At 49.7% G+C, this 57,671-nt stretch carries 58 protein-coding genes, 1 pseudogene and 1 riboswitch (2 of these 60 only partly in view); of the genes and pseudogenes, 44 read left to right on the top strand and 15 right to left on the bottom strand.

The features are described from left to right. Both MHH48_RS06165 and MHH48_RS06170 read right to left on the bottom strand, forming a co-directional pair. Positions 1–564, bottom strand: partial view of an ABC transporter ATP-binding protein gene (locus MHH48_RS06165; RefSeq protein WP_076322736.1) — the 5' portion only. Its footprint begins 546 nt before the window's first position; 564 of the gene's 1,110 nt are visible here — the first part of the coding sequence; the start codon lies at positions 562–564; its stop codon lies beyond the left edge, outside the window. Positions 565–586: 22 nt separating this feature from the next. Then, complete coding sequence (locus tag MHH48_RS06170) at positions 587–1,609, bottom strand: ABC transporter substrate-binding protein (RefSeq protein WP_076322737.1); 1,023 nt, start codon at positions 1,607–1,609, stop codon at positions 587–589. Between the two features lie 248 nt (positions 1,610–1,857). Here MHH48_RS06170 and MHH48_RS06175 point away from each other — a divergent pair, with 248 nt between their 5' ends. The 3 genes from MHH48_RS06175 (at position 1,858) to MHH48_RS06185 (ending at position 4,330) form a co-directional block, all read left to right on the top strand. Next, complete coding sequence (locus MHH48_RS06175) at positions 1,858–2,085, top strand: hypothetical protein (RefSeq protein WP_076322738.1); 228 nt, start codon at positions 1,858–1,860, stop codon at positions 2,083–2,085. 262 nt (positions 2,086–2,347) lie between these two features. Further along, a complete protein-coding gene (locus MHH48_RS06180; RefSeq protein WP_076322739.1) occupies positions 2,348–2,722 on the top strand; it encodes a BlaI/MecI/CopY family transcriptional regulator in 375 nt (124 codons plus the stop codon). A 9-nt stretch (positions 2,723–2,731) separates the two neighbouring features. Continuing rightward, positions 2,732–4,330, top strand: a complete 1,599-nt coding sequence (locus tag MHH48_RS06185) for a M56 family metallopeptidase (protein WP_083659663.1) — start codon at positions 2,732–2,734, stop codon at positions 4,328–4,330. 54 nt (positions 4,331–4,384) lie between these two features. Here the strand turns inward: MHH48_RS06185 and MHH48_RS06190 are convergent, their stop codons facing one another. Then, positions 4,385–4,918, bottom strand: coding sequence for a hypothetical protein (locus tag MHH48_RS06190; protein WP_076322740.1), 534 nt, complete (start codon positions 4,916–4,918; stop codon positions 4,385–4,387). Between the two features lie 393 nt (positions 4,919–5,311). Here MHH48_RS06190 and MHH48_RS06195 point away from each other — a divergent pair, with 393 nt between their 5' ends. From MHH48_RS06195 to MHH48_RS06205, 3 genes are all read left to right on the top strand, one after another. Then, a complete protein-coding gene (locus MHH48_RS06195) occupies positions 5,312–5,884 on the top strand; it encodes a sigma-70 family RNA polymerase sigma factor (protein WP_237566310.1) in 573 nt (190 codons plus the stop codon). A gap of 210 nt (positions 5,885–6,094) precedes the next feature. Further along, on the top strand, positions 6,095–6,970 hold the full coding sequence (locus MHH48_RS06200; RefSeq protein WP_076322742.1) for a radical SAM/SPASM domain-containing protein: 876 nt from the start codon (positions 6,095–6,097) through the stop codon (positions 6,968–6,970). Positions 6,971–7,125: 155 nt separating this feature from the next. Further along, positions 7,126–8,598, top strand: a complete 1,473-nt coding sequence (locus tag MHH48_RS06205) for a DEAD/DEAH box helicase (protein WP_076322743.1) — start codon at positions 7,126–7,128, stop codon at positions 8,596–8,598. Positions 8,599–8,685: 87 nt separating this feature from the next. Here the strand turns inward: MHH48_RS06205 and MHH48_RS06210 are convergent, their stop codons facing one another. Further along, on the bottom strand, positions 8,686–9,417 hold the full coding sequence (locus MHH48_RS06210; protein ID WP_076322744.1) for a class I SAM-dependent methyltransferase: 732 nt from the start codon (positions 9,415–9,417) through the stop codon (positions 8,686–8,688). A 484-nt stretch (positions 9,418–9,901) separates the two neighbouring features. Further along, positions 9,902–11,143: an MFS transporter gene (locus MHH48_RS06215; protein ID WP_076322745.1), complete on the bottom strand. Its 1,242-nt coding sequence runs from the start codon at positions 11,141–11,143 to the stop codon at positions 9,902–9,904. Between the two features lie 127 nt (positions 11,144–11,270). Here MHH48_RS06215 and MHH48_RS06220 point away from each other — a divergent pair, with 127 nt between their 5' ends. The 7 genes from MHH48_RS06220 (at position 11,271) to MHH48_RS06250 (ending at position 14,889) form a co-directional block, all read left to right on the top strand. Further along, positions 11,271–11,702 carry an NUDIX domain-containing protein gene (locus MHH48_RS06220; RefSeq protein WP_076322746.1) on the top strand — a complete coding sequence of 144 codons (432 nt, stop codon included), beginning with the start codon at positions 11,271–11,273 and terminating at the stop codon, positions 11,700–11,702. 39 nt (positions 11,703–11,741) lie between these two features. Then, a complete protein-coding gene (locus MHH48_RS06225) occupies positions 11,742–12,188 on the top strand; it encodes an NUDIX hydrolase (protein ID WP_076322747.1) in 447 nt (148 codons plus the stop codon). Positions 12,189–12,204: 16 nt separating this feature from the next. Then, the gene (locus MHH48_RS06230; protein WP_076322748.1) at positions 12,205–12,747 is read left to right on the top strand and encodes a histidine phosphatase family protein; all 543 of its coding nucleotides are present in this window, start codon (positions 12,205–12,207) and stop codon (positions 12,745–12,747) included. A gap of 235 nt (positions 12,748–12,982) precedes the next feature. Next, entirely contained in the window at positions 12,983–13,171 is a 189-nt protein-coding gene (locus tag MHH48_RS06235; protein WP_074961888.1) for a hypothetical protein, read from the top strand. 308 nt (positions 13,172–13,479) lie between these two features. Further along, positions 13,480–14,085 (top strand): metalloregulator ArsR/SmtB family transcription factor, encoded by a 606-nt coding sequence (locus MHH48_RS06240; RefSeq protein WP_076322749.1) that lies wholly within the window; start codon positions 13,480–13,482, stop codon positions 14,083–14,085. After that, the gene (locus MHH48_RS06245) at positions 14,086–14,289 is read left to right on the top strand and encodes a sigma factor (protein WP_256720541.1); all 204 of its coding nucleotides are present in this window, start codon (positions 14,086–14,088) and stop codon (positions 14,287–14,289) included. Positions 14,290–14,493: 204 nt separating this feature from the next. Further along, the gene (locus MHH48_RS06250; protein ID WP_340390698.1) at positions 14,494–14,889 is read left to right on the top strand and encodes a sigma factor-like helix-turn-helix DNA-binding protein; all 396 of its coding nucleotides are present in this window, start codon (positions 14,494–14,496) and stop codon (positions 14,887–14,889) included. On the opposite strand, the pseudogene MHH48_RS06255 reads toward MHH48_RS06250, so the two are convergent. Beyond that, a pseudogene (locus MHH48_RS06255) lies at positions 14,803–15,006 on the bottom strand (recombinase family protein); the annotation flags it as partial. The gene MHH48_RS06250 and the pseudogene MHH48_RS06255 overlap by 87 nt on opposite strands. Before the next feature lie 168 nt (positions 15,007–15,174). On the opposite strand from MHH48_RS06255, the gene MHH48_RS06260 reads away from it, so the two are divergent. The 7 genes from MHH48_RS06260 (at position 15,175) to MHH48_RS06290 (ending at position 22,516) form a co-directional block, all read left to right on the top strand. Beyond that, entirely contained in the window at positions 15,175–15,834 is a 660-nt protein-coding gene (locus tag MHH48_RS06260; RefSeq protein WP_076322750.1) for a TetR/AcrR family transcriptional regulator, read from the top strand. Between the two features lie 112 nt (positions 15,835–15,946). Further along, entirely contained in the window at positions 15,947–17,083 is a 1,137-nt protein-coding gene (locus MHH48_RS06265; RefSeq protein ID WP_076322751.1) for a choline esterase, read from the top strand. Positions 17,084–17,725: 642 nt separating this feature from the next. Then, complete coding sequence (locus tag MHH48_RS06270; protein ID WP_076322752.1) at positions 17,726–17,989, top strand: B-box zinc finger protein; 264 nt, start codon at positions 17,726–17,728, stop codon at positions 17,987–17,989. A 65-nt stretch (positions 17,990–18,054) separates the two neighbouring features. Further along, on the top strand, positions 18,055–18,843 hold the full coding sequence (locus MHH48_RS06275) for a prolipoprotein diacylglyceryl transferase family protein (protein ID WP_076322753.1): 789 nt from the start codon (positions 18,055–18,057) through the stop codon (positions 18,841–18,843). A 17-nt stretch (positions 18,844–18,860) separates the two neighbouring features. Beyond that, entirely contained in the window at positions 18,861–20,276 is a 1,416-nt protein-coding gene (locus MHH48_RS06280; protein WP_076322754.1) for a radical SAM protein, read from the top strand. A 124-nt stretch (positions 20,277–20,400) separates the two neighbouring features. Then, entirely contained in the window at positions 20,401–21,534 is a 1,134-nt protein-coding gene (locus tag MHH48_RS06285) for an SGNH/GDSL hydrolase family protein (RefSeq protein ID WP_256720544.1), read from the top strand. Positions 21,535–21,937: 403 nt separating this feature from the next. Next, the gene (locus MHH48_RS06290; RefSeq protein ID WP_076322755.1) at positions 21,938–22,516 is read left to right on the top strand and encodes an SEC-C metal-binding domain-containing protein; all 579 of its coding nucleotides are present in this window, start codon (positions 21,938–21,940) and stop codon (positions 22,514–22,516) included. A 139-nt stretch (positions 22,517–22,655) separates the two neighbouring features. Here the strand turns inward: MHH48_RS06290 and MHH48_RS06295 are convergent, their stop codons facing one another. Together MHH48_RS06295 and MHH48_RS06300 are read right to left on the bottom strand one after the other, a co-directional pair. Next, positions 22,656–23,102: a hypothetical protein gene (locus MHH48_RS06295; RefSeq protein ID WP_076322756.1), complete on the bottom strand. Its 447-nt coding sequence runs from the start codon at positions 23,100–23,102 to the stop codon at positions 22,656–22,658. A gap of 191 nt (positions 23,103–23,293) precedes the next feature. Further along, the gene (locus tag MHH48_RS06300; RefSeq protein ID WP_076322757.1) at positions 23,294–23,836 is read right to left on the bottom strand and encodes a GNAT family N-acetyltransferase; all 543 of its coding nucleotides are present in this window, start codon (positions 23,834–23,836) and stop codon (positions 23,294–23,296) included. A gap of 266 nt (positions 23,837–24,102) precedes the next feature. On the opposite strand from MHH48_RS06300, the gene MHH48_RS06305 reads away from it, so the two are divergent. The 12 genes from MHH48_RS06305 to MHH48_RS06360 all read left to right on the top strand — a co-directional run bounded on the left by MHH48_RS06305 (position 24,103) and on the right by MHH48_RS06360 (position 34,229). Next, positions 24,103–24,981 carry a LysR family transcriptional regulator gene (locus MHH48_RS06305; protein WP_076322758.1) on the top strand — a complete coding sequence of 293 codons (879 nt, stop codon included), beginning with the start codon at positions 24,103–24,105 and terminating at the stop codon, positions 24,979–24,981. 139 nt (positions 24,982–25,120) lie between these two features. Beyond that, on the top strand, positions 25,121–25,957 hold the full coding sequence (locus MHH48_RS06310; RefSeq protein WP_076323153.1) for a transporter substrate-binding domain-containing protein: 837 nt from the start codon (positions 25,121–25,123) through the stop codon (positions 25,955–25,957). 32 nt (positions 25,958–25,989) lie between these two features. Further along, positions 25,990–26,775, top strand: a complete 786-nt coding sequence (locus MHH48_RS06315) for an amino acid ABC transporter permease (protein ID WP_076322759.1) — start codon at positions 25,990–25,992, stop codon at positions 26,773–26,775. Next, positions 26,772–27,482, top strand: a complete 711-nt coding sequence (locus MHH48_RS06320; protein WP_076322760.1) for an amino acid ABC transporter permease — start codon at positions 26,772–26,774, stop codon at positions 27,480–27,482. The genes MHH48_RS06315 and MHH48_RS06320 overlap by 4 nt, the downstream gene beginning before the upstream one ends. Then, complete coding sequence (locus MHH48_RS06325) at positions 27,479–28,231, top strand: amino acid ABC transporter ATP-binding protein (protein ID WP_076322761.1); 753 nt, start codon at positions 27,479–27,481, stop codon at positions 28,229–28,231. The genes MHH48_RS06320 and MHH48_RS06325 overlap by 4 nt, the downstream gene beginning before the upstream one ends. Positions 28,232–28,244: 13 nt before the next feature. Beyond that, entirely contained in the window at positions 28,245–29,261 is a 1,017-nt protein-coding gene (locus tag MHH48_RS06330) for an LLM class flavin-dependent oxidoreductase (protein ID WP_076322762.1), read from the top strand. Between the two features lie 43 nt (positions 29,262–29,304). Further along, positions 29,305–30,516 carry a M20 peptidase aminoacylase family protein gene (locus MHH48_RS06335; protein ID WP_076322763.1) on the top strand — a complete coding sequence of 404 codons (1,212 nt, stop codon included), beginning with the start codon at positions 29,305–29,307 and terminating at the stop codon, positions 30,514–30,516. A 164-nt stretch (positions 30,517–30,680) separates the two neighbouring features. Next, the gene (locus MHH48_RS06340) at positions 30,681–31,148 is read left to right on the top strand and encodes a DinB family protein (RefSeq protein ID WP_076322764.1); all 468 of its coding nucleotides are present in this window, start codon (positions 30,681–30,683) and stop codon (positions 31,146–31,148) included. A 36-nt stretch (positions 31,149–31,184) separates the two neighbouring features. Then, on the top strand, positions 31,185–32,522 hold the full coding sequence (locus tag MHH48_RS06345) for an LLM class flavin-dependent oxidoreductase (RefSeq protein WP_076322765.1): 1,338 nt from the start codon (positions 31,185–31,187) through the stop codon (positions 32,520–32,522). Positions 32,523–32,778: 256 nt separating this feature from the next. Continuing rightward, complete coding sequence (locus MHH48_RS06350; RefSeq protein ID WP_256720561.1) at positions 32,779–33,216, top strand: M20/M25/M40 family metallo-hydrolase; 438 nt, start codon at positions 32,779–32,781, stop codon at positions 33,214–33,216. 12 nt (positions 33,217–33,228) lie between these two features. Then, entirely contained in the window at positions 33,229–33,798 is a 570-nt protein-coding gene (gene ssuE, locus MHH48_RS06355; RefSeq protein ID WP_076322767.1) for an NADPH-dependent FMN reductase, read from the top strand. Between the two features lie 227 nt (positions 33,799–34,025). Then, positions 34,026–34,229, top strand: coding sequence for a hypothetical protein (locus MHH48_RS06360; protein ID WP_076322768.1), 204 nt, complete (start codon positions 34,026–34,028; stop codon positions 34,227–34,229). A gap of 540 nt (positions 34,230–34,769) precedes the next feature. Here MHH48_RS06360 and MHH48_RS06365 read toward each other — a convergent pair. The 3 genes from MHH48_RS06365 to MHH48_RS06375 are packed head-to-tail and all read right to left on the bottom strand — an operon-like array spanning position 34,770 to position 37,680. Continuing rightward, the gene (locus MHH48_RS06365; RefSeq protein WP_076322770.1) at positions 34,770–35,633 is read right to left on the bottom strand and encodes an ABC transporter ATP-binding protein; all 864 of its coding nucleotides are present in this window, start codon (positions 35,631–35,633) and stop codon (positions 34,770–34,772) included. 20 nt (positions 35,634–35,653) lie between these two features. Next, entirely contained in the window at positions 35,654–36,700 is a 1,047-nt protein-coding gene (locus MHH48_RS06370; protein ID WP_076322771.1) for an iron ABC transporter permease, read from the bottom strand. Next, entirely contained in the window at positions 36,697–37,680 is a 984-nt protein-coding gene (locus tag MHH48_RS06375) for an iron ABC transporter permease (RefSeq protein WP_076322772.1), read from the bottom strand. The genes MHH48_RS06370 and MHH48_RS06375 overlap by 4 nt, the downstream gene beginning before the upstream one ends. A 197-nt stretch (positions 37,681–37,877) precedes the next feature. On the opposite strand from MHH48_RS06375, the gene MHH48_RS06380 reads away from it, so the two are divergent. Then, positions 37,878–38,900: an iron-siderophore ABC transporter substrate-binding protein gene (locus MHH48_RS06380; protein ID WP_076322773.1), complete on the top strand. Its 1,023-nt coding sequence runs from the start codon at positions 37,878–37,880 to the stop codon at positions 38,898–38,900. Positions 38,901–39,643: 743 nt separating this feature from the next. Here the strand turns inward: MHH48_RS06380 and MHH48_RS06385 are convergent. Continuing rightward, entirely contained in the window at positions 39,644–40,153 is a 510-nt protein-coding gene (locus MHH48_RS06385) for a VOC family protein (protein WP_076322774.1), read from the bottom strand. Positions 40,154–40,410: 257 nt separating this feature from the next. Further along, a riboswitch (TPP riboswitch) is annotated at positions 40,411–40,514 on the top strand. A gap of 142 nt (positions 40,515–40,656) precedes the next feature. Between MHH48_RS06385 and tenA the strand changes: the two genes are divergently transcribed. The 9 genes from tenA (at position 40,657) to MHH48_RS06430 (ending at position 52,734) form a co-directional block, all read left to right on the top strand. After that, positions 40,657–41,343: a thiaminase II gene (gene tenA / locus MHH48_RS06390; protein WP_076322775.1), complete on the top strand. Its 687-nt coding sequence runs from the start codon at positions 40,657–40,659 to the stop codon at positions 41,341–41,343. A 51-nt stretch (positions 41,344–41,394) separates the two neighbouring features. Then, a complete protein-coding gene (gene thiM, locus MHH48_RS06395; RefSeq protein WP_076322776.1) occupies positions 41,395–42,237 on the top strand; it encodes a hydroxyethylthiazole kinase in 843 nt (280 codons plus the stop codon). After that, positions 42,234–43,244 (top strand): bifunctional hydroxymethylpyrimidine kinase/phosphomethylpyrimidine kinase, encoded by a 1,011-nt coding sequence (thiD, locus tag MHH48_RS06400; protein ID WP_076322777.1) that lies wholly within the window; start codon positions 42,234–42,236, stop codon positions 43,242–43,244. The genes thiM and thiD overlap by 4 nt, the downstream gene beginning before the upstream one ends. Beyond that, complete coding sequence (thiE, locus tag MHH48_RS06405; protein ID WP_076322778.1) at positions 43,241–43,915, top strand: thiamine phosphate synthase; 675 nt, start codon at positions 43,241–43,243, stop codon at positions 43,913–43,915. The genes thiD and thiE overlap by 4 nt, the downstream gene beginning before the upstream one ends. Before the next feature lie 265 nt (positions 43,916–44,180). Next, the gene (locus MHH48_RS06410) at positions 44,181–46,133 is read left to right on the top strand and encodes a BglG family transcription antiterminator (RefSeq protein WP_076322779.1); all 1,953 of its coding nucleotides are present in this window, start codon (positions 44,181–44,183) and stop codon (positions 46,131–46,133) included. Between the two features lie 246 nt (positions 46,134–46,379). Then, positions 46,380–48,389 carry a PTS fructose transporter subunit IIABC gene (locus MHH48_RS06415; protein WP_076322780.1) on the top strand — a complete coding sequence of 670 codons (2,010 nt, stop codon included), beginning with the start codon at positions 46,380–46,382 and terminating at the stop codon, positions 48,387–48,389. 417 nt (positions 48,390–48,806) lie between these two features. Further along, entirely contained in the window at positions 48,807–49,973 is a 1,167-nt protein-coding gene (locus tag MHH48_RS06420) for a dicarboxylate/amino acid:cation symporter (protein ID WP_076323154.1), read from the top strand. Positions 49,974–50,118: 145 nt separating this feature from the next. Beyond that, positions 50,119–50,748 carry a TetR/AcrR family transcriptional regulator gene (locus tag MHH48_RS06425; protein ID WP_076322781.1) on the top strand — a complete coding sequence of 210 codons (630 nt, stop codon included), beginning with the start codon at positions 50,119–50,121 and terminating at the stop codon, positions 50,746–50,748. A gap of 735 nt (positions 50,749–51,483) precedes the next feature. Further along, positions 51,484–52,734 (top strand): DUF4073 domain-containing protein, encoded by a 1,251-nt coding sequence (locus MHH48_RS06430; RefSeq protein ID WP_076322783.1) that lies wholly within the window; start codon positions 51,484–51,486, stop codon positions 52,732–52,734. Positions 52,735–52,891: 157 nt separating this feature from the next. Here the strand turns inward: MHH48_RS06430 and MHH48_RS06435 are convergent, their stop codons facing one another. Then, on the bottom strand, positions 52,892–54,355 hold the full coding sequence (locus tag MHH48_RS06435; RefSeq protein WP_076322784.1) for an Msr family ABC-F type ribosomal protection protein: 1,464 nt from the start codon (positions 54,353–54,355) through the stop codon (positions 52,892–52,894). A 699-nt stretch (positions 54,356–55,054) separates the two neighbouring features. Next, the gene (locus tag MHH48_RS06440) at positions 55,055–55,462 is read right to left on the bottom strand and encodes a helix-turn-helix domain-containing protein (RefSeq protein WP_076322785.1); all 408 of its coding nucleotides are present in this window, start codon (positions 55,460–55,462) and stop codon (positions 55,055–55,057) included. A 162-nt stretch (positions 55,463–55,624) separates the two neighbouring features. Between MHH48_RS06440 and MHH48_RS06445 the strand changes: the two genes are divergently transcribed. Beyond that, on the top strand, positions 55,625–56,530 hold the full coding sequence (locus MHH48_RS06445) for a DMT family transporter (RefSeq protein ID WP_076322786.1): 906 nt from the start codon (positions 55,625–55,627) through the stop codon (positions 56,528–56,530). Between the two features lie 189 nt (positions 56,531–56,719). Here MHH48_RS06445 and MHH48_RS06450 read toward each other — a convergent pair whose 3' ends face one another. Continuing rightward, positions 56,720–57,040, bottom strand: a complete 321-nt coding sequence (locus MHH48_RS06450; protein WP_076322787.1) for a helix-turn-helix transcriptional regulator — start codon at positions 57,038–57,040, stop codon at positions 56,720–56,722. 299 nt (positions 57,041–57,339) lie between these two features. Here MHH48_RS06450 and MHH48_RS06455 point away from each other — a divergent pair, with 299 nt between their 5' ends. Next, positions 57,340–57,671, top strand: the start of a protein-coding gene (locus MHH48_RS06455) for a helix-turn-helix transcriptional regulator (protein ID WP_076322788.1). The gene runs 1,042 nt beyond the window's last position; only the first 332 of its 1,374 coding nucleotides appear in the window; the start codon lies at positions 57,340–57,342; the stop codon falls past the right edge of the window.

The following is a 57,671-nucleotide window of genomic DNA, read 5'->3' on the forward strand; positions in this document are numbered from 1 at the left end:
GGTGGTAATCCCGACTTCTCTCTGAATGTCTTTAATCGCGTTACGCATGTCGACCCGAAGCTTAGCATCCAGGTTGGATAGAGGCTCATCCATCAGCAGGACATCCGGGCGGATGACGATCGCTCTGGCTAGCGCAACGCGCTGCTGCTGGCCGCCGGATAGGTTCTTCGGCATGCGATCTTTATAGGGCTCGATCTGAACGACCTTTAAGATGTCATCCACCTTGGCGTTAATCTCCGCCTTGGATAATTTCCGATTCTCCAGTCCGAACGCGATGTTTCCTCTAACGTTTAAGTGAGGGAAGATCGCATAGCTCTGAAAGACCATCCCGATATTCCGCTTGCCCGGTTCCACCTTGTTAATGACACGCTCGTTAAAATGAATGGTTCCGCCTTCAATGCTGTTGAAGCCGGCGATCATACGCAGCAGTGTCGTCTTGCCGCACCCGGAAGGCCCGAGAAGGGTGAAGAATTCACCCTTTTTAATCTCCAGGGACAGCTCGGGAATGACGGTTGTGTCGTCGTATTTTTTGATTAAGTCTTTAATGGTTATAGTTACGCTCATGGTTGTCACCTGATTCTATAGTTTATTTAACGCTAGTAAACAAATCGACATAACGCTCAACGATCTCAGATTTATGCTCACTTACATAGTCCGTGTCTTCATCAATCATGTGGATCTCTTCATAGGGTTTCATGTGGTCGCCAAGCTTCGTATCTAGGCGAAGTGGACGGTTCGTTAATTGCGTACCGAACGCATCCTGCGCTTCTTGAGACAGAATGAAGTCGATGAATTTCTTGGCGTTGTCCATATGCGGTGCATCTTTGATAATAGCGGATCCCGCATCCAGGAATACGGCGCCTTCTTTTGGATATACGATTTCTACCGGAGCGCCGTTCTTTACATATGTGCTGGAAGGGTCTTCATAGGTAAGGCCGACTACATATTCACCGTCCGCCACACTTTTGTGAACGGCACCGGAACCGCTTGCAATTTTGCCGTCCAGGTTCTCGATCAGTTGACCAACGTAGTTCCAGCCTTGTTCATTCTCATAATCGCCGCCCATCGCTTTCAGCATGTTGGTTAACTGAGCGAAAGCGGAGCTTGAGCTTGCCGGGTCAGCGGAAGCAATCTTCCCTTTGAGCTGCGGATTCAGCAAATCCGCATAGCCTTCGATTTTGATATCGCCGATCAGGTTTTTGTTTACGAGCAGCACGCTGCCATCCGAGATATAAGGAGTAGCAAAGCCCGACGTATTACGGTGACCTTCAATCAGGTTCTTGTCTTCAGGTGATACGTAAGGCTCGTATAAAGCTTCATTTTCGCGGAAACCTGCCATAGAACCACCAAACATCACGTCAGCGTAAGGGTTCTGCTTCTCGGACTGTAAGCGCTTAATAATTTCGCCGGTACCAGCCGTTACAAGCTCAACTGTAATCCCGGTCTGCTTCTCGAACATCGGAATGATCGTCTTGATGATCTCCTCGCTATTCGGACTGTAGATGACGAGTTTATTGGACGATCCCGAATCGGACTCGCTGCTTGCACAACCGCTAAGCGCCCCCATAATCAACACGCAGGTTAACAGTAAAATCGATAGCTTTTTCATGTATAATCCCCCTTGAACAAAAGTTCATTTCGTAATTGCATGTTCATTGTAGCAGTCTTGGTACCGTTTACATAATCCCATAATCCGCAAACATCGTCTAAAATACGCAACCCATTTTGGAGTGGAAAGAATCTGAGCAGGTTATACTTTTAAAGAATTCTTTCAGATCAGTTAGGGCAAGATATGGTTTGGAACAACGTCTGGCAAGATGGAGCTGTTCCTATCACAATTTCGAGGGAGTGAGATGGATGGCTAATAAAAATGATCGTAATCAAAAGGTTGATTCTGACCGCGACAACGCCAAAATGGATATTGACGCTGGAGAAGCCTTAGGGACTGCAGGTGGTGGTGTCGTAGGTGCTGCTGTAGGTTCCATATTGGGTCCAATCGGCACGATTGCAGGTGGTATCGCAGGCGCAGCATTGGGTAACAAAGCTGGCGATGCTGCAGATAATGACGACAACGATTCAAAATAAGCAGCGTTAACACTACCAGCTGTAAGAGTACGAATAAGAGGACCGGTGGAATTCCTGTACCCTCGATAATTTGTAGCTGTATTGTTAGTAAAGAACCGCGCTCCCGCGCGGTTCTTTAATTTCACGTATAAATTCTATGTATTAGTAAATTTCAACTCATTTTGCTTGACATACCACTACATGACGTAGTAGATTATAATCACTACATCGTGTAGTGATTAAGTTCGTTATGGACGCATAACGACGTAAAGAGGTGTTCACCGTGAACCAAGTACAAAAATTATCGGATACTGAAACGGAGCTAATGGAGGTGATTTGGGAGTGTACACCGCCTGTCACATCCACCGAACTGCTTGGTCTGTTTGCCCAGAGAGGAAAAGAGTGGAAAGCACAGACCATTTCCACCTTCCTATCACGCTTAGTGGACAAAGGGGCACTTACGGTTACGAGGCATGGACGGACAAATAAATATATGCCTCGCATTTCACCTGAAGATTATAAGCTCATGGAAACGCAGTACGTCCTGGACGGATTATATCAAGGCTCGGTTAAAAATCTAATTTCAGCTTTGTATGACGGCGAAAAGCTTTCAGATGAAGATATTGCAGAGCTAAAGCAATGGTTTTCGCAAAAGTAGGGGGTGCTTATGAATATTATTCTTGAATTGCTGTTGACCCTTACCGTTGCTGGAAGTGCCGTCGTAGCCTGCATTCTTGTACTACGGATCATACCCATCAATGCCTTTCCTACAAAGTGGCGCTATGGGATTAGCAAAATGGCAGTAGGCTTTTATCTTTTACCCGTAGTCCTTGGTATGCAGTGGATTTCACCGCTTGTTACATTCAATGCAACAGAAACCGCCCCCATCATGAACGAGTTACCTTCAACTGTGCAACATGCACTGCCTAATCCGTATTCAAGGATTAATCAGGTGCAGCTCATCCCAGAACAGACCATTTCAGCAAACGTAGCCCTTCCCCTTATTATCTTATGGGCAATCGGCGCTATAGCTTTTGCTGCATGGCAGATGTATTGTTATCGCAGATTTTTAAAGAAACTAGAACATACGCGTACCAACGTTCCGATTAGCAGCGAAGCAGCTAAACAGCTCCCTTTCATCAAGGAAGCCCTTAATGTGAAAAGCAACGTCCGGCTTGCCTACAGCTCCATCATTCGGAGTCCTGTTCTTGTCGGCCTAAGGAAACCAACTATTTATCTCCCTATAGAGAATACCGTTAACATGGACATGGTGATCCGTCATGAGTTGATCCATCTGAAACGGAAAGATTTATGGGTCAAAGCGTTCACGCTCTTAGCCAGCGCCTTACATTGGTTTAACCCCTTGGTTCACATTCTTCGCAAGGAAATTCACACATGGAGCGAGCTGTCTTGTGATGAAGAAGTCGTAAAAGAGATGTCTTATGCCGAGCGAAAACGCTATGGAGAGACGATCTTAAACGTTATGGTAGGATCAAGGAATTTACCCGTGCAATTTTGTGCCTCCTTATCCGGTGACGGGAAACAATTGAAAAGGAGATTAATGATGATGCTTAATGTAAAGAAACAAAAAAAGAAAACACTGTATCTCTCGATAACAGCGGTGTTTTTGGTTGCTGTAATTAGCACATCAGCAGCGGCATGGGCTTCTAGCAATACGCCCAAAGTCATTGGAAATGAGGGAAGTCATTCTGAAGCTCAACCAAACGAAGTAGCCAATGAAGCGGCTCCTAAAGCGCCCCCTTCTAATGACGTAGTTGAAACTGAAGGAAACGGTGTTGGAACTCAGCCAGAAGAAGCTCGTCCTGCAGTTGTAGCAGAAAATAAAACAATCACTGATTACCAAGGTAATGAAACCGTGGCTGCACCTAAAAACATAGGTGCAAATGAAAAAATTGGTGCTGAATCTCAAGCAAATGTAGAACCAGCTCTCCCTGTAGACGATGGTTATAGGAAGTCCCACCCAAATGAAATCCCACCGGGAACTTCTATGACGGTCAGATCCATGACACCTCAAGAAAGAGCTTCAATGGAGGAGCTTGAAGAGGAATTAAGAGCCACGTTGACGCCCGAGGAGCTTGCTGAGTATGATCATGAATATTCTCATCCAAATGAGATTCCCCCGGGCACTTCCATTACGGTCAGATCCATGACACCTGAAGAAAGAGCTTCAATGAAGGAAACTGAAGAGGAATTAAGAGCAACATTGACGCCAGAAGAACTCGCTGAATATGATTTTGATAAATAAGAAACCGCCATTTTGAAAAAAGCACTGCCTTTAGGGCAGTGCTTTTTTTTGGGGTTATTCAGAATGGGTCGACCATGAAAAAGCTGCACTTCTTGAATTAGCCTCGTTCGTGCTTGTTTTAATTTGGAACGTATGGTTACTATAGCTGCCTGTGTCAATGGTAACAATCGAATTTCCAGCTATATTTGGTTGCCACCAACTGACACTGCTATTGGTTTGACTTTTTATGCTTAAATTAACGGATGGCATAGTGCCTGGCAAATTCCCTACAGCTATCGAAACATATCTGTCCGGAGAGGGAATAAATGCATGGCCGACATTTGCTCCTTGGGTTCCATCCGTATTAATAGGGACACTCACATTTCCACTCCAGCTATCAGACAAGATACCAACGTCAAAGAGACCTACGTCCTGGTTTCCATTCGCTCTTTGCTCAAACAGGACGATCTCTTCCGGAGTCATAGGTCTGACCGTAATGGATGTTCCAGAAGGAAAGATTGCTTCTTCTCCTTCTGAGGTTGCAAAAGCGGATACCGAAAGTGACAACATCAGAACCATTGTAAGGACAAGTGAAAAAAGTTTTTTCATTAGAGAATGATCCTCCTTAAATTTAATGTTTTTTTAATTACTAGATTAGCTATTCAAACAACCATATAAAAGAACTCACCTCCGCCTCCTCTATATGAGCTACCCCTCTTTTCTAAGGCAAGTATCTAGTAGGTTCAAAGCTTCTTGTTCGTTACCTTGCTTGAGATAAGTAAGGTAGCTTGAACGATGTATGTATCCAATAGAGCTAATCTACTACTAAAACGATTTATCCTAGCAACATATGACGCTTTTTTTTAAAATATAATTTTTCTGACGATCATATATAAGGAAAATCGTGTAAATATATGTTAATATTTTACTGTAATGGTAAACTGCTTGATTTAAAACTTCGTCAAGCAGCTAATGAATAAAATAAAACGAAGGAGGGTACACGTGGAGCAAGAACAATGGTTATATTTCTTACGCACTAATTTCTATGATTTAGACCACGACACCCAAAAATTAGCCTATGAAGCTTATCGGAATTTGGTCTATCGGGACATTTATTTTCTGACACGAAGTCATGAACTGGCAGAAGATGTTGTACAGGAGACGTTCTATAAAGTGGTGGTTAAAGCCCCTCAACTGCAAGACACTAAGCATTTGAAAGCCTGGATGATTAAAATAGCTAGGAATTATGCCTATGATTTGTTAAAAAAAAATAAAAAATATCATCATCTTAGAGATCCTCAAGTCGTTATTGATATGAAGGCCCCTTTTTTACGCCCTACTGTAGCCGAGCAAGTGGAAGATCAGATTCGGAAAGAGATACTACTTGAAGCTCTAAATGAGCTAAGCCCCGAGTATCGTCAAGCTTTGTTTCTATATTACATCGAAGAAAAACCATATAAGGAAATTGCACAGGAGCTAGAAACAACGGAACAAGCTTTAGCTCAAACGATGGTCAGAGCAAGAAAAAAATTGCACCTCTACTTTTCAAAAAGATGGGTTGATGCTGATGAGTGACGATTCAAACATAACGATGAACGGTTAATTAGAGCAACAACTAAAGAAGGATGGTGCTCCCCTCTTTTTCGCTTTATACAGAATGGCATCAGATAGCATCTGTAGTTGTAGCTGTAAAGGGCCCGCCTATGGTACGATATGAAGGATTGGCAAGCGACTTAGCTAGCAAATCGACATGCCATCATAGACATCTGGATTGGGGATAACATCTTGAAGACATTTAAGAAAGTTTACATAGAGATTACGAGTATTTGTAATCTAGCCTGCACGTTCTGCCCGCCGACAGAGCGTAAGGCCAACTTCATTAAGGTCGAAGACTTTGCGAGAAGATTGGACGAGATCAAGCCGCATACGAGTTACATTTATCTGCATGTGAAGGGGGAGCCGTTGCTCCATCCGAAGATCGATGAGCTGCTGGATATTAGCCATGAAAAAGGGTTCAAGGTCAACATTACGACCAACGGCACGTTGATCGCGAAGAACCGGCATAAGCTGCTGGGCAAGCCGGCCTTAAGACAGATGAACTTCTCGCTGCACAGCTTCGACGGTCACGAGGGTTCAACAAATCGCGAGGGATATTTAGGGGAGATTCTATCCTTTGTTCGTGCCGCGGAGGAGCATAAAGTCATCTTTTCGTTCCGATTGTGGAATCTGACGCAGGACAACCAAACAAACCTGGAGAAGAGCCGCAACCGCCAGACGCTCGAAATTTTGGAGCAGGAATTTAATCTGGATTACCGAATCGAGGAAAAGGTTGAACCCGGCGGTGGCGTGAAGGTCGCCGACCGTGTTTATCTGAACCAGGATTATGAGTTCCAGTGGCCAAGTCTGACAGCCCCAGAGGATGAAGGCAAAGGTTTCTGCCATGCGCTTCGCAGCCAGGCGGCCATCCTCGTAGACGGGACGGTCGTGCCGTGCTGTCTGGATGGGGAAGGGGTCATCAATCTGGGCAATATCCATCAGAAGTCCTTCTCGGATATCGTTGACGGGGAGCGGGCGAATAACCTCGTAGAGGGATTTTCGCGCCGGGAAGCCGTTGAGGAGCTATGCAGAAAATGCGGGTATCGGCAGCGGTTTGGGGCTTAAATGAGAGGCGGAGAAAAATTCCGCTTCTTTTTTTATACCGATGTATGGTATCGTTATGTGTTATGACGTAAAGGAACGGCTTGTGGAAACTCGATTATGAGATGCCCTATGTTACGTGATGAGACAATATAGGTATTCACCTTAAAGGAGACCCCATGACATTTCAAGATTTAAATATATCCCCCGTGATTCTCAAAGCTTTAGCGAAGGAGAATTACAAGACGCCAACGCCTATTCAGGCTCAGGCGATCCCGGCTGTGTTGGCCGGCAGAGATTTGCTGGGCTGCGCGCAGACCGGAACAGGGAAGACCGCCGCTTTTTCGGTACCAATGATCCAGCTGTTGAACGAACAACCCCTTAAACCAGGCATGTCGCGCCGTATTCGTGCGTTGGTGTTGTCGCCGACCCGGGAACTTGCCCTGCAAATTTCAGATAACGTGAAAGCCTACAGTCAGTTCACGAAGCTGCGTTCGACGGCCATTGTTGGCGGCGTTTCGCAAAAAACGCAGGAGCGGGCGCTACAGCAAGGAGCGGACATCCTCATTGCTACCCCAGGCAGACTCCTGGATCTTATGAATCAGAAGCGTGTCGATCTGCAGCATGTGGAGATCCTGGTGCTGGATGAGGCTGACCGGATGCTCGATATGGGCTTTATTCATGACGTAAAACGAATTATCGCCAAAATGCCGAGCAAAAGACAAACGCTGTTCTTCTCAGCTACCATGCCTGCGGAGATCACCCAACTTGTCAAAACATTATTGCAAAACCCTGTAAAAGTGGAAATCACGCCGGTTTCCTCTACAGCCGAACGAATCAAGCAATCGGTGTACCTGCTGGAAACAGGAAATAAACAGAAGCAATTGAATGAGCTGATGAAGGACCCGTCCATCGTGTCGGCCTTGGTCTTTACCCGTACAAAGCGCGGCGCTGACCGGGTTGTGCGCGACCTGACGAAGGTGAACATCTCGGCTCAAGCCATTCACGGGAATAAATCGCAGGTCAGCCGCCAGACGGCACTCAAAAATTTCAAAAGCGGGGAGACCCGGGTTCTGGTGGCTACAGATATTGCCGCCCGAGGCATCGATATCGACGAGCTGTCGCATGTCATTAACTTTAACCTTCCGAACATTCCGGAAACGTATGTTCACCGGATTGGCCGGACGGGGCGTGCGGGACTGAGCGGAACGGCGATATCGTTCTGCGAAGTGGACGAGGTGCCTTTTCTCCGCGATATTGAGAAGTTAATCGGAAAGTCCATACCCGAAGTGAAGGACCATGCTTTCCCGATGTCGGGATCATTAAGAGCAGCTAAGGTAGACCGATCGCCGAAATCGGACTCGGGCAAGTCCGGCAAATCCAAATCAGCAGCAGTTAGACCTGCTAAACCGAAGGCAGATACCACCCGCAAGCCAAAGACCGACACGGCTCGTAAACCGAAATCAGACGCGGCTCGCCATTCGAACGCGAACTCGGCACGTAAGCCGAAGGCGGAGGCCGTCAGTAATCCGTATTCAGAGATGGCACGTAAGTTCAAATCGGAAGCTGCCCAGAAACCCAAGGATGGCCAAGCACGTAAGCGCAAATCCGAGGGATTCAATAAGGGAAGCAAGACCGGTAGATCCTCGTAAGCAGAAATAACGATAGTGACTCAGAAAGCACCCTCTCCCACTTTTGAAGTGGAAGAAAGGGTGCTTTTTTTCGAAATGGAATGAGAGTTATGTGCTCTTTCTCCCCGCTAGAAACAGGAACAGTGGAATTCTGCGCCTGCGCTCATAGGTTTCCTCGTTCAAGAAATGTTCTCGCACGGGTCTGGATTCCCTAAGCTGCTCCACGATAAAGCCTGCTTCCTGCATCGCCGTGAAGTAATCCTCGACGGTTCGATGGTACTTCTGAACGGTGCCTCCGAGCCATTGCTGTTCCCGGTAGCCTTCGCTGAAGTAATGGTCCACGACCCAGTTCGTTCTTGTGCCGGACGGCTGAAGCGTAGAGGTAATGACGGGATGTTCGACGGAGAAGACAAACCTGCCGCTTGGCTTCAAGCACTGATGAATGCATTGAAAGACGCGCTCGATATCCTGCAGATAATGAATGGCGAGCCTGGAGAGCACTAAATCATAAGAATCGCGGGGATATGTAAACTCCTCTATCCTCGTGAGCACAACGGTTCCATTGTTGTAATCGGCCAGGTTGCTTGAGGCGGCTTCCACCATATTACGAGAGCCTTCAATCCCTATATACGCAGCACAACCTTTGTTGAGCAATTCCACGCCAAAGCCTGCATCGCCGCACCCTAGGTCCAATACATGCCGATCCGAGATATCCTCAAGCAGCTGCCAGATGACTGGCTTCTCTAGTGTATCGTTGGCGTTTTCCTGCCCTTGCCGCCGCTCCATGTACTTCTCGAAGTTCGTGTCGTTGTCATAAAAATCAGATCCGTGATAGCTCATAGGCACCTCCTGCTTGGAATCATCCTTACACTCGATATTTCAGAAGATCAGTTAGCCGTGCTAATCCACCTAAAACAGCCGTCTGCAAAATCCGGGGCGGTCCCTCGAGGTACCCATGATGAACAAGGGTCTTTCCTGTCACACAACTCACCTCGATCCGTTATTTTGGAAAAGATTGGGGATGTTTGCTCTTATGATTCATTATAACGGATCGTTCCTCTCGGAATAATACCCAGGCCACGATTAATATATAAATAACGGTGCCGATATGGATCTGGAGCATGGTGTGTTGGTCTATGAACTATTGATTCTGACGTCCGACAATAGATTGTTTGGAGTCGAAATTGTTGCAAAATCGGGAAGAATCTTAAAGGTTGAGGAAGAAGACGACGCGGATTAAGGTGTATTAGGCTGGAAAAAGCAAATAACCGAGTGAGACTTGGAGAAGCCCTCGTTTCGCTCGGTTTTTTATCTGTGGGGGATGTTACGTTTCGGTTGCTTCACCACGTCCTGACATCATGTGATTCCCATGACGAAGAAGTGGAAGAATCATCAAGAATCCGGCGAGAAAACATGCGCCAGCTAAAACGTATACGTAGGTTAGTGACATGGTCTGCTTTAATAGCCACGAGCATCCCATTGTGATCAGCATGGCTCCGGTCATGAGCGGCGTACGGACTCCGGTGACTCGACCGATGTAGGCTTGTTCCGTTTGCTGCATGACCAAGGTATGGTTCCCGATAAAAATAGCCGGTTGCAGCAGCGCAATCAGGAATTGCGAGAGCATGGTCAGCCAGAGGACCGTCGACTGGCCCAGCAGGAGAATGCCTGCGCCGTTCACAATTAACCCCATCATCAGTAACCGTCCGGGAGCGATTCGGGATGCGAGCATAAACGTTACGATTCCACCCAGGATTTCGCCTACACCGTAAGGGATGGTAATCCACTGCAAGTCCTGAGCGGACAAGCCTAAGCGCTCGGTCACCAGAAATACGCTGAGCGGGGAGATCAATCCCACCCCAAGTCCCACAACCATGAAGCAGAGGCTTAGCCGCAGCAGGTCTCTTTTGAATAGAACATAACGAATGCCATCCGCCATATCATGAAGAACGGAGGGAACTGCTGTTGTCGTGTTTATAGACGCCTCTTGGTTTTTAGGCACAAACAGCATGGCTAGCGCAGATAACATGAACAATCCGCTCGTTAACACGAGAGCAGCCGACATGCCCCATTGCTGAAATACCCATGTGCCTAGAATCGGACCGATGATCATGAAGAGAGAGAACAGCGTTTGCAGTAGCGACATGCCAATTGAAGCCTCCTCGTCCCGTACATGGATTTTGAACAGCTTCATGCCGGAGGGCTGGGCGAACTGCGACAGGATGGAAGAGCATAAGGTCGCGAAGAATACAGCGCCCCACGAGCCGGATTCCAGCATCAGAAACACGATGAGGACGGAGCAGGCACTGAGTATTTCGCACCAGACGATGGTTGCTTTGGGACGCCAACGGTCGGCGAACACACCCCCAATGAACGAAAACAGAAAGATCGGTCCATATTCCGCGACGGAAATCATGGAGATGGCAAAAGCATTCCCACCTGTCATGTCCATGACATACAGCAGAACCGCAAAATTTCGGATCCATATTCCGAGCTGGGAGCATACATTGGAAATCAGGATCGCTCGGACGAAGCCGTTGTGGAGCAAACGGATGGAGCTTGGCATAGTGATATTCCTCCTTACTGAATCAATGCTGGAACCTATTTTGCGGTCTCCTGTAAGGTGAGAGTCAATGGTCAACCGCCACCAGGATCGTGTAAAGTAGTATAAAAGGTGGTTGAGGAGGGGTGACATGTTTATCGTCAACGTAGAAGGGGCCGTCTGCAAGGACGGGCAGTGGCTGATGATTACGCGCAGCATGAAGGAAGAGCATGCGGGCGGAACACTCTCGTTAGCGGGAGGTAAAGTCGACAGGGAGGGGCACACACTGGATATTCTGGAGCGCACGGTGAAGCGGGAACTTTGCGAAGAAGTAGGCGTCGAGGTGAAGGAGAACGTCACGTACGTATACAGTTCTTCTTTTGTAACGGACGATGACCGTCCTGTCATTAACATGGTGTTCTTGTGCGAGTATGATAAGGGGACGCCATACAGCAAGAGCCCGGACGAGGTCGAGTCGGTACAGTGGATGACGCTGTCCGAGATCCTAAACCATCCGAAGGCACCGCTGTGGACGAAGGAGAGTGTGCAAAGAGCGGAGGAGGCACGACGTAAGCTAACCTAAGTCAGGGAAAAAAGAATCCAACGAATTGGCGGTGTGGTAATGAGCAACCTATTGCAGGTCAGAGTGACCGGAATCCTGATTGAAGACGAACGTATTTTGCTGGTCAAACAGAGCGTTTCGTCAGAACGTGGCTGGTCGCTTCCCGGAGGAAGAGTAGAGCAGGGGGAAACCTTGGAGGAAGCCATGGTTCGGGAAATGGAAGAGGAAACTGGGCTAACTACAAAAGTGAAGAAGCTCCTATATCTATGCGATAAACCGGATTCATCGCCCTCACTGTTACATATAACGTTTTTGCTGGAACGCTTGGAGGGGGAGATCCGACTCCCGTCGAACGAGTTCGATTTCAATCCCATCGGTGATGTGGTCCTGGTCACAATCGCAGATTTAACAAGTCACGGGTTCTCCGAGAAGTTTATGACGATCGTTCAGCGCGGATTTCCGGAGTCAGGAAGCTATCAAGGGCTCAAGAGTAATATTGGGTTATAAAGGAGCTGCTGATTTCATGAAAAACGTAATTATTGTGCGACACTGCAAGGCTGAGGGACAAGCCGTCGACGCTCCGTTAACCGTGCAGGGTATTCAGCAAGCGCTTGAACTTGCGGAGTTTTTATCTGATAAAGGGATTGATCATATTGTTTCGAGCCCTTACCGCAGAGCCTGCGATACGATAAAACCCTTGGCGAATCTCATTGGTGTGGAAGTTGTGATGGATGAGAGATTAACGGAGAGGGTTCTATCGGGTCGCAATGAGCCTGCTTGGCGGGAGATGCTTCGCCAAACTTATGATGATTTGGATTTGTGTTATGAAGGCGGGGAATCAAGTCGTACAGCCATGCATCGCGCCGTTCGTGTGGTGGAGGAGGTCCTGCAGAACTCTAGCCAGAATGCTGTCATCGTGTCGCATGGCAACATGATCTCGCTTCTGCTGAAGTATTACGATAACCGGATCGGCTTCGACGAGTGGGAGGCGTTAACCAATCCCGACGTGTATCAGCTCAACTTCCAATCGGATGTACTCTTGATACAGCGGATATGGACCTCGTGAAGTATGGACCTCGTGAAGCACCATGCACAATGTGACGTACCGTATGTAAAAAAGAGTTCATAAGCGTTTATTCCCTATATTTTCCGGTAGGCCGTCCCCTATAATGGAGTTGCACAGATATTCAGGCTGTATTTTCTACGATTCGTATAACAAAGAGAAATCGAATCTTGTACAAGCTGTGTGCAGGGGTTCGCAACAACATTAAAGAGATTATGAAATAAAGGGGATATGAAACATGGCCAAAACAAAACGGGGCCGCGCACTATGGAGTATGCCATCACGTGGCCGCGGCACATGCCCGGTATGCAGCACTTCTCGCATCAAGCTTCTCTACGTCGCCAACAAGTCGGACGGCACGGCGCTAAAGGTATGCAAGAGATGCCAGAATGCCGATCAGTCCAGAGTTGACGCAGCTGTCGTGTAAGATGAGGTTCGTAGGTTAACTGGATGTGAATAGGAAACTTGAGAAACGATAGTCATGCAGCAGCCCGCTCCTTACGAAAATGGAGCGGGCTATTTCATGTCCTGTGAATGAAGTTCAGGCGTTACTTGCCGCCCTTCATGAAAACATGAATATGACGGACCTTTTCCCCGGTCATATCGCTCTTGTCATCGTCTTGCCATTTTTTTAAAAAAGAATGAGGTTTACTTTGAATTTCAGATGGGATAATATCTAATTCAATAAATAGCAAATTAGATGTTCGTCAAATTGTGTAGGGAGTGAACATATCCATGCAATTGGATAAGGTGGTTAGTTATCATAAGGCGCTTGCAGATCCGACGCGAATCAAAATGCTGATCCTGCTAGCCGAAGGCGAATTGAACGGACAGGTTCTGGCCGAGAAGATCGGTGTCACGCCGGCAACGATCACGCACCATGCAGCGAAGCTGCGGGAAGCGAGCCTGATCAAAGAGCGCAGGGATAAGAACACGATCTATTTCTCGTTAAACCATTATTTCATTAAAAATAGTGCAACTGCTACGGAAAATCTAATCTACCAAAGAGTGAGGCCTGAGGGCGTTCCGGAGCGCTTGGAGGAAGAAGATCAGCGGACAATGGACGCTGTTGTGAACAATTTTTTCACTTCCGAAGGAAAGCTGAAGAGCATCCCTGCCCAGTTGAAGAAGAAACTTATCGTGCTTACGCATTTGGTATCCCGGCTGGAGAAGGGACGTAAGTACACCGAGAAGGAAATCAACGAGTTTATTCAGGGTTACCATGAGGATTTTGCGACTCTTCGCCGGGAGTTCATCATGCATCATTTCATGTTCAGGGACAACGGGGTATATGAGCTCAATCCGCAAGAGATGTGGGCACGGTGGGAGGATCTATCCTAAATGAAAGAGGATTCACCGCTATCCCAACAACGGATAGAAGATGCTAAAGCGGGGGATTTTGAAGCTTATCGGATGATTGTCAATCAGTATTCCAACGCCCTGCTATCTGTTGCATACAGTGTACTGGGGGACTTCCACGAGGCTCAGGATGCCGTACAGGAGGCGTTTTTGAAGTGTTACCGTAACGTAACCTGTATACGCTGAACGATCCTGCCAAGCTTGGCAGCTGGCTATATGCATTGCGCACCGGACCAGCCTCGATTTTGCCAAAAGAAGCAAGCGAACGCTCCCGCTGCACGAAACGGCTCCATCATCGAACATTATCACGCCCTGGCTGGAACAATATGTGATCCATGATTCCGTCTGGGGGCCTTGCAAGAATTGGAGGAGAAGAGTAAATCCGTTGTCGTGCTGCACTACTTAAGCGAGTGGTCCATGAAAGAGATCGGACAGTTCTTTAACATGTCGGTATCTGCGGTTGAAAGCCGAATACGACGTGCCAGAGAAGTCTTGAAGCAGCATCTTGCCCTTGCCCGTGACTTCGAGCATTATTTCCATACCCACCGTTTGGGGAGGGATTTCGAGCAGCAGGTCTCGGAACAAGTCCTTAAGAGAGCCGGTCATTTCTATATCCCAGTCACGGATAAGAGGCAGGCGACCGCATGGTTTATCCTGCATTTTCATCCGGAAACCAGCAGACATGGAAATCCGGTCTCATGGCAGACTATAAAAACTAATCCCTTTTTCATTCAGATCATTAACAACACTTATAAGTTCCTGCATGTTTCTTCCAAGTCGATCTAATCGCCAAACAACGATTGTGTCTCCGCTTCGAACAAAATCTAATGCCTCAGTTAATCCGTCCCTTTTCTTTTTAACTCCACTCACTTTATCTACAAAAATTCTCTCACAACCAAAGGTCATATAAAAAACAAAACAACTCCATTAACTTATCTCTTAGGAAGGATAATGTTCTATGCAATGGTTTTAATCTTTTATATTGATATTAATATTTCAATACTACTTGACATGTGAATGGATTATCGGTATGGTGTGAATGAGTTCACACTTCACATTAAGGAGTAATCTATGCCAAAAAATACTTTTTATCGTTTAGATGAAGCAAGGCGCGAGGAAATATCTAATAGCGCTATGCATCTTTTTGTTGATAATCTTTACGAGGATATAACTATGAAGATGGTTTTGGATAGTTTGTCCATGCACCCCGGAACATTTTATCGGTATTTTGAAGACAAAGATGATCTTTATTGTCTCTTAATACGTAATGTGACCCAGAAAAGAGCTGCGTATTTCAATAACAGTGATGAGGATTCCCTTTTCCGCTTTTTCCTTACTGGCTTATTAGGTGACGTTAATGGCATTGTGACCGAGCCACTGAATGAGTTGGAAATCAAACTCACTGAAACACTCTTACACATTCCTGAGAACATTCTACTTAAAATATATCTAAATGTGCTAAAGGGCGAGTCTTTCCCCTTGATCAAGGACATTTTACGCCGAATGAGGGTTGATGGATATCTCCGACCTGATATTGACGACGACCTGATTTCTTTTATGTTTGAGTCAATGCAGTTTAATTTAGTCATGTTTTTTAGGGAATTCGGTATTAAGGACTCTAAGCTGCAATTTAAGATTAGCAAGTACTTTGCTGATTTTATGGGTCACGGGCTGCTTGAAGATCATAAATATTCTGAAATTGTTAGCGATATCAAGAAAGCCAGGGAGTAGATATGATTCACTGAAGATAGGATGTAATAGTTTCACCGTTTTGAAAAGTGCTCATAGCGCAGTGTATGTATTTCATATTCGCCACTTTTATTAATTAAGGGGGAACAAGAAAATGAAAACTTATGACGCATTTCCAGAACCAATTGGCGGCTATACTGTCGGTCGAACCCAGATGGATTTTGAGTACACAGCATCAGATCACTCAAAAAGAGAACTGACGGCGTTTGTGTACTATCCGTCCGACAGCAGCGAAGGTAAGACTACATCAACGTACATGTTTCCTGAGGTCTACGAAATGTTTAATGAGCAGCCACTTATCACTGCGTTGAAGGATGTTTTCTCTATAGATATCAAGACCCAGTGTTACGACGACCTTGCTCTCTCCGGGAAGGAAAAGCGCTATCCGGTGTTATTCTATGTTTGCGGCGGGGGCGGTTCTCCAGAATGGGGTACAGTGATCTGTACAGACTTGGCAAGCATGGGATATGTTGTGGTAAGCATCGGCCATCAGAATAGCACGATGTATAAGCGTAAAGATGGGCGCCTGTTTAATGTATCAAAGGATTTTTCGGATGTCATTATGGCGTTTTCTGAAGATCCGGAGATGCTGGCGTTGGCTGGTAAGATGGAGATGCGGCCTGACGATGAAACTGCCATTGAGATGTGCCGTAACGTGCTTACACTGCCGATACTTGCCAAGGTAACAGAGTATAGTGAATTACAGGCAGAAGATGTAAGGTATGCAGCCGATTATCTTTACAAACTGGACTCTGGAGAACTGAATTCCATCTTTAAGGGCAGGTTGCTGCTTGACATCGGCATGGGCATAGTCGGACATTCTTATGGAGGGCCTACGACGGCGATTGTTTGCCGGGACGATGACCGGTTCGCCTGCGGGATTGGCTTGGATAGCGGTGCGTTCGGCCTTCTCGACAGCGACCTTAAGAAACCCTTCTTGCTGCTGTTTTGTGAACCTAACTATAACATGAATGCGATAATTGGCGCTAACAATAGCATGGAAACCTATTATTTCTCTGTTGATCGTGTTGCGCATTTAGATTACTGCGACATCGTGTTTACCAGTGTTAATGAGGAACTCAGAGGCGAACGGGATGCTATGGAGATGCGAAATCTTGTTACAGACTATACGAAGAACTTTTTTGATCATTACTTACTGCAGAAGGCTGCAAGTGTGGAAAGTCTGGCATACGATGGCGTGGACTTGATCAAGAAGACCAGCAACAAGTGACATAACCGAGAGGTTGCTGATAAACGCATATCAAAGAGCTAGCCGTACAGACACAAAGCCGATAACCCTATTACGCGGTTATCGGCTCTCTCATATTTCAGGCATTGTTTTCTATTTGAAGTATCTATTTCTGTCTTAGCTTGACATCATCCCACCTAAAAAATTGAAAATGCTATTTTTAAAAATATTCATATCGAAACCTGCCATGACTATGTCCTTTCATACTTCGCTACCTGATTGCCGTCAGCCGAAATATTATGAAAATTTCTGTTCGATAAAAGTTTTAAAATACCACTGCTCACGGTACAGATGTCCTTGCAGTGCTGTTCAATATAGTCCACTACTCGGCGCAGGGATAGGTTGTAATCGTGATCTCGACGGCAACAAGTTTAATGTTTGGCAGGATGCTCCCACCAGCTGACCGACAGAACACTGGAATGGATAGGCAAGCACTGGCTCGAATGAGGCAGATGGCTTGCCTTTTTATGTTGTTAACGCGAATTCGCAGTTTGGCAGCTCCAGTGCGGTGATTGAAACTCCTCATGATCACTGGACAACGGTCATAACGAATCTGGTAGTTTAATTCCCCGGCAACGTTTACAATAGGGAATATAAGGGTTAAATGCCAAGTGAGGTGATTGGATGGAAGTCTACCGCTGCATGAACCATCCCGAGAGGGAGGCCGTCGCTCAGTGCACGCGCTGCGGAAAGCCGGTATGCGAGGAATGCCATAATCCGGAGACAGGCCGCTGCCGCTATCGCTGCGGTGAGACGAACCCCGCTCCCGGCATGCCGGGACGGCCTAGGAACGTATGGGTGACCGTAATCGTCTCCATACTGGCTATCTTGGGCGGTCTTGCGCTGCTGCTGCTGACGATCTGCGGAGCCATACTGTTTTCTTATTAACGCACGTGTTCCTAGTTCCGACAAGCGCAATTTTCAATTCAGTTATTATTTCAAGGAGTGGACAGATGGAGTTTCCTGTTTATTTGTACCTGGGTTCCTGGCGGATTCATCCACATCTGTTGTTTGAATCGCTGGCTTACTTTATCGGCTTCCGCGTGTATTTATGGACCCGCAGGCCGAGCGGCATGACCAAGCTGATGAGCCTGCAGATTCTGGCTGGAATCATCGCCGGCGCGGCCATTGGCTCCAAGCTGCTATTTTGGCTGGAGGATCCGGCTGCCACTTGGGAACAGCTGCGCCAATTCCACCTGCTATGGGGAGGCAAGACGATTGTCGGCGGTCTTCTGGGCGGATTGATCGGCGTCGAGCTGACAAAGCGCTTGGTGGGATGGAAGCATTCCACGGGCGACGATTTTGTTTACCCGCTGATGCTGGGCCTGGGACTCGGACGGATCGGCTGTTTTCTGACCGGCCTGGATGACCATACCTATGGCACGCCGACGACCTGGTTCACAGGCGTGGATTTTGGCGACGGGGTTTATCGCCATCCGACTCAGCTGTATGAGATCCTGTTCCTGATCGTGCTGGCCTTACTGCTGCTTCCGCTGTACCGCCAAAGCCGCGGCAAATCCACTCGCGAGGGCTACGTGTCCGGGCGGATGTTTCAATGGTTTATGGCCGGGTACCTGCTGTTCCGCCTGGTGATCGACTGGATTAAACCGACGCCGCATCCTTACCTGGGACTGAACAATATCCAATTAGCCTGCATCGCGGGCCTCATCTATTATGCATGGCTGATCGGCGGCAGAAACCGGCTTCGCCGCTTCATGCCGGGTTCCCATCTTCCAAGCTGACCAAAGGAGTCTTGATTATGCCAAAAAACCGGCCTTATCTGTATCATGAACTGACGAATAGCATATGCACGACTTGTTACCGCAAAGTGGAAGCCAAGATCATCGAGGAGAACGGCATGATCTATATGCTCAAAAGATGCCTCGTTCACGGTCCGGAAAAAGTGCTGATCGCCACAGAGGCCGATTATTACCATCAGACGCGAAAGTTTATCAAGCCGTCCGAAATGCCGCTTGTCTGGAATACGCCGATCCGTTACGGCTGTCCTTATGACTGCGGGCTCTGTCCGGACCATGAGCAGCACAGCTGCCTCACGCTGCTGGAGATCACGGACCACTGCAATCTGCAGTGCCCGATCTGCTTCGCGGAGTCGTCACCGCATCGTACCTCGTACCGGTCGCTAACGCAGATCGAATTCATGCTCGACCGGATCGTGGAGAACGAGGGGGAGCCTGACATCGTTCAGATCAGCGGTGGCGAGCCGACGACGCATCCGGATTTCTTTGACATCCTGGACATGTGTAAGAGCCGTCCGATCAAGCATATTATGGTGAACACAAACGGCATCCGCATTGCCCAGGACCGCGATTTTGCGCGAAGGCTGGCCGAGTACATGCCAGGATTCGAAATTTACCTGCAATTCGACAGCTTTGAGGCGCATGTGCTGAAGGAGCTGAGAGGGGCCGATCTTCGGCGCATCCGCCAGCAAGCCATCGACCATCTGAATGAATTCAATATCTCCACGACACTGGTCGTCACGCTGAAGAAAGGCCTCAATGACGGCGAAATCGGAGATATCATTCAGTATGGGCTTCAGCAAAAAGCGGTGCGCGGCGTCACCATTCAGCCGATTCAGGCTGCGGGCCGGCTGGAGGGGTATGATCCGGCAACCGACCGGCTGACCGTGAGCGAAGTGCGGCGGATGATCATCGACCAGTCCGAGGTATTTACGGATGCGGACATTCTGCCGGTTCCTTGCCACCCGGATTGCCTGGCCATGGGCTACGCCTTGAAGCTGGGCGGGGAAGTGCTGCCGTTGACGCGGATGATCGACCCGGAAATCCTGCTCGAGGGCGACAGCAACACGATTGTGTTTGAGCAGGATCCGGTGATCCGCGGCAAAATGTTTGAGCTGCTGTCGACCGGCCATTCGCCGCAATCCTCTGCGCTTTCCCTGAAGAGCCTGCTCTGCTGTCTGCCGCTAGCCGCCGTGCCGGAGCAGATAACCTATGACAACGTCTTCCGGGTCATTATCATGCAGTTCCTGGACGCCCATAACTTCGACGTCCGTTCCGTCAAGAAATCCTGCGTCCACATCATGCATCCCGACGGACGGATGATCCCGTTCGACACCTACAACATGTTCTACCGGGATGACAAGGAAGAGCTGCTGAAGGAGCTGAAGGAAGAGGTTGCCACCGCATGGGACCGGTAGGAAGGCTCAGAAATTATGGCTCAATGGCTCTGAAACTGGAGCGGATGAGGCGATATAACACTTGAGAAGAAGATAAGCGCTTTGGATTCCTAATCATTCCTAACTACATAGGGAGGCGAGAATTGTGCAGAACCGAATTCCTGAACCTGAGAAGGTATCCCCTTATCAGTTGGATCAGAACATGAAGATCGAGAACCATGGAGCGGACGAACGGATATGGTATTCCCCCCAGAGGGGGCCGTTTCAGGTATCCGGATTTGGCTGGTTCCACACAGAACGCATATATCGCAGACTGCCTGCGGTACCGGATGTTTACATCCGACCTGAGGTGGATGCGTTAGCGAACTGCACATCGGGCGGTCAGATCCGCTTTCGCACGAATTCGCGGAGCGTGTCGGTCCGCGTATGTTTGACCGCGGGATCCAGTATGTACCACATGCCTCCAACGGGGGAGTGCGGCGTGGATGCGTATATCGGCGGCCCCGGCCATTGGCGGCATGCGGGAACGGCTCGTTTTCAGGCTGGTCAGGTGGAGTATGAGAGCAGCATCTTTGATTCCGGGACAAGCGAGGCACGGTCGTTCCTCCTGAATATGCCCTTGTACCAGGGCGTCGAAGAGATATGGATTGGACTTGAACCAGGGGCCGAGGTTTGGGCACCGGAATCCTATGATTCTTCCAAAAAAGTGATTGTATACGGAACATCCATTACGCAAGGCGGATGCGCGTCACGGCCCGGCATGTCGTATACAAACATCTTAAGCCGCAGGTTTCATCTGGAGTTTATCAATTTGGGTTTCTCGGGCAACGGAAAAGGGGAGTCGGAGCTTGCGGTACTGGCAGCCCAAATTTCGGAACCCGCATGTCTCATCATTGATTACGAGGGTAATGCCGAGGGCACCGAGTCTTATCGGCAGACCTTGCCGCGGTATATCGAGACCTACCGCAAGGTTCACCCGGAGGTCCCTATCATTTTGATATCCCGTATCCGCCATGGAGCCGAGTCGTTCAAACCGGAGATTCTCGAAGGGCGGCTCGCGCGGAAGAAGTTCCAGATGGAACTCATCCGGGAACTGACCGAGGCCGGAGATCAGAACCTAACGTTTGTGGATGGATCGGATTTGTTAGGTGATGATCCTGAGGAAGCCACCGTAGATGGGGTTCATCCGACGGACCTCGGCTTTAAGCTGATGACGGACCGGCTTGAGCCTGTGCTCAGGCAAGTGATTGGCGATAGTGCATCTGCAGCAGGGCGATAGGGCAGTTAACAGGTTCGAATGTTGGCGTATGGGTGGAGTATCGTAAACGCAATGAAATCGAAATCTGTGACCATTGGGCCAAGCCAATGAGCCTTATGGCGCGGATCTATGGAATCTTTACCAAAAATGGTACAAGTCTATTATAGGTTCTAACAAATTTGTTACATCCTACTTGCGTTATGACGATAATATAGAATAATATGAAGGGGCGCGGCTTTCATAGAGGGGACCCGCGCTTTTTTGCTATCTAACTTGCCTGGACACCTTCTTATCGGAAGCCCCCCCTGTAAGAGAGTGTTATGACGCGGAAGGCCGGCATGCCTTAAGGGTTTACAGGCTTGAGATGCGCATTTTCATATTTTCCATGTATAATAGAAGAAATCATTCAAATAGGAGCTAGGAAATGAAAAAGCTAGGAAGAAACGATCTATGTCACTGCGGAAGCGGGAAAAAGTACAAAAGATGTTGTCTTGAAAAAGATGAACGCACGGTATACGGTAAAGTCATCCAGTTCCCTGGTGCGAGAGCAGAAGAGCCTAAGCTACAGGTCGATCAATTGCGTCAGATGATTAACGACAAGCTGGGATGGATGGACTGGAACGCTGATGAGCATCGCGAGCTTGCCGAGTCTGTGTTTCCTCAGATCTGCCGGGATTATGAGCTGCAGGATGATCAGCAGCTGTTTCAAGTGTTCAGCCTCCTGATGGTCTGGAATAGCTTCTCCAGAGAAGCCAATCCGAAGTACCGTAAACAGGGCGGATATGCAAGTGCGTTAGAATATATAGTAACTTCATCGCTGAACATTTCAACAACGAAGTCCGATATCGCGAAGAAGCATGAGGTTTCCGTTGCTACGTTGACCCGCAACAGTGGTCAGATTCAAGACTTCATGGATGGCGTAGCGGCGTCCGGTGATGACGCAAACGTCGAGGATGAGGAATCCGAGAGCGAAGCGGACAAGGACTTGTCCCTGGGACACTAGCATTGCTAAAGTGAAGGATCCAATAGCATGAGTGCGGCATTTGCACATTCGGTATCATAGCGTGACCGCTCCTATTCAAGTGGGGCGGTCATTTTGCGTTTATCCATAATCGACGTTTTCGCAAGGCTGCTTTCTCGATCTAGGCGGAGGCTCCGCGTGAACCCGTCAGCAGCCAGCCTAATGCAATACCATACAGTAGATGACCGACCAGCCAGAACAGAAGAGCAGCGAGGTCGGATAACTCCGGTGTACGGTCAGACAAAACGGTGGTCGGATACAGGAGAAGCCCTACGGCCAAACAGACCAGGGAGACCCAAGACAAGCTTCGCCAGCGGGTCCAATTCTTCTGCTTCAAAAAGATGGTCAGAGCGATGCTCAGCAGGACGGAGATGATGAGGTGCAGCGCAAACTCGATAATTTCGGAGAGCTTCAGCTCATTCAGGACAGGTACGTAGTCAATGTTTAGGAGCAGCGTGTAAACCTTCAATGAGGTGGAAAGCTCTACGATTTTCAGGAACAGACCGAGGATGATACCGGCGGCGAGGCCTGCCCATACCGGCCTGTTCAACCTGAATAAACTCCACATGAGCGACGCCCCCTTTTTTGTTCATTGTATAATACCTGTCGATCCGATGCGAAACGAATATTCGCTGTACAACATTTGAACGAATCGAGCGAAAACGATGGCAGGCGCATAAATGTACATATAAAAAATAACCGGACTCATCCCCTCAATGCAGGAGAAGATGTCCGGTTATTCGTATTTAGCCTGTTATTTCACACGGCGCTTTGCAGCAGCAGGGAGCCGGGCAGTTCGATCTGGTATCCTTTGACAAGATGTTCGCCGTTAAACGTATCCGTATCATATGCCCGTTCAAAGCCAAGCCGCTCATAGAGTTTCACCGCAGAGGCCATCATGTCGGAGGTATGAAGATTCAGCGTGGTTGCGCCGAGCTGGATCGATCTGCGGGCAGCCTCTTGAATCAGAAGCGTGGCGATGCCGCGTCCCCGGGAACCCGGAGATACGGCTAGAAGGCGAATAATGGGCGAGTGAATCCCCATTTCCGGTTTTCCGTAAGCGGCCTCCGAGGAGAGGAAGAGCTGGACGCTGCCCACGATTTCCCCGTCAAGCTCGGCGACGATCCGGGCATGCATCGCATGGCTGTACGCGGAATTCCTGATGGAATCCCGGTATTCCTCCCATCGCTCCGCAGACAGATCGAAGGCATACTGCTGATAGGATTCCAGCATTATAGCAGCAACAGCCTCTCGTTCCCACTCATGAGCATCCCGTATGATCACTTCCTGCATTGAATTCATCGTTACCACTCCTTTTTTAGGTCATTACAGTTTCAGAGGATACGGTCATATCCTGATAAGGTGAGATTAGTATAGCAGCTTATTCCCATTAAACACATTGGAAAACAAAATTATTAATGCTGTCATTTAAAAAATCTATATGCATATTTGGATTGACAATAATTTGCCAACTGCCTAAGATAAGGATAATTTATAAGGAAATTGCGGTCCTAAAACCATCTATATTCATTGGGATAGTAAGTATAATGATGTCTGGAGGTGTTAGTTTGAACATCGAAAATATCGAGGCCTTTGTCTACATCAATCATTACGGCAGCTTCAATAAGGCGGCAGACGTCCTGTTTCTGTCCCAGCCGACGGTGACCGCACGTATCCAGTCACTGGAGAGAGAGCTCGACTGCAGGCTGTTCGACCGTTTGGGTAAACAGATTCATCTGACCGACAAAGGCAAACAATTCCTCCCCTATGCCCAGCAGATCGTCCAAACCTTTCAAAAAGGAAAGCACCACCTTCAATCGAAAGCTTCCATGCCCAATGAGCTCAGAATTGGAAGCACCGTTTCGGTATCCAATTACTTAATGCCTTATCTGCTTATGGTGCTCAACCGCCGGTTTCCCGAGATGAACTTCAAGTTGACAACAGGTCCGACGGAAGAGCTGGCCGGCAAGCTCTCGTCCAAGGATATCGATCTGGCTTTCGTCCGCAAGCTGATGAATCCGGCGTTTCAATCCTATCCCTTTTTCGAGGACCCCATCCGCTTGTATGTATATAAGGATCATCCGCTCGCTGCTGCCGGGAGAGCCTCCATTCGGGATATCCGGCGCGAGACGCTGGTCTTCTTCGAGTGCGGTTCATTGGACTGGTTGCGGATTCAACGGGTATTCGAGAGTCTGGAACAGCCACCGAACATCGTGTTTCAGGTGGATAATTCCGAGACGGCGAAGAAGCTCGTGCTGGGGCGGGCGGGGATCTGCTTTCTACCGGGTCTTTGCGCTCAGCAGGAGGTAGCCGAGGGAAGCCTGATTCCCGTGGATATAGCCGAAACGGCAGGCATTTTCCTGCAAACCCATCTCATCTCCTTGAACGGACAGAATAATGAGTTTCTGGATTCTTTGCTGGAGCTCGGTCGGGAATTGTCCTATTGATGATTTGCATGGATGAATAGAAAAACTCTATTAGACGCGTTCCCCAAATCGCGGTAAAGTTAGTGACAACATAATTCTTACTAAATCTATAGGAATTATTTATTTGTGGATGGGGACAAGATCGAAAGGGGATGAGGTCGTGAAGAAATCAATCGTAGCAGCTGTTGTCATCGCATTGGCAGGGGTGATCGTCGGATGCGGAGCAGACACGAAGAGCGGAGAAGCGAAGAAGGACAGCAAGGTGAACGCAGCGGAAGGAAAAGTAACGAAGATTGTTGTCGGCACGGGCACGGCCTTCCCGAGAATTTGCTTTATTGACGAGAATGGTAAGCTGACCGGCTTTGACGTTGAGCTGGTGCGGGAGATCGATAAACGTTTGCCGGAATATGAGTTCGAGCTGCAGACCCAGGAGTTCTCCAATCTGCTGCTGAGCCTGGAAACGAGGAAAATTGATTTTGTAGCTCACCAGATGGAGAAGAATCCGGAGCGAACGGAAAAGTACCTGTTCAATAAAGAGCCGTACGCCCATTGGCGAAATAAAATCATCGTCTCTAAGGAGAACGACTCCATTCAATCGCTGGATGATTTGAAGGGGAAAAAGGTGCTGACCGGTGCAACCAGTGCGGCTGCACAGATTCTGGAAAACTACAACAAGAACAATAACGATGCGATCCATATTGTCTATCAGAACGGTGCGGCGAATGATACCGTAAGCCAGATTACGACAGGCCGGGTGGTTGCAACCGTTGGGGCGGACTTTACGCTGCCGCTGATCGATCCGCAAGGAAAGCTGAAAACAACGGGTGATCACCTGTCGGAGGCCGATATTCTGTTCGTATTCCGCAAAGACGACCCGGACAGCCAGAAGCTGTCGGATGCGGTTGACGATGCGATCAGGGAGCTTAAATCGGATGGAACGCTGACTAAGCTGAGCAAGGAATGGCTGGGAGACGACTTTACGTCGTCGAATCCATGATGAGATAACCATGCAAGAAGGGAGAAGGATTCATGGGTGCACCGTTCGATTTCTCGTATGTGCTTAGCTTTTTGCCTAAACTCTTGTCGACCTTAGGCGTCACGCTGCTGATCGTGGCAGGCTCTCTGCTGGTGGGGATCGTTGTCGGATTTCTGGTTGCCCTTCCCCGCCTGTACCGGATTCCGGTGCTGAACGCGTTTGCCAAGGTGTACCTTTCGTTCTTCAGGGGAACGCCAATCCTGATCCAGCTCTTCTTGTTCTATTATGGTCTGCCGGAGATCCTGAAGCTTGTTCATATCGACATGTCCCGGGCGCCTGTCATGGTATTCGTGATCTTGACCTACGGGCTTCATACCGGAGCCTTCATGTCGGAGATGATCCGGGCCTCGGTAACGGCGGTGGACAGAGGTCAGGTAGAGGCGGCGTATGCCATGGGGATGAAACGACATCAAGCCTTCCTTCGGATCGTCCTCCCCCAGGCGCTCGCGATCGCCGTTCCGGTATTTTCGAATATGGTGATTGCCCTGCTGAAGGATACTTCACTGGCGTTCACCCTCGGGCTAATGGAGATGACGGGAAAAGCGCAAACTCTAGGCAATATCACCCAGCATTTTATCGAGGCCTATCTGGCGCTGGCTTTCATCTATCTTGTCATCAGCTTTACGCTGGAGAAACTGCTGCTGCGTGCGGAATGGCGTCTGATGCGCCATGAGGTACCGGAGTCGGCAGCCCGTGAAAGATTCCGTATGCAAAAGAAAGGGGCCTACCGCCGCATCATCGCCGGAATGAGACCTGATAAAGGAGGAGCGGAGCTGTGAAAATCGATCCATTCTTCATATGGACGGCATTCGTAAACTTGCTGTCCGCGATCCCGACAACGCTGTTGATCACCGCCGTATCGGTTACGGCCGGATTTATGATCGGGCTGATCGCGGCGTTTGTCAGGATCTATAAAGTGCCGGTGCTCAGCCAGATCGCTGCAGCCTACGTGACCTTTATCCGGGGTACTCCCATGCTGACGCATCTGCTGCTGATCTATTTCGGGCTGCCGGTGCTGGTGGATGCGCTGTCCGCACAGATGGGCTGGGGCTTTAAGTCATCCTCCATTCCGATGATCTGGTTCGCGTTCCTATCGTTCTCGATTACGGCAGGCGCGTATATGTCGGAAGTGATCCGCTCGGGCCTGCTCGCGGTAAACCGGGGGCAGCTGGAGGCAGCTTATTCAATCGGCATGACGACGTGGCAGGCGCTGCGCAGGATCGTATTCCCCCAAGCCTTGGCCGTCAGCCTACCAAACCTGTCCAATTCGGTCATCGGCATGCTTCACGGCTCTACCTTGGCATTTACCGTGTCGGTTGTGGACATTAACGCGCAGGCACAGATCGTGGCATCGACCAATTGGAAGTTCTTCGAATCCTACCTGGCCGCGGCAGCTATTTTCTGGGGGCTTACACTCCTCATCGAAAGACTGACCGCAGTCATCGAGAAACGAATCAATCTCTACAATCGGGGGGGCGTCGCATGATTCAACTGACCGATATTTCAAAGTCCTACGGCAAGAACGCGGTGCTGAAATCGATTGATCTGACGGTAAACAAAGGGGAAGTGGTGGTGATCCTGGGGCCGAGCGGTTCGGGCAAAACCACGCTGCTGCGCTGCGTGAATTATCTCGAGAAGCCGAATGGCGGCGAGATTGCCATCGGCGATTACCGCCTCGATTGCAAGCGGGCCACGAAGAAGGAAATTCATGACCTCCGCCAGCGATCGGCCATGGTGTTTCAGCAGTACAATCTGTTCAAACACAAGACCGCGATCGAGAACGTGATGGAAGGCCTGGTCGTCGTCAAAAAAATGCCGAAGGCCGAGGCGAGGGAGAGAAGTATCGCCCTGCTCGAAAAGGTCGGTCTGGCCGATAAGCTGGATGCCTATCCGAGCCAGCTCTCGGGCGGGCAGCAGCAGCGGGTGGGCATTGCCAGGGCATTGGCCCTGGAGCCGGAGGTGATCCTGTTCGATGAGCCGACGTCGGCGCTCGACCCGGAGCTGGTGGGCGAGGTGCTTGCGGTGATTCGCAAAATCGCGAAGGAAGGGATCACCATGATCGTGGTGACGCATGAGATGGGCTTCGCGAGGGATGTGGCGAATCACGTCGTGTTCATGGACGAAGGCGTGATTGTGGAGCAGGGGACTCCGTCCGAGCTGTTCCATCATCCGCGGGAAGAACGAACCAAGCAGTTCCTGAAGCGGATCACGCCTGAGCTTAACTACAGCATTTAGGAGGTCAACCAATATGGGGATTACGATAAGCGTGCTTGACCAAAGTCCAATATATCCGGGCGAAACGGCAGCGGAGGCGTTCACGCATACCGTGCAGCTTGCTCAAAAGTCAGAGGAGCTCGGCTTCCGGCGCTTCTGGGTATCCGAGCACCACGATTCGGACCAAGTAGCAGGGTCTTCGCCGGAAGTGCTCATTTCTTACCTGTTAGCTAAAACCCAAACCATTCGCGTGGGTTCCGGCGGCGTCATGCTGCAGCATTACAGTCCATATAAGGTAGCGGAGAATTTCAACGTGCTGGCCGCGCTCGCGCCGGGACGCGTGGATCTGGGCATCGGGCGCGCGCCTGGCGGGTTGCCGCGCAGCACGCAGGCGCTGCAGCGGGGCGTGCAGGAGCAGGAGTCGTTAACCGATAAGATCGTCGAGCTTAGCCAATTTGTGCATAACACGCTGGAAGAGGATCATCCGCTCGTCGGGCTGCGTGCCGCTCCGCTGCCGGAGACCGCCCCCGAGCTGTACGTGCTGGGGGCCAGCGCAGGCAGCGCGGAAATTGCGGCCGGACTCGGCCTGCCCTATGTGTTCTCCCTCTTCATCAACGGGGAGGAATCCGCGGCATTGGAAGCCATTCGTGTTTACCGAAGCACGTTTGACTACTCCCATGGCAGGGAACCGGAAATTCTTGTTGCACTGTCCGTAATCGTGGCTGATACGGAGGCGGAAGCGGCGGAGCTGGCAGGGGCGCTGAAGCTGGTGAAGATTCATTTGGCCAGCGGCCGGACGCTGGCACTGGGGACAAGGGAACAGGCAGAAGAATTCGGACGCCAGGCAGGCCAGCCGTACACGATCGAGGAACAGGAGCCGTTCATCACCAAAGGTACGAAGGAGACCGTGCGTGAACAGCTGCTCCGGCTTCAACAGGCTTCGGGCGTTGATGAAATCATCGTCACCAGTAATATCCAGCCCTTTGCCAAGCGAATCCGCTCATTCGAGCTGCTGAGCGAGGCGTTGGCTGAGGTTCCTGCCGAAGCGTAATGGAATCGGTCATAGGTACGTGACTATTTAGGAGGTTTTACGAATGCCAAGCCATGTTTTATCCACGGATATAGACATCCATCGATTTATTGAGATCCGGCGCCATCTGCACCAGTACCCGGAGCTGTCGAACGAGGAGTTCGAAACGACGCGGCTGATTAGGGGCTGGCTCGAGGAAGCCGGGATACGGGTCACGGAGTTTCCGCTCGCCACAGGCGTAATCGCCGAGGTCGGTGGACTTCAACAGGGGCCGATCATTGCGCTGCGGGCGGATATCGACGCCCTGCCGGTCCAGGAAGAGACAGGGCTTCCGTATGCCTCGACGATTCCCGGCAAAATGCATGCCTGCGGGCACGATTTTCACACCGCTGCCCTAATCGGGACCGCGTATGCCCTGAAGAAGCGGGAGCAGGAGCTGAAAGGAACCGTGCGGCTGATCTTTCAGCCGGCCGAGGAGAAAGCCAAGGGAGCGAGGCAGGTCATCGACAGCGGGGCACTCGAAGGCGTGCAGGCGATCTTCGGCATGCATAACAAGCCGGACCTGCCTGTCGGGACCATCGGCATTAAGGAGGGCCCGCTGATGGCCGCCGCCGACGGCTTCGTGGTTGAAGTGGCGGGCAAGGGGTCCCATGCGGCCGTGCCGGAAGCGGGCCTTGACCCGATCGTGACCGCATCGCATATCATTACGGCGCTCCAGTCGATCATAAGCCGGAATGTGAGCCCTCTGAAGAGCGCCGTCATCAGTGTCACGAAGCTGCACAGCGGGACCGCCTGGAATGTGATCCCGGATAAAGCGCTGCTGGAAGGGACCATACGCACCTTCGATGACGACGTCAGACTGCAGGTGCTTGAACGATTCGGCCAGGTGGTTCAAGGCGTAGCCGCAGCTTTCGGAACGACGGCTGCCGTACGCTGGATCGAGGGACCGCCGCCGGTCCATAATGACCGCAAGCTGGCAGAGCTCGGTTATGTCGCTGCTGCCGAAGCGGGATATGAGGCGGTGATACCAGTTCCTTCGCCGGCCGGGGAGGATTTTGCGGTGTACCAGCGTGAGGTTCCCGGGTTGTTTGTTTTCATGGGGACGGCAGGCACGCAGGAGTGGCACCATCCGGCGTTTGATCTGGATGAGCGGGCGATTCAGGTCAGCATCGATTTCTTCACGAGGCTGGCGGAGCGGGCACTCAGGTATTACAACTCCGGCGGGGAGGCTTCGCTATTGTCATCACCATCACCATCGCCATCGCCATCGCCTTAAGGAGTTCCTTCTGTCGCTGTCATTCGAAAGGAAGCACCGATGCATGTTTCAAGCATTATCGTTATGAGGCCCCGAACATGAACCGCAGCGCGATGTGAAGGGCAGCTTCTTGTTGTTGTTTATATCGGGAGAGTCATTATCGAGTTTGTATTGGAGGAGATCGAATGAGTGAGTTCCCTATCGAAGCCTTTGTTAATACGCATGATCAGCTGCTGGCCGCCGTTGCTGGCCTTAGCGAGGATCAACTCCAATGGAAGCAGGCACCGCATATATGGAGCGTACAGGAGGTGCTCTCCCATCTGGTGGATCACAGCATCGTGATCTCGTTCCGGATTCGGGACATTCTGGCCGGGACAACGGTCCAACTGCCTGCGTTCAATCAGGATGCCTGGGTCAACGGCCAATATTCGAACGAAGGCAGAGCCGCAGATATTTTGGAAGCATTCCGGGCGCTGCTGCACTACAACAGCTTGCTGCTTCGCCGCTTGAGCGCAGCCGATACGATCAAAACCGGCATCAATTTCAAAGGGGAGACCGTCAGCGTTTCGGATATCGTCAGCGGGTTTACCCGCCACGTACAGAATCATCTCGGACAGATCGAACGCATTAAACTGGCTGCAGCTCCCGTGTGAGCAGATGACGCTAAGATCGATAAGGAGGAATGGAATATGGCAAAGCAAAGACTATTGAAATTAGGGGCGCTCCTGCACGGCGTGGGCGGAGGAACCTCCATGTGGCGGCATCCGGATGCGCAGCCTGACGCAAGCGTTAATTTTGAGCTGTATAAGCAGTGGGTTCAGAAAGCCGAGGAAGGCAAATTCGATCTGATCTTCATTGCGGACGGCTTGTATATCAACGAAAAATCGATCCCGCATTTTCTGAACCGCTTTGAGCCGATCACCATACTGAGCGCCCTGGCTGCCGTCAGCCAAAACATCGGTCTTGTCGGTACGTTATCCACCTCATACAGCGAGCCGTTCACCGTGGCCCGTCAGTTCGCGTCGCTCGACAAGATCAGCAACGGACGCGCAGGCTGGAACATCGTCACCTCTCCGCTGGAGGGCTCAGCCCTGAATTACGGCAAGAAGGAGCATCCGGAGCACGATAAGCGATACCGGATTGCAACGGAGTATTTGGAGGTTGCCCGGGGATTATGGGATTCCTGGGAGGATGATGCCTTCGTGCGGAATAAGGAGACGGGGGTCTTCTTCGATCCCGAGAAAATGCACACGCTGAATCACGAAGGCGAGTTCTTCTCCGTGAAGGGGCCGCTGAACATCGCCCGTTCCAAGCAGGGACAGCCGGTCATCTTTCAAGCGGGATCATCCGAGGTCGGCAAGAACTATGCCTCCAAGGAAGCTGATGCGGTATTTACCGGTCATGAGTCTGTGGAGGATGCGGCAGCCTTTTATCAGGACGTGAAGTCGCGGGCGGCTGGTTTCGGCCGGAATCCGGATGAAGTGCTGATCTTTCCCGGCATCAGCCCGATTATCGGCAGCACGGCCGAAGAGGCCGAGCGCAAATATGAGGAGATAGCCAGTCTGGTGACCATCGAGAATGCCCTGGATTATCTCGGCCGCTTCTTCGAGCATCACGATTTCTCGCAGTATCCGCTGGATGAGCCGTTCCCTGAGCTGGGCGACCTGGGCAAGAACAGCTTCCAGAGCGGTACCGACAAAATCAAAAGGGACGCTAAAGAGAAGGGGCTGACGCTCCGGCAAGTGGCACTGCAGTCGGCCACGCCTCGCGGCGGGTTTATCGGCACGCCGGAGCAGGTGGCAGACAAGATCCAGGCTTGGTTCGAAGCAGGCGCAGCCGACGGCTTCATGATTACTGCGGCGGTGCCGAACGGGCTGGAGGATTTTGTGGACCATGTCGTCCCGCTTCTGCAGGAGAGAGGTATATACAGAACCGAGTACGAGAGCGACACGCTGCGCGGCAATTTGGGATTGCCGGTGCCCGAGAACCGGTACAGCAAGGATCAGGCAGTTGCTGTCCGTTCCTAATAGGGAGCGGTGGGCATGACGGCGGTTGTGGAACTGGATCAGATGATGGAGTTTGCTGGGGAGCTTCGTGGAGAGCTCTCCCGAATCAGGCGGGATCTCCATTAACATCCCGAGCTATTGTACGATGTTTCCCGTACCTCGAAGCTGGTGGCAGATCTCATGGAGTCGTGGGGGATTGAGGTCAGGCGGAAGGTGGGCAAACATTTCGGGATGGGGGTCGTCGGCACGCTTCACGGAACGGCAGGCAGCGCCATCAATGTCATCGCTGCGCAAAGCGAGCTTGCGAGAACCTTCCGGACGTTTCAGAAGGATACCGTGGCGAGTGATTACGGAGGGCTTAAGGCGTCTGGCCGCGTCCATTGCGGACCAAGCAGGCGGCAGCTATAAGCTGGAGCTTCGTGAAGGGATGGCCGTGGTCAACGACGGAGCCGCGCTGCGTCGTATGAAGCAAGCCGCAGGGCAAGTGCTGGGCAAGGAGAAGGTACATGTGCTCCATCCACCCAGCCTGACTGGCGAGGATTTCGGTTGGTACCTGGATCAGGTCCCGGGCGCTTTTGGATTCATCGGCTGCGGGAATCCGGATCGGGGGATCGTGCATGCGATTCACCAGCCCACATTCGATCTGGATGAAGATGTCCTGGTGCATGGGACTCGAATATGGGTGCGCCTAGCCCTACATGACGTTTACGAATAAGGAGGAAAACCAATGACGAAAATCGCTTTTATAGCAGGAAGCCCGACGCAAGGGTCCCGTTTGTTTGGATTAACGCAATATGTAGAGGATCGCCTGATCATTGCTGGCTACGAGATCGATTTCATCTCGGCAGCGGATCTACCGGCTGAGGATTTGCTGCGGGCCGATTTCAATAGTCCGGCCATCAAGCAGGCCATAGCGGCGGTTGAAGGAGCCGCTGCCGTGATCATTGCCAGCCCGGTGTATAAAGCTTCTTATTCAGGGGCGTTGAAAACGATTCTGGATCTTCTTCCCCAAAAAGGTTTGCAAGGCAAAGTCGTGCTCCCGCTATTCATCGGCGGCACCATCGCGCATTTGCTCGCGGTGGATTATGCGTTGAAGCCAGTAATATCCGCACTCGGAGGAACCAATATTCTCAGCGGGGTGTTTGCCGTAGATCAGTGGATCACCCGCCTCGAACTGAGCGGTTACGACATCACGGAGCAGCTGAGAGAACGCCTGGATGACGCGCTAAACGAGCTGCAATCAGAGCTGGCCCGATATTCGGCTGTGCCGTCGGAGCGGCAGGGGCAAGCGGTCTGACGCCTAATTTCCCAAGACAAACGGCGATCTTGAGATGCAGCAGCCACGATCCGAATCCGTGGATCGTGGTTTTTGCGCTGCCATGATTACTGAGGGGTAAGGGCTCTAATAGAGAATCAAGAAGCGAGGAAAGAACTTCTCTATATGGTCTTGTAGAAGAGAATGCTGGGTGATAGAGTAATCAACAACTTAATTCCGTCTATACTCATTGGAAAGATGGAGTCAGAGTGTGGCTGTGGATTTTCAGCAGCGGCACTTCCGGAGAAATCGCTGAGTGGCTGCATCGGATGGTTTACACACGGAGCATCGATGATGTGTTTCTGAGGGCAAGCGGGCTGGTGGCATTGGCCATCCCTTTGGCTCTTCTCCTTCGGCGAAGACGGCGGGTGGAGGCTGCCGGCAGCTCATCCATGTCAGAGTCGACGGCTTAGTATGTAACCGAGTCTCGTTTAGAAATTGTATAGTTCGGTCCTATACTCTAGTTCTATAGACTTATACAGCTGGAGTGATAGGATGACAGACGAGTATTTTGATGAAATGCGAAAATACGGCCACGAGGATGAGATGCGGTACCGAATGTTGATGCGAGGGGTAAAGAACCTGCTGGAACAACGGAAGCGTGAAAAGTCCAAACTGTTCAAAGGACTTCCACTTCGACAAAGGAATAAAGTTCCGCGTATAGGTAAATGGTCATAAGTTGTCGTTAACAGAACCGTCAGTGGAACAGCATGTGAGCAATGGAAGACAAACATATGTTTATAGCGTTTATTACAAATACAAAGGCTACCCTCATGGTTTTGGGGTGGTCTTCTTTGTGTGTCCTCTTCATGTCTCTCTCCATGTCTCTCTCCATGTCTTTCTTCATGTCTCACTGCATGGGGGTCTTTTGTCTCTTCGCGTCAAGCCCACATAAAAAAGGCCGGCTCCCACCGCTTGAATGCGAAAGGGAGTCGGCTTGATTGCAATTTATGCTACACCGGTGCCAGCTCAGGAGCTGGAGTCGTTGGTTGTTTGGGTTCCGCTGGTTCCGGCTTGACGGCTAAAGGCCGGCGTATGCCCTTCCCGCGCGGGACGCACATCGGGGTTCCGTACAGCGGGTCCGGAATAATCTCGCACGGCAGCTGGAACACGGTCTGCATCAGCTCGGAATCGATGATATCTCCCGGTTTGCCCTTTGCCTTGATGCTTCCCTCGCGAATAGCAACGATATGATCGGCATAACGGCAGGCGAGATTGATATCATGCAGCACCATGACGATGGTCCGTTGTTCTTGAACATTTAATTCATACAGCAGATCCAGCACTTCGATCTGGTGCGTCAAATCCAGATAGGTGGTCGGTTCATCGAGCAGAATGATTGGCGTTTCTTGTGCCAGCGTCATCGCGATCCAGGCCCGCTGGCGCTGACCGCCGGAAAGCGAGTCAACCGTACGGTCAGCCAGTTCGGTCAAACCTGTGGAGGTCAGCGCCGCTGTGACTGCTTCCTCATCCTCGCGTGACCATTGACGAAGCCAGCTCTGGTACGGATAGCGTCCTTGCTTTACCAGCTGCATCACCGTTAATCCTTCCGGGGCGGTAGGCCCTTGAGGCAAAATGGCGAGCTTACGCGCCACGTCCTTGGTGGACAAGCCTGCGATGTCGGCCCCGTTCAGTACAACCGAGCCGCGCTGCGGTTTCAGCAGCCTGGCCATGGAGCGCAGCAAAGTGGACTTGCCGCAGCCATTGCTGCCGATAAACACGGTGATTTTACCTATAGGCACGGTTAAATCCAGATTTTCGAATATAAAGTCTCCCCCATAGGACAGACCCAATCCCTTTGCTTCCAGCGTATTCATGACGCCAGCTCCTTTCGGTTCTAGAATCGATTGCGGTTACGATACAGCAAGTAGAGGAAGAACGGCGCGCCGATTGCGGCGGTGAATACGCCTGCCGGAACGTCGCGCGGCAGAAATGCCGTCCGAGCTACCAAGTCCGCGACAAGGAGCAGAATCGCACCGATCAGTGCGCTGACCGGCAGGACGCTCCCGAAGGAGGGACCCACCAGCCTGCGGGCCATATGCGGTGCCATCAGACCGATGAAGGCGATAGCGCCGCCGATCGAGATGGCTGCTCCGGCCAGAGCTACGCTGAGTCCGATTAGGATCAGGCGCTGTTTCTGAACCTGGGCGCCCGTGCTGCTGGCAACGTCGTCGCCCAAGGCTTGGATGTTCACATTGCGGGCCTGCAGCCAGGTAAGCGGTAGAAGTACAGCTATCCAAGGCAGCAGGGTCAAAACGTCCTTATCCCAGGACATGCCGTAAATGCTGCCTGCCATGAAAGTAAGGGAGCGGTCGGCCAACTGCAGCGGTCCGGATATGATCAGCATATAGGAGATCGATTTGATTGCAGCCGATACTCCGATTCCGATCAAGACTAGCCGCAGCGGCGATACGCCATTTTTCCAAGCAAGCACGTACAGCAGTCCGGTTATGAAAAAAGCACCAAGGATGGCGAATAGCGGCATCCAATGGATCGATACGGTGCCTGTGAATATGAAGATGAAGAGAACCGCTCCAAGTGATGCTCCCTCCGTTATACCGATGACGTCGGGGGAGGCCAGGGGGTTGCGGATGACGCCCTGCAGAATAGCCCCCGCCACGGCGAGAGCGGCGCCGATCAGCACGGCGATAATAATTCGGGGCAGCCTTAGCTGCATAACGATAACCTGCTCCATGGGCGGAGCGTTACCGAACAATGCCTTCATGACATGAAGCGGCGAAACAAACTGGCTTCCTGTGCCTGTGCTAATAATCATGGCGGCGATGCAAAGTACGAATAGGATCAGACATACCCATAGTGTTCTTCTCTCCAGCATAAACGATACTTTAGCGTTCCTGGAGCGGAATATGCGGTGTTTATTCATTGTGCTCGTCTTCCTTTCCTGGCTATGTACACGAAGAACGGCACGCCAATGATTGCGGTCATCACGCCGACCGGGACTTCCTTCGGCATGGCAATATATCGGGAGCCGAGATCGGCCGTCACCAGCAGAAGTGCACCGAGCACCGCGCTGTAAGGCAGAATCCAGCGATAATCATTTCCTATTAAATGCCGAACGATATGCGGGATGATAATCCCGACGAATGCGATGGGGCCCGCAGCGGCAACGGAACCTCCGGCCAGCAAAATAACAGCCGCTGCCGCTAACAACTTAATGAGGGCTGTTTTTTGCCCGAGGCTCTGGGCGATGTCATCACCCATGGAGAGGGCGTTCAGATGGCGGCCCAGCAGGAGTGCAACCAGCATGCCAACGGTCATGTACGGCCACACGGCTGCAAGTTGGTTCAAATCGCGTCCGGCTACCGAGCCGACAAGCCATACCAGCACCTGATCGAACATTTTGCCGTCAGAGAGCATGAATCCCTGCGTTAAGGAATGGAAGAAGGCGGCTATGGAGGCACCCGCGAGGGTGATTTTTACTGGCGTCATGCCGTCCCTGCCGATGCTGCCCAGGAAAAACACGATACCGCCGCTTACCGCGGCTCCGATCAGCGCGACCCAGGTAAGAGATTGGAGTCCGCTTATACCCAGCCAACCCGCTGACATAATAATGAAGAAGGCTGCACCGGAGTTCACGCCCAGCGTGCTGGGTGATGCAATCGGATTGCGCGTGATGACCTGCATGAGCGCACCCGCAACAGCCAGGGAGGCTCCTACGGCAAGCGCAATGAGCGCTCGGGGCAGTCTTGCCGTGAGAATGATCAGATGCTCGTTGCTCCCGTTGAAGTGAGTGAACGATTCCAATACCTGATGAAGAGGTACGTTTGTTACTCCGAATGCGATGCTGCCCATGACGGCAGCAGCCAGCGCCAATAGCGATATGAATAGTCCGAATACGCGCATATATGCTCACTTTCTTAAGTCCATGAATAATTAAGTTCATATGAATTTTAGGTGAAGGGACCCCATCTGTCAATGAGCTTGATAATCATTCTCATAAATATCTTGATATTTTTCATGAAACCCTTTATAGTTTTGAATCAGTGATTGATAATGATTTTCAAGTAGAAGGATATGACACAAGGGGGATTTAGATAGGAATGGGAAAAGGAATGGCAAATAAACCAACGAGAGGCCTCAAGTTTAGCTTGCTGGCTCTCATTATGATCGTGATTCTTGCCGGTTGTGGAGCAAGCCCAGCGAAAGAAAATACAAACAATACTGGCGGCGACACGACGAATAATGCAAGTGGTAACAATGGTAGCGCAGCAAGCGAATCCTATGAAGTTACACATGCGATGGGTACGGAAACAATCAAGGGAACCCCTCAAAAAGTGGTGGTTCTCACGAACGAAGGAACCGAGGCGCTTCTCGCATTGGGCGTGAAGCCAGTAGGCGCTGTTAGATCCTGGACAGGTGACCCATGGTATCCACATATTAAAGACCAGATGGAAGGCGTTACCGTTGTCGGTGAAGAGAGTCAGCCGAACATCGAACTGATCGCGGGCCTGCAGCCGGATCTGATTATCGGCAACAAGATGCGTCAGGAGAAAGTATACGAGCAATTGAAGGCGATCGCGCCGACCGTTTTTGCCGAGGATCTTCGCGGCGAGTGGCAGAACAATTTTGAACTGTATGCCAAGGCGCTGAACAAGGTATCCGAAGGCGAGGAGCTTTTGGCAGCATACGACAAGCGGATTCAGGATTTCAAAGAGAAGGCTGGAAGCAAGCTCGACGAAACCGTCTCCGTAGTCCGTTTCATGGCAGGCAAGACGCGCGTGTACCATACCAATACGTTCTCGGGCGTTATTTTCGATAAAATCGGCATCGCTCGAAACGACATGACGAAGAATGCGAAGGACAATTTCGTTGACGAGATCACGAAGGAACGTTTGCCTGAGGCAGATGCCGACAGACTCTTCTACTTCACTTATGAAACCGGGGATGGCGGCGCCAACCAAACCGAGCAGGAATGGATCAACGATCCATTATGGAAAAACCTGAACGTCGTCAAGAACGGCCAAGCCCACAAAGTGGATGATGCAATCTGGAATACAGCAGGCGGCATCCTGGCGGCCAATCTGATGATTGACCAACTGCAGGAGTTTTACGGCATTCAGTAATGAATGAAGACGAATGCTACAGGGTAGTATTATCGTATAGCAGATGATGCAAGGAAAAAGCTGAAAAAGGAGGCATCCCAAAAGATATCAGATCTTGAGGGACGCCTCCTTTTTTAGCATCACAGCATCGCCAGTACTGCCGCTATAAGGCATGCCACACCGCACGCCAGCACAGCTTAACCAAGTTCCCTACTTCGTGCCGCTGCCCCTGACTGTTATCGGACTCCGGATCCCTTATTTCTCAAATTGCCCCCGATTTTTAAATCTAACGGACACAGGATCCCTTATTACCACAATTACCGGCCCATTTGCCATCATATTCTATGAATAGCGTACCTGGTGTCCGATGACTATCAAAAATCACACCTACTCAGCTAAATAACGTATCCTCAGTCCGTTAGCCCACAAGCAGTAGCCAAGACCAGCAGTAGTAACAAGACCAGCAGTAGTAACAAGACCGGCAGTAAGCACCAATACCAGCAGTAACACCAAGATCAGTAGTAGCCAATACCAGCAGTAACACCAAGATCAGCAGTAGTAACAAGACCGGCAGTAAGCACCAAGACCGGCAGCAGCCTCAGCTATACACGCTGTGTTACCCCGGTTTCTACCTCTAAACCATATCTACTCTGAGTCCCCGCCGGCTCCTACATCGATTATAATCCCAGCCATCCATGCATACCCCTAGACACCGAGTCCATCCGTGCCCTCCTGTTATACTGCTATTGCTTCACTTCATATTTTTACGAAATCTTCACCACAATCTCCGCACCGGCAACATAGGTCATCGCTTTGATGTATTCCGGGTCTTGGGCATGCTGTTCCACTTCTTCCGGAGTGAGGTCCTCCATTCGTGTCTGTACCCACCATAAGTTGCCGAACGGGTCCCGTACCCGTCCCACCTTGTCGCCGAAGAACAAGCTCGTTGGCTCCGTCACCGAGACGGCTCCTGCGGCCAGCGCTTGCTGATACACATCTTCGCAATCCTCAACATATAAACGGAGGTATGCCGGGCTATCCGGCCATTCCGGTTTCGCGTCAAACATCATGACGACGGCATCCCCGATTCGGACTTCGGCATGGCCGATGATACCTTCACCGACATAGACGCGGGCTAACTCCTCGGCTTGAAAAGCCTGCTTGAGGAAATCGATCAGCGCTGCGGAGTTTCTTGAGATGATCCACGGCGTTACGGACGTGTAGCCTTGCGGAATGGGTTTAACGTCTTTCGCTTGGTTTGGTTGGTTCGTCATAAATACGCTCGCTCCTTTAAACTTCATTTATTTGCATAACGCTTATGTTCTCATTATGTTGGGGAATACATGACAGCCGAGCGTCAGTGTTCCCGTAACAAGTTTCGGCCGCCGGCGTTTTTTGCGAATAACCTCAGCCACCGAAAAACATCATGATCACCCGGGTATGGGAGGGTTCGAGCGTGGGGCTCCGTTCACGAACAGTTAATGTTTGACAGCATCCATAAACCTATGTACAGTATTAAACAAAAGAATAGGAAGTCCACTAGGGGAGCCGTTGGCGGCTGAGACAAGAGCGTATCTTGGACCCTTTGAACCTGATCTAGTTCGTACTAGCGTAGGAAAGTGGAGCCTTCGTATATGAGGTCTCGGTGCGCTTTTTTGGCGCACCCGGGCTTGTTGACGAAGCCGCTCCAGTTTTCGGGGGCGGCTTTTTAGCGTTGTCTGAAAAGTCGTGTCTTACGGACTTCCTGCTCTTCAATATGTTGGAGGTGGGGACAAAAATGAGTTTCACGCAAGAGCTCCGTCAGCAGGCGGGAGACATTTTTCAAGCAATCTTTGATCATCCCTTTGTAAAAGGCATTGCCGAGGGGAACCTGGCGCGAGAACAGCTGATTCACTATGTGAAGCAGGATTTTGAGTATTTGAATGCCTACATGCGGATTTACGGTATCGCCATATCCAAATCGACCAGCAGGGAAGAGATCGCGACCTTTAACGAACAGATTTCATTCATCTTGCACAGCGAGGTGCACCCGCATCAGAATTTTTGCGCAGCCGCCGGGGTGACCTACGAAGAGCTTCAGGGCTATCCGCTGGCTCCGTCCGCGCATCATTATATCCGTCATATGCTGACAGTGGCGCACGAGGGCAGTCTAGGCGAGATTATGGCCGTACTACTTCCTTGCCCGTGGACGTACCTGGAGATTGGCTGCAAGCTGCTGGATGAAGTGAAGCCGGATGCATCCCATCCGTTCTATGACTGGATTTATTTCTATGGCAACCGTGGGGAAGACGCGACAGCCAAGTTCTGCAACCGTGTCGATGAATGGGCAGAGCGCGCGACGGCAGCCGAGCGGGAACGGATGAAGGAGCATTTCATGCTGAGCTGCCAGCTGGAGTATATGTTCTGGGATATGGCATATAAGCAGGAGGAATGGCCGGTGCCGCTGCAGGCTGCGGTGCTGTAAGGAGTCATAATAAGCACATAAATTCCAATATAGATAAGAGAGGCGATTCATATGCATGCATGGGAAAAAGAGGTTTCGGCGCTTTTAACGAAGGTACAGCAGACGAGCCCCCTCGTTCACAATATGACAAACGTGGTGGTTACGAATTTTACGGCTAACGGCTTGTACGCGCTGGGCGCGTCGCCGGTCATGGCTTACGCGCCGGAGGAAGTGGCGGATATGGCCGCCATAGCGGGCGCGCTCGTGCTGAACATCGGCACGCTGAACCGCGAGCTGGTGGATGCGATGATCATCACCGGACAATCGGCGAATGCACATGGCGTCCCGGTCTTGCTGGACCCGGTCGGTGCGGGAGCGACCCGTTTTCGGACGGAGTCGGCATTGCGGATCCTAAGCGAGGTGAAGGTTTCGCTCGTGCGCGGGAATGCGGCTGAAGTCGCTCACCTTGTCGGGGAGGCGCGCGAGATCAAAGGCGTAGACGCTGGCAATAGCGCAGGCAGCAATCATACCGAGCTTGCTGTGCGGGCTGCACGCGAATTAGGCACGATCGTGGCCATTACCGGTGAAGAGGACGTAATTACCAATGGAACCGAAGTGCGTATCATAACCGGCGGGAATGCTCTGCTCACGAAGGTCACCGGCGCAGGGTGCCTGCTGACCTCGGTGCTGGGTGCCTTTGCGGCAGTGGAAGCAGACCTGCTGCTTGCGGGTACGGCGGGTCTGGCCTTCTACGGGGCCGCGGCGGCGAGAGCTGCGGAATGCACGGCGGACCAAGGACCGGGAAGCTTCCAGATCGCTTTCCTGGATGAGCTGGCAAAACTTCATCCAGGCTCGTTGGCGGGATATGCCGCTGTCCGGGAAGCGGGAACGGCTGCCGCCGGTGGCGCACGATGAGCAAGACTCGCGTGCCCCGGGCACTGACGATTGCCGGGTCCGACAGCGGCGGCGGCGCCGGCATTCAGGCCGATCTAAAAACCTTCCAGGAGCTCGGCGTATACGGCATGTCGGCGATTACCGCGATCACGGTGCAGAATACCTTGGGGGTTCACGGCGTATATCCGCTTCCCCCAGAGGCAGCAGCCGAGCAGATGGAAGCGGTTGGCTCAGATCTCGGAATAGATGCATTGAAGACGGGCATGCTGTTCAACGCCGAGGTCATTCGGCTGGTTGCTGACCGGATTCGGGCATTCGGCTGGGAGAGGGTCGTTGTCGATCCCGTGATGATTGCCAAGGGTGGAGCGGAGCTGCTGCAAAGCGAAGCGGTGCAGGCTTTAAGAGAAGACTTGCTGCCGCTGGCCTTGATCGTCACCCCCAATATACCGGAGGCCGAAGTATTGGCGGGGATGCGTATCCGCACGATGGAAGATCGGAAGGAAGCGGCGAGACGTATTCATGATCTGGGGCCCAAGATCGTTGTGATCAAAGGCGGCCATGACGAGGGAATGCCGGGCGTCGCCGGTGAAGGTTCGGATCACCAAAGAGACAGAGGAGCAGATATAGCGGCGGGTACGCAGCAGGAAGGGTTGCCACAGTCCGAAAGTACGTATGGCCAAACGAGAACTGCCATTCCCGCCGGGGAGTTGCGTAGGCCCCGTCCTTCCATTTTCAAGGACGACGGTCCTCCGGGCAGTCCTCCGGTCATGGACCTCGTATACGATGGCACTGCCTTCTCCGAATTATACGGCAAAAGAATTCATACCGTTCATACGCATGGTACCGGCTGTACTTTCTCTGCCGCCATCACTGCAGGCCTGGCCAAAGGCTTGAGTGCATTCGATGCGATTCAGAGCGGGCGCTTATTCATCCAGGCCGCCATTGAGGACGGCTTAAACCTGGGGCAGGGACACGGCCCCACGAATCATTGGGCGTATCGTCGCCGCCGTCAGGAGGTGCTGCGATGACGGGGAGAGTGACGCCCGAGATGATGAGGCAGCATCTACGGATGTACCTCGTACTCGGCAGCGTGAACTGTATCGAAGAGCCAAGCCGGATTGTGAAGGAAGCACTGGCTGGCGGCGCAACCATGGTCCAGTTTCGTGAGAAGGGACATGGCTCGCTTGTTGGCGAGCCGATGATCCAGTTGGCTCGCCGGATCCAGGATCAATGCCGCCAAGCGGGCGTACCCTTCATCGTCAATGACGATGTGGAGCTGGCGCTGAAGCTGAACGCCGATGGCGTGCATATCGGCCAGGACGACGAATGCGCGGCTTCCGTACGGGAGCGGATCGGCAACCGGATTCTGGGTGTCTCCGCCCATACCGTGGAGGAAGCGAGGCGTGCCATTGTCCACGGTGCCGATTATCTTGGCATCGGACCGATCTATCCGACCCGCTCGAAGGATGATGCCAAGGCTGTGCAAGGCGCAGCGATTCTTCGTGAACTGCGCGGAGCTGGAATCGATCTGCCGATCGTTGGGATTGGCGGGATTACCGTGGAGCGCGTGGAGGAAGTCATGGGAGCGGGTGCGGATGGTGTCGCCGTGATATCCGCCGTGACGGAGGCGGAGTCGGCGCGGGAGGCTGTGGAGGCTTTTATAGGAAAGATATGCCGTGCAACCGAACGAATTTCTTGAGATGTAAGAGGATTATAATACGGATCATGAACAAGAGTGCCAAAGTTTCTGCGGCACTCTTGTTTTGTTAACGTCAGATTTTAAAAAAACGGTATATGCTCAGCTTTTCCGTCAACATGCCATTCTTTTGCTCCATCCGCATCTATCCATTTTCGTGCAGCATCCCAGATCAGATTGCTATACAGACCTGGATATGATATACGTAGGACTATGTACCTGCTCCACGTTTAGAGAGCTCTCCAAATAAGTTGAATAGGAGATCGGAATGAATAATAGGCAAAAAGAGATTTTTCGCAATTTGTTAATGGAACCGAACCGGTTGTGGCTCGTTCAGGATCTGGCGGATCAGACCGAGTGCTCGGAGAAGACGATCCGGAATGATCTGAAGGTAATTGATGAATATATAGTTAAGCACTCCAGTGGTAATCTGGTGAAAAGGCCGGGACTCGGCGTTTATCTGGAGATCGGAGAAGCAGATCAGACTGATTTATTCCAACGTTTGTATTCCAACGAGAGTTCCACCGAGCATGTATCCGATGAGGAAAGGGTGCTGCATCTGGCTTACCGGCTCTTGATGAACGCGAAGCCCGTAACCATTCAGAACCTGGCTTCTTTGTTTTATGTGAACAAGACGATTATTCGTCGAGATATGGAGAAGATTGAGGGCTGGCTGCACAGCTTTGATCTGAACTTAGTGACTAAGCAGCGTGTGGGATTAATGATTGAAGGCTCGGAGAAGAACAAACGGATGGCGCTGGCGCGGTTGAACCAGTTGATCAACCGTCCGGAGTTGACGGGACAGATGATGCGTAACCAGTACGAACCGCACGAGATTGCAACCGTATACAATGAGTTGAAGGCGTTGCAAAAGCAACATCAGCTCCGCTTCACCGATGAAACCTTTGAGAGCCTGATGCTGCATATTCTGCTCATGATCAAACGGACCAAGCTGGGACAGCCGATTTCGCTCTCTGGGCAGGACATAGCCTTTTTGGAGAACAAAGCGGAATTTGCATGGGCGATAGACTTTTTGAAGAAGCTGCAAAAACTGTTCGCCGTACCTTTTTCCAAGGAAGAAACCGCTTATCTAACCCTGCACCTGCTTGGCGGGAAGTTCCGATACACGCAGGAGGATGAAGGCGCCCGGCGGAGTGATCTGGCAGACAGCCACCCCCTGCTGCCCCAATTGGTTGAGCAATTGATTCGGCGGATGTCGGAGTTGAATATGATCCCTTTCTCCAAGGACCAGGTATTATTGAACGGGTTGAAAGTGCATTTATACACGACCATGAACCGTCTTCATTATGGTCTGGCTGTGTCTAATCCGATGCTGGCTGAGATCAAAAAGATGTACCCCTACATGTTCGATCGGGTCATCATGACATTGGAAGAGGTAGGGGGAGCGCTCCAGCTGTATTTTCCCGAAGAGGAAGCCGCCTATTTGACGCTGCACTTTCAGGCGTCTGTGGAACGGCTTCACCAGAATGAAAGCCATCCTCAGAAGGCCATTATCGTGTGTCATATGGGCGTCGGGATGTCCCAATTGCTTCTCGCGAAGGTGGAACGGAGATTCCCGTCCGTGCATGTAGAGACAACGATGTCCAAAGCGGAAGTTGAGGATTATCTGGCAGCTCATGAGGTGGATCTTATTATTACAACGGTGGATCTGCCCAAGCTAAAATCACCTCACATCCTCGTTTCCCCACTGCTCGAGGCCAGTGACGAGCGTAAGCTGGAGCAAGCGATCCGGCGGCTCGATGAGCCGGATTGCAGGGCGGCTGAGGAATCAGTCTTTTTGAAATATACGACACCTTTTCTCGTCTTTCCTCAGCAGGAGATAGAGCGCCCAGAACAGTTAATCGCCAAATTTGCGCATATGCTGGAGGACAAAGGGTATGTCGAGGCAGGATATACGGAAAGTGTGCTGGATCGTGAGAATATGTCTGCTACGACGATTGGCGGGGGCATTGCTATCCCTCATGGCAGCCCGGAGTGGGTTAAACAGTCCTGCATCGTTGTTGTTACATTGAAGCAGCCGATTACCTGGGGAACTGAGAAGGTAGAGCTTGTGTTCTTGCTTGCGGTTAAGCACGATGAGCGGGAAGAGATGAGGCAGCTGTTCAGAGAATTGTCGCATATCAGTGAGCAGCCGGCTTTGGTCAGTGCGTTATCTAAGGAGACGGATGCGATGCGATTGCTGAGTACGTTAAAAGGGTAATACTAGTCTAAGAAACATTGATGATCAAGCAGGGCGTATACGTCCTGCTTTTTACATTCTTTTTGGGGTCCCCGTAAAGTATTTGGATAAGCAACGCAGCATAGGCTCCACTTGGTGGGGATATTTTATTGCGATATAAACCTGTTTTTCCGGAAGTTCCGGTAAAAAGTTCATCCGATAACAGCGTTTTCACCGTGTAGAATATAAATGTAAGCGGGAACATGAGAGCAAAGGAGAATGACGATCATGAAAATATTAGCGATTACTTCATGTCCTAACGGAATTGCACATACGTATATGGCCGCTGAGAATCTGCAGAAGGCAGGTGCGAAGCTGGGCGTTGAGTTGAAGGTCGAGACCCAAGGCTCCATTGGCGTGGAGAATCAATTCACGGAGCAGGATATCCGTGAAGCCGATGGTATTATTATCGCAGCGGATAAGACGGTGGTGAAGGACCGGTTTGTCGGTAAAAAACTGCTTGTCGTTGGTGTGCAGGATGGTATCCGTCGTCCCGAAGAGCTAATCCAACAGATGATAAAAGGGGATGTGCCAGTCTATCAGGCACAATCCAAGTCCGTTGAAGATACAGGAGAAAACAAACCTAAACAAAATCCGATCTACCGTCATTTGATGAACGGTGTATCCTATATGGTGCCGTTTATCGTGATCGGTGGGCTGCTCATCGCAATCGCACTGACGATGGGCGGCGTGAAAACGCCGGGTGGTCTGGTGATACCGGAAGATTCGATCTGGAAAACGATTGAGAGTATCGGCGGAGCTGCGTTTACCTTTATGGTTCCGATCCTTGCCGGATTTATCGCAATGAGTATTGCGGACAGGCCGGGTCTTGCACCAGGTATGGTCGGCGGGTTCATTGCTGCGAACGGCAGCTTTTATGGAAGTGAAGCGGGAGCGGGATTCATCGGCGGGATTATTGCCGGTTTCCTGGCGGGTTATGTTGCCCTTGCTATTAAAAAGATCAAGGTTCCTCGGTCGTTACAGCCGATTATGCCCATTATCGTTATTCCGGTACTGGCTTCTCTAGTTGTAGGGTTAATCTTCGTCTTCGTGATTGGTGCTCCAGTTGCGGATCTGTTTGAAGCGTTAACCGTCTGGCTCGCGGGAATGCAGGGTACAAGTTCGATTTTGCTCGCGCTTATTCTGGGCGCGATGATTTCTTTTGACATGGGTGGTCCCGTGAATAAGGTTGCCTTCCTGTTCGGCTCGGCCATGATCGGTGAAGGAAATTATGTGATTATGGGACAAATTGCCGTTGCCATCTGTGTTCCTCCGATTGCAATGGGACTGGCAGCAATGATCAACAAAAGGAAGTTTACACCTTCGGAACGTGAAGCTGGAAAAGCAACATTTACGATGGGACTGTTCGGTATTACCGAAGGAGCGATTCCATTCGCTGCGCAAGATCCTCTACGCGTCATTCCGAGTATCATGGTCGGTTCGATGACGGGTTCGGTGATTGCGATGTTTGGGAGTGTCGGTGACAGTGTAGCCCATGGCGGGCCGATTGTAGCCGTGCTCGGTGCCGTTGATCATGTGTTGATGTTCTTCCTCGCTGTCATAGGCGGCGCAGCCGTATCCATTATCATGGTGAGTCTGCTCAAGAAAGATGTTGCAGGTGTGACTCCGGCAGTTGTTGGAGAAGGAGCGAAAGAAACACCGGCCGGTGCACGTAAAGAGTTGGCAGCAGACACAGCTGCACCCGTGGCTGCGGACTCAGCGGAAGTGACTTCAACCGTGACCAATAACGATACAGCAACCGAAGCACCTGCTATCCGCGTCGAGAAATTGACAGATATTGTAACAATGGATCTTATTAATCTGAATCTGACCGGAACGACACAGGATGCTGTTATTGACGAAATGATTGGTGTACTGGAGCAGAATGGGGCGGTAAGAGCTGATGGAGATTTTAAACAGGCCATATTAGCCCGGGAACAAGAAAGCTCCACAGGCATCGGCATGAATATTGCGATTCCTCACGGTAAATCGGATGCTGTCCTGAAACCAAGCGTGGTCTTTGGTATCCAGCAGGATGGTGTCGACTGGAAGAGTCTGGACGGAAGCGAAGCAAAACTGATCTTTATGATTGCCGTGCCGCGGAATAGTAAACAGAATGCGCATTTGAAAGTGCTGCAAATGTTGTCCCGTAAGCTGATGGACGATGATTTCAGAGAAGCGCTCTTGGCGGTTACAACAAAGGAAGAAGCATATCAATTGCTCGATCAGGTGCAATAATTCAAGACTGCTGAGTGATTACACCGAACCATTGGTTTGGCGGCAGGAACAATGGAGATTTGGCTTAAAAAATATGATAATGGCTGATCTGTGTTGTTGATCCTGCCATTATCTCATCATATTAGGTTGTATATGGAGCCATTCCAATGAAGCCAGCCCCGCACAGTAATGAGCGGGGCTGGCTTCAATTTTTTTGTGCATGCTTGAATCGGAGTAGGCATTTCGCCGTTACATTATTTATTTGGTGTCCATCTCTGTCATCTGATCTGTTACTGGTATGTTTCGATGTCATATTTTGCATAATGACAATGATATCCAGAATATGATAAAGTTTGTTCATTCCATGTCCAATGGATTATGTCCGTTTGGAGTGGACAATAAACGAAAATAAGATCTGTGGGTGATAACAGCATGAACATGAAAAAACTCGGTTTGCTGCCGAAAATCCTTATAGCCATTTTGCTCGGCATTGCGATCGGATCGTTCTCACCGGAATGGCTGGTTGCCGGATTAGCTACCTTTAGCGGGTTGTTTGGAAACTTTCTTGGTTTTGCCATACCTTTAATTATTATCGGATTCATTGCTCCCGGGATCGGGGAGCTGGGAAGAGGGGCCGGTCGCCTGCTGGGCGTGACCACGGGCCTTGCTTATCTCTCCACTGTTATCGCGGGGCTGTTGGCGTTCTTGGCAGCGACGCTATTGTATCCGTATATGTTGGAGGTTGGTGGTCTGGTTAATTCCTACGCCAATCCGGAAGAGGCGCTGCTGGAGCCTTTTTTTAAAGTTGACATGCCGCCTGTATTCGGGGTAATGACTGCTCTACTGCTAGCCTTTACACTTGGGCTGGGAGCGGCTGTAATTAAGGGACAAACCTTGCAGAAGGTCATGGTTGATTTCCGGGAGATTGTGGAGAAGCTGATCGCCTCGATCATCATTCCGCTGCTGCCGTATCATATCCTCTGCGTGTTTGCCAACTTAACCTATGGCGGGCAAGTGACCACGATCCTGTCGGTCTTTGCCAAAGTATTCATTATGATCATTGTCCTGCATGTGCTGTTCCTGATCATACAATACTTGGTTGCGGGGCAAGTCGCGCACAAGAATCCGTTTGCCATGCTGAAGAACATGCTGCCGGCTTATTTTACGGCGATAGGTACGCAGTCTTCTGCCGCTGCCATTCCGGTTACGCTGCGTCAAACCAAGCTGAACGGGGTCAGCGGGAAGGTCGCTGATTTTGTCATCCCTCTGTGCGCAACCATACATCTATCCGGTAGCACGATTACGCTGGTAAGCTGCTCGATGGCCGTGATGCTGCTGACGGGGATGCCAACTTCCTTCGGCATGATGTTCCCATTTATTCTGATGCTGGGCATTACGATGGTTGCCGCTCCAGGAGTCCCTGGAGGTGCCGTCATGGCAGCACTCGGATTGCTAGAGTCCATGCTGGGCTTCGATACAACGCTGACGTCGCTCATGATCGCCCTCTATATTGCGCAAGACAGCTTCGGAACGGCTTGTAATGTAACCGGAGATGGAGCAATCGCAGTGATCACGGACCGCGTGAGCAAATCTGAGCCTGCGTAAATAATGTAGCGCGGATTACTACTTTGCATCGCGGACGGTCAGGATCCAGCAATCTATATGAGTTCAGGCGGAAGCCTGCCCATTTCCGAAAAGATGGGCAGGCTTTTTATTGATTTTTTCTGTACGATCGTACTAAAATAAAATCATGAATACTAAAAATGAAACAAATGACCAAAAGGAAATGTCGTTTATTGAGAAAGCCCGCCGTGCGCAGATCGTGGCATGTGCGATCGAAACCATTGCTGAGGTCGGTTATGCCCAAGCTTCGATAGGTCAAATCGCCAAGCGTGCCAACGTTAGCAAAGGGGTGATTTCCTATCATTTTGCGGGCAAGGATGAGCTCCTGGAGCAGGTGGTGACGGAGTATTATATTGCCTTCGAGTCCTTTATGCAGCCAATCTTGCGTGACGAAGCTTCTCCGAAAATCAGGCTCAAGAAGTATATTGAAGCGAATTTGGAGTTTGTCGCGGATCATCGGAAGATGGTATTTGCCGTTGTGGAAATTGTGACGGGCATGAGGACGAAGGAGGGGAAGCCTCGGTTTTCGGCGGATACGGATGAGGACGTGTTTCAACCGATTGAGGCGATTCTGCATGCAGGGGCGAAGGAAGGAATCTTTCGTGAATTCACCCCGTTATCCTCCCGAGTCATGGCGCTCTCTATCCGGCATGCCATCGATGGATTCAGCCTGGAATTGATGAGAAACCCCGATCTTCACGTAAAGGCATATGTACAGGAACTGATTACGATCTTTGATCACGCCACGCGCAAATAAGAACGCTCCCAAGGAGGAGAGAGCATAGTGATTTATTATGAGGTGGAATGCTTTTGCTGCAAGAAGACATTTCGGCTGTACGAAGGAAGCACGGGATATAAAAATTTCAAGGAAAACCGGAAAGGGAAATATTCCTGCGAGTCATGCAATCACAGCATACGGCTGGAGGCGATCTTTAATCTGCTCCGGAAATAAGAAGGAAGAAAAAGAAAAGGATAATAATGAAATGACAAGAACAATTATCTGAGCCCCATCGCTTTCGCCGCGAGCATCAGCTGCATTGCGGCATGAAATGGCGGGTATCGGACTCTGGGAAATCATTCGATAAAGGATTAGAAGTGTTGTTTAATATATTCGGCAACATGTTGATGGCTTTTAACCCTGACATGGTATTTGTGGAAAATGGTACAGATCAATTATTCAGAAAAGAAAATGGCACTGTCATTATAAATACAAAGCTGGGTCAATACCAGAAAAAGTATCTATCCAACAAGATAATTAATTTACTACGATTTCCACATATTTATCAGGAGTAGTTATAAAAAACACATTCACATTCGAATGTGTTTTTATTTTCTATAAATATGGTTGCAGCTTTGGTTTATTTACATTTTTTTTGTTCATTATTTACTCCAGTAGAATATTACCTTAATATTTCCGGTTTACTATAAAATAGAAACTTATATCGTTTTGCGAATCATGTTCTGAGAATGATGATAACTAGGAGGAATAATTGTGAAGAAGCTACTAACAAGCATTATGGCAACATCTATTATTTTCAATATGGGTGCTTTTTCAGGATCAGCTCAAGCAAAACTGGATGAACATCTATTCTCCGAAGATCCAGGTCTTACTTTTGATGTCATTAGTGACATTCAAGGGGATTACAACGACTTTAAGCATGTGCTTAACGATATGAAACAGGTAAACCCTGCTTCAAAAGCATTAATCGTGAACGGTGATATTACGGACCGAGGGTGGGATTTTGAATATCAAGCCGTACAGAAGGTGTTAGATAGTAATCCTCATCCAGAACATGTTTGGTACAGCATAGGAAATCATGAGTTTTATAAACCGAAATGGGCAACACCGAATAAATTAGCGCAAAACACGTGGCCAAATGATACGCCGGAATCCGAAATGTTCGAAAATTTTTATAACTTTACTGGCGAAGAGAAAGTCTACCATAAAAAAGAGTTAGACGGATATCCGCTGCTTTTCATAGGAACCGAAAAATATATGCACTACCATGATAAATCCTTGTGGGATGAGGTTTATCTCAGTGATGAGCAGCTTGATTGGTTAAAGCAGAATCTTGAAGAATATTCCAAGAATGATCCCAATAAACCCATCTTTCTCTTTAGTCATCATGTCCTGAAGGATAGTATTTCAGGCTCCAATCAATCCCCCTATACTGGTGATTACTTAGACCAGGATAAATTAGAAGGAATCTTAAAGGATTACCCACAAGTCATTCTCTTTACAAGCCACAGTCACTGGGATCTGAATCTTCCGGATTGGGCAGGTAAAAAGGTAGTTGAAGGTGGAGATAAGCGTGGTTTTACTGTTGTGAACACAGCTGGTATTCAAATGGGCTGGGCATCGGCAGGTCCTAATGGTGGCGAAGTGCAAACCGGCATTGATTTTAAACAGGGACTTCAGATTGAAGTGAACGGAAATGATGTAAAAATAAAAGCGTATGATTATAAAACAGATAAAGTTATTAAAGAGCTGGGTGTGCATAATGGTACGGTTGCTCAATTACCACCTAATGTTGAAGCTGATGATGAGAAAAATGAGCTCATTGGTGCTACCCAGTACATGGAGTACTCTGTGAATGGAAATGGAAATGGGAATAGTCGCTGGGTTGACTATGATCCGAAGAACCCTCCAAAATTTGAAGGAAACCAAAATGTATTCGTTCGCCATAAAGGTGAAATGAACCTGGAAGATGGATTATCTAAAAAGGTGACTTTCAAAAAATAATGTCTGAATAGAACGATGTCTAATATTGGTGTCCTGTTAAACGCCAAAACTTAGGGCACCCATATGGGTGCCCTATTTGATCATATTACGAAGTGTTGTCTTCAAATTTTTCTTTGTGTTTGAACCCCGCTTACCCACTCGAAGACCCGAACAGTCGTTAAGCCCTCTGAATGATTTTTTTGTCCCTGATTTCATATACGGTATCGGCTACATTCTCTATCAAACGGATATCGTGCGAAATGAAAATGATCGTTCCCGCATAGTTCTTCATTAATTGTTCCAGCGCTTCCACCGCAGGAAGATCCAGAAAATTGCTGGGTTCATCCATCAGCAGGATATTGTATCGTCCGAACAGCATTTTGGCAAGCTGCAATTTTATGATTTCCCCGCCGCTCAACACGGATAATGCCTTGCGTACGTCCTGCTGAGAAAATCCCATCGATGCCAGAACGGCTCGAATTTCCGATACCTCATAATCACTGTCTTCCAACATGAACTCCATAACCCCCTGATCACGGTCAAACTTGTAACCCGTTTGGGAAAAATAACCGATTTCCGCTTTAGGGGATACGGAAATACCATGTTCACGATGGAGTATCATCTTGAGAAGCGTCGTTTTGCCAGATCCATTCGCACCGGTGACAGCGATCTTGGCACCCAATGGAAACTGGAAGGAGGCCTCCTCGAAAATCTCCTTGCCCTCAAACTGTTTGTAGATGTCTTTCCCGGTAATCGGAAACGGATGATGAAGCTCCAAGGCTTTGCTTTGCCGAAAACGGATGGATCGCATGGCTTCAGGGGGTTTCACCTCACCAAGCGCTTCGATTCGATGCTCCATATTTTTAGCGGCATTATGGAGCTTTTTCTGTTTGCTGCCCGTCGATTTTTGATGAGCCAGGCGGCCTCCGCTTTCGGAGCTGTTTTTTCGTGAAGCGCCCTTGGCCTTTTGATCCACTTTTCGAGCTTGGTTAAGCTTTTCGGTAATGGCTTTCTCCAGCCGCTCCCGTTCCGCAGTAAACTGCTTATATTTTGCAGCCTGGCTATGCCGTTCCTCTTCCTTCTGACGCAAGTAATCGGAATATCCGCCCCAGTACTCCGTGATTTTCCCCTCATTCAACTCCCAGATCTTGTCGACGACTTGGTCAAGGAAATAACGGTCGTGACTGATGATGAGCAAGGCGCCGGAAAAATATTTAAGCTGGTGGATCAGAAAGTCTATGCCATCCCGATCCAGGTGACACGTCGGTTCATCGGCAAAAATTCCGTGCACTTCTCCGGAGAGGGCATGGGCTATTTTTAGCCGTGTTTCTTCACCGCCGCTCATATTCTCCGCTTCACAGCTCTCAATTCCCAGCTTGCCGATTAAAGCGTAATCTTGAATCTCTTGTACCATGACATCATCCAATTGGGGAATATAACTGAAGTTGCCTTCCCGAATGACTGTACCATGGGACAAAGGAATTTCCCCCAGCAGGGCTTTTAGCAGTGTGCTTTTTCCTGCTCCGTTCGCACCAACCAGACCGATTCGGTCGTAGTCGTAAAGCTCCAGTTCATCAATGTCCAGAACATCGCGCCCCGAATATTCCACAACCATATCTTTTGCTTTTATCAATAATTCCATATTGTTTCCTCCTTCAAAAATCGCAGTTTCTGTTCGCAGGATCTCCTGCGATTGAAGAAGAGAGGTTTAAATAAAGAAGTACCAATGCATGGATCTCATAAGATCTGCCCCTTTACGTTTTTATTTGTCTAAATTTTGGATTCCAATTCGACCTGCAAAAATACCCGACACGATTAATCCGATCGGCATGGCAAAAGGACATCATGTTGCCAATAAGCCGAATACACGCCCTAAATACTCAGGTTGAACCATTCTCCCTGTATTTTTTATTGTCCGGCTGTTTTTTGGCAATAAAAAATACAGATCCGAGTCCACAATGGGGCTTAAATCTGCATGGATAACGAGAGAAGATGGCGATACAAAGGCATAGCAAACAAGCTAACCGTGTCGCAATCTATGTCTACATACGCAGGAAATAAGCAGCTCAAAAAAAGCCCACACTTGTGGTTTGGAAAATCCGCTTTTTTTATTGCCAACTTATCTTATACGCATGGAATGTAACATAGATCACGAGCCTCCTCATAAATGATACGTTGAATCATAACATTGGCTGCTATACCTGTCAATACAATAGAGTGCAGCCACAATAACGAGTAGATGTGAGCAGACCCTTAGATCGCTAGAAGAACTTGACTTGTTGTTGAAAAGGGTGCTTGGTTTTGAATTGTATTTTCTGATTCTGGATTTTTAATAAGTCACTTAGCCATCGCTCTGGCTATTTTGACCATCCTCTTCAGGATCCTGCGATTGTAAACGAATATCAACAATTCTATTTTTATAAGTTGCTCCCCAACTCTTCATGGATAAAATGATCGGTTCCAATGTTTTTCCGAATTCAGTAAGCGAATATTCCACTTTAGGCGGTACCTGTTTATATACTTCGCGATGAATAATGCCATCCCGCTCAAGCTCCCGAAGCTGCAGCGTGAGCATGAACTGCGTAATGGCCGGGTACAGGCGGCGGAATTCACTAAATCTTTTCGGACCTTCAATGAGGTGATAGAGAATAATACCTTTCCATTTTCCCCCGATAACTTCCAGAGTTGTTTCAACAGGACACCCTTCTGTACTTGGAATCACATGGTTCTTATGTTTACGATCGCTCAAACCCCTTATCCCTCCCAATAGTTCAATAATTAATACTATATAATAAAATTATGCGTACTTCTCAAATCTTTATATATATTCTATTATAAACCCGTGTTAAGTTCAATTCATTTGGGCAAGGTTCGAACGGCACAAAATGAACAGAGAGAAGGATGTTGAGTCATGAATTTGAAAGGGTTGTTTATTGGGTTACTTTTTACGGTTTTATATGCTTCGGGGGCCATTATCATGAAAATTGGTCTGCTCTCAGCGTCTCCATTAACATTAGCGACATTACGTTTTCTGATCGCCGGGGTGCTGCTACTGATCTTTATTTATGGATTTAGAAAGGGGAAATACCCTTTACCTAACAAAAGAGAGTGGGGCGTTTTACTGCTTCTCGGTTTGCTAAATACCTCGTTGTTTGTTGGTCTAGGCAACTTAGCGCTTCGAACCATTTCCGCCGGGATATTCAATCTCTTTCTACCCATAAATCCTTTTGTCTTTGCACTTTTTTCTCTAATCTTCATGGGGAAAAACATTCGGGCAAAAGAATGGATGGGTATGGCTGTTTCCGCCATAGGTCTATTCATCGCAACCTACCCATCATTGGCAAACAGTCATGCCTCCTTAAGCGGCATTTTATTACTTGTTTTGGCGATGGTTTCGATGGCTGTTGGAAGTCTCGTCTTTAAAAAGGCCAATCTTCAATTGCCTAATCTTGTGATCAACGCTTGGCAGGTATTCATTGGCGGAATGATTATTATGATTCCTGCTCTCTTCCTAGAGTCTGGAAATCCGGTCAATGTGGACGCGCATCTAGTCGAATACTTGATCTGGTCCGTCTTCGGTCTCTCCATTCTTAGCATGGGTCTCTGGTTTTATTTATTGAAACAAGATGCCGTTAAAGCAAACAACTGGCTACTTTTAAATCCTGTCGCGGGCTATATCCTGGCAGCCATCATCCTGGGTGAACCGCTTACGTGGTACTCGGTCGTAGCCACCATCGTTGTGCTTTTCGGATTGTACTTGTCAGGAAATTTTCGCATCAAACAAACGAAGGGGAAAATGATAGAACAAACGGAATAGTTTTAGAGAATCTGATTCAATGAATATTAGAGCTTGTTTTGATCAATCCTTTTCAAAACAAGCTCTTTCTGTTCATTAATCAATTCGGTAAACAAATAAAAAAACTCCTGTATATTCAGGAGTTAGTTATCGTATTGAAATGCTGAAGTATAAGGAAGGAAGATAGATATCTTTTGTAATGTTCATTCTTTATTTCCGATACAACTCTTTAAGGATGTTTAACCCTTTTAATTGGTTTTCTTCATCCTGCTGTAATAGCAGCGAGTTAATTTCTAATATGATCTCATTATCTTTTTTACCTAATGATATAAAGTCAAAGAAGTCGATGTTTAGCGCTATTGTAATTTTCTCGAGGGTTTGTATAGTGAAATTGCCTTCTCCTCTTTCCAGCCTGCCTATATAGCTAAACGAGGACCCGATTTTTTCGGCAAGCTCCTCTTGAGTTAAGTTCTGGTTTTTTCTTATTTCTCGTATAGCAATTCCCAATCTCTCTGCAACCGATTTTTCCATATATGTATCGACTCCTCTTATATAAGAAGTGTAGACAAAAGATAGTTAATATTGGAGTCACTAAAAGTTTCATTATACATTAGTTATTGTCCTTAAAAGTTTCATGCGTTAAATTGTAAATGTATTCAAGTATGGCATGTGATTGCAAAAGGTATTCTTTTAGCAAAGTGAGTTATTGTGTGCAATACTAACTTTAAGCATTAATTGACAGGTGTTAGACTCATTTATACTATTACTATAGAGTCATACTAAATTATGGATGTTCGGTATGCGGATATTCTTATTGGAGGTTGTTTGAATTGATACATACAACCACGATACGATCAGAATTGGATTTTCACCTGAAAAAGACGGGATTAACTATAAATCAATTTGCGGAACGATCAAAAATTAACTCAGGGACGTTAAGCACTATTATTAAGGGTGTGCGCCCCATTGCTATGCAGCAATTAGATCGAATGGTATCGGCGATGGGACTTCCCGAAGGCAGCTTTTATGAGCTGTATGCGGATGAATGTTTTGCTTATCCGCTGAATTGGCGAAGACTAAAGCCATTTTTGTACCGCTGTGCCGAACTGGATAAGCTGGAGTTAATTCAGAAGGTTGTTCGATACATGACGGATAACCTAGC

Source organism: Paenibacillus sp. FSL F4-0100, from assembly GCF_037993005.1.
GTDB lineage: Bacteria > Bacillota > Bacilli > Paenibacillales > Paenibacillaceae > Paenibacillus_AQ.

What these genes read in the sequence shown, in the direction of transcription:
- MHH48_RS06245 (WP_256720541.1), top strand. Translation starts at nt 14,086, where the DNA reads ATGAAAGAGGATTCACCGCTATCCCAACAACGGATAGAAGATGCTAAA.
- thiD (WP_076322777.1), top strand. Translation starts at nt 42,234, where the DNA reads ATGAGCAAGACTCGCGTGCCCCGGGCACTGACGATTGCCGGGTCCGAC.
- MHH48_RS06345 (WP_076322765.1), top strand. Translation starts at nt 31,185, where the DNA reads ATGGCAAAGCAAAGACTATTGAAATTAGGGGCGCTCCTGCACGGCGTG.
- MHH48_RS06235 (WP_074961888.1), top strand. Translation starts at nt 12,983, where the DNA reads ATGGCCAAAACAAAACGGGGCCGCGCACTATGGAGTATGCCATCACGT.
- MHH48_RS06265 (WP_076322751.1), top strand. Translation starts at nt 15,947, where the DNA reads ATGAAAACTTATGACGCATTTCCAGAACCAATTGGCGGCTATACTGTC.
- MHH48_RS06330 (WP_076322762.1), top strand. Translation starts at nt 28,245, where the DNA reads ATGGGGATTACGATAAGCGTGCTTGACCAAAGTCCAATATATCCGGGC.
- tenA (WP_076322775.1), top strand. Translation starts at nt 40,657, where the DNA reads ATGAGTTTCACGCAAGAGCTCCGTCAGCAGGCGGGAGACATTTTTCAA.
- MHH48_RS06335 (WP_076322763.1), top strand. Translation starts at nt 29,305, where the DNA reads ATGCCAAGCCATGTTTTATCCACGGATATAGACATCCATCGATTTATT.
- thiM (WP_076322776.1), top strand. Translation starts at nt 41,395, where the DNA reads ATGCATGCATGGGAAAAAGAGGTTTCGGCGCTTTTAACGAAGGTACAG.
- MHH48_RS06370 (WP_076322771.1), bottom strand. Translation starts at nt 36,700, where the DNA reads ATGAATAAACACCGCATATTCCGCTCCAGGAACGCTAAAGTATCGTTT.
- MHH48_RS06365 (WP_076322770.1), bottom strand. Translation starts at nt 35,633, where the DNA reads ATGAATACGCTGGAAGCAAAGGGATTGGGTCTGTCCTATGGGGGAGAC.
- MHH48_RS06215 (WP_076322745.1), bottom strand. Translation starts at nt 11,143, where the DNA reads ATGCCAAGCTCCATCCGTTTGCTCCACAACGGCTTCGTCCGAGCGATC.
- MHH48_RS06315 (WP_076322759.1), top strand. Translation starts at nt 25,990, where the DNA reads ATGGGTGCACCGTTCGATTTCTCGTATGTGCTTAGCTTTTTGCCTAAA.
- MHH48_RS06185 (WP_083659663.1), top strand. Translation starts at nt 2,732, where the DNA reads ATGAATATTATTCTTGAATTGCTGTTGACCCTTACCGTTGCTGGAAGT.
- MHH48_RS06205 (WP_076322743.1), top strand. Translation starts at nt 7,126, where the DNA reads ATGACATTTCAAGATTTAAATATATCCCCCGTGATTCTCAAAGCTTTA.
- MHH48_RS06325 (WP_076322761.1), top strand. Translation starts at nt 27,479, where the DNA reads ATGATTCAACTGACCGATATTTCAAAGTCCTACGGCAAGAACGCGGTG.
- MHH48_RS06225 (WP_076322747.1), top strand. Translation starts at nt 11,742, where the DNA reads ATGAGCAACCTATTGCAGGTCAGAGTGACCGGAATCCTGATTGAAGAC.
- MHH48_RS06380 (WP_076322773.1), top strand. Translation starts at nt 37,878, where the DNA reads ATGGGAAAAGGAATGGCAAATAAACCAACGAGAGGCCTCAAGTTTAGC.
- MHH48_RS06240 (WP_076322749.1), top strand. Translation starts at nt 13,480, where the DNA reads ATGCAATTGGATAAGGTGGTTAGTTATCATAAGGCGCTTGCAGATCCG.
- MHH48_RS06290 (WP_076322755.1), top strand. Translation starts at nt 21,938, where the DNA reads ATGAAAAAGCTAGGAAGAAACGATCTATGTCACTGCGGAAGCGGGAAA.
- MHH48_RS06175 (WP_076322738.1), top strand. Translation starts at nt 1,858, where the DNA reads ATGGCTAATAAAAATGATCGTAATCAAAAGGTTGATTCTGACCGCGAC.
- MHH48_RS06375 (WP_076322772.1), bottom strand. Translation starts at nt 37,680, where the DNA reads ATGCGCGTATTCGGACTATTCATATCGCTATTGGCGCTGGCTGCTGCC.
- MHH48_RS06425 (WP_076322781.1), top strand. Translation starts at nt 50,119, where the DNA reads ATGAATACTAAAAATGAAACAAATGACCAAAAGGAAATGTCGTTTATT.
- MHH48_RS06170 (WP_076322737.1), bottom strand. Translation starts at nt 1,609, where the DNA reads ATGAAAAAGCTATCGATTTTACTGTTAACCTGCGTGTTGATTATGGGG.
- MHH48_RS06260 (WP_076322750.1), top strand. Translation starts at nt 15,175, where the DNA reads ATGCCAAAAAATACTTTTTATCGTTTAGATGAAGCAAGGCGCGAGGAA.
- MHH48_RS06445 (WP_076322786.1), top strand. Translation starts at nt 55,625, where the DNA reads ATGAATTTGAAAGGGTTGTTTATTGGGTTACTTTTTACGGTTTTATAT.
- MHH48_RS06275 (WP_076322753.1), top strand. Translation starts at nt 18,055, where the DNA reads ATGGAGTTTCCTGTTTATTTGTACCTGGGTTCCTGGCGGATTCATCCA.
- MHH48_RS06270 (WP_076322752.1), top strand. Translation starts at nt 17,726, where the DNA reads ATGGAAGTCTACCGCTGCATGAACCATCCCGAGAGGGAGGCCGTCGCT.
- thiE (WP_076322778.1), top strand. Translation starts at nt 43,241, where the DNA reads ATGACGGGGAGAGTGACGCCCGAGATGATGAGGCAGCATCTACGGATG.
- MHH48_RS06210 (WP_076322744.1), bottom strand. Translation starts at nt 9,417, where the DNA reads ATGAGCTATCACGGATCTGATTTTTATGACAACGACACGAACTTCGAG.
- MHH48_RS06280 (WP_076322754.1), top strand. Translation starts at nt 18,861, where the DNA reads ATGCCAAAAAACCGGCCTTATCTGTATCATGAACTGACGAATAGCATA.
- MHH48_RS06190 (WP_076322740.1), bottom strand. Translation starts at nt 4,918, where the DNA reads ATGAAAAAACTTTTTTCACTTGTCCTTACAATGGTTCTGATGTTGTCA.
- MHH48_RS06350 (WP_256720561.1), top strand. Translation starts at nt 32,779, where the DNA reads ATGTCATCGCTGCGCAAAGCGAGCTTGCGAGAACCTTCCGGACGTTTC.
- MHH48_RS06415 (WP_076322780.1), top strand. Translation starts at nt 46,380, where the DNA reads ATGAAAATATTAGCGATTACTTCATGTCCTAACGGAATTGCACATACG.
- ssuE (WP_076322767.1), top strand. Translation starts at nt 33,229, where the DNA reads ATGACGAAAATCGCTTTTATAGCAGGAAGCCCGACGCAAGGGTCCCGT.
- MHH48_RS06340 (WP_076322764.1), top strand. Translation starts at nt 30,681, where the DNA reads ATGAGTGAGTTCCCTATCGAAGCCTTTGTTAATACGCATGATCAGCTG.
- MHH48_RS06410 (WP_076322779.1), top strand. Translation starts at nt 44,181, where the DNA reads ATGAATAATAGGCAAAAAGAGATTTTTCGCAATTTGTTAATGGAACCG.
- MHH48_RS06230 (WP_076322748.1), top strand. Translation starts at nt 12,205, where the DNA reads ATGAAAAACGTAATTATTGTGCGACACTGCAAGGCTGAGGGACAAGCC.
- MHH48_RS06385 (WP_076322774.1), bottom strand. Translation starts at nt 40,153, where the DNA reads ATGACGAACCAACCAAACCAAGCGAAAGACGTTAAACCCATTCCGCAA.
- MHH48_RS06435 (WP_076322784.1), bottom strand. Translation starts at nt 54,355, where the DNA reads ATGGAATTATTGATAAAAGCAAAAGATATGGTTGTGGAATATTCGGGG.
- MHH48_RS06450 (WP_076322787.1), bottom strand. Translation starts at nt 57,040, where the DNA reads ATGGAAAAATCGGTTGCAGAGAGATTGGGAATTGCTATACGAGAAATA.
- MHH48_RS06420 (WP_076323154.1), top strand. Translation starts at nt 48,807, where the DNA reads ATGAAAAAACTCGGTTTGCTGCCGAAAATCCTTATAGCCATTTTGCTC.
- MHH48_RS06300 (WP_076322757.1), bottom strand. Translation starts at nt 23,836, where the DNA reads ATGAATTCAATGCAGGAAGTGATCATACGGGATGCTCATGAGTGGGAA.
- MHH48_RS06295 (WP_076322756.1), bottom strand. Translation starts at nt 23,102, where the DNA reads ATGTGGAGTTTATTCAGGTTGAACAGGCCGGTATGGGCAGGCCTCGCC.
- MHH48_RS06220 (WP_076322746.1), top strand. Translation starts at nt 11,271, where the DNA reads ATGTTTATCGTCAACGTAGAAGGGGCCGTCTGCAAGGACGGGCAGTGG.